Origin of the sequence: Streptomyces uncialis (assembly GCF_036250755.1) — a bacterium.
Classification (GTDB): Bacteria; Actinomycetota; Actinomycetes; order Streptomycetales; family Streptomycetaceae; genus Streptomyces; species Streptomyces uncialis.
Window position 1 is genome coordinate 748,820 of record NZ_CP109583.1, and the last position, 56,135, is coordinate 804,954.

The window sequence follows — 56,135 nt, forward strand, 5'->3', positions numbered from 1 at the left end:
ACGCGGCCCCGGTCGGCGAGGACCTCCGGGCTGCGGGCGAGGGTGTCCCCACCGACCGTGTCCAGTACGACGTCCACCCCGCCCAGCGCGCGGACCTGCGGCACGTAGTCGCCGGCCGAGAAGTCGATCGCGGTGTCGGCTCCCAGTCCGGTGACGAACTCGTGATCCCGCGCCCGCGCGGTGGTCACCACCTCGGCTCCCAGCGCACTGGCGACCTGGACCGCGACCGAGCCGACCCCGCCCGCTCCGCCGTGCACCAGGACCCGTTCCCCGACCCGCACCCCGGCGCGTTCGACCAGCGCCTCCCACGCCGTCACACCCACGAGCGCGAGACCGGCGGCCTCGACGTGCGACAACCGTGCGGGCTTACGGGCGACCAAGGCCTGGTCGACCACGTGGAACTCGGCGTAGGTTCCCTGCCCGGCGAACACCGGCGCCAGGTACCAGACCTCGTCGCCCGGCTGGAAGTCGCCTGCCCCGGGGCCTGTCTCGACCACCACGCCGGACACGTCGTTGCCGATCACCGCGGGCAGCGCCACCTGATCGCGGTAGTCGCCGCGCCGGGTCTGCAGGTCGAGAGGGTTCACGGACGTGGCCATCACGCGGACCAGCACCTGACCGGGGCCGGGAGCGGGTATCGGCAGCTCCCGGATGGCGAACGCGGTGTCCGCGTCACCGAAGCGGACGAGTTCCATCACACGCATCGACGTAGACATGCGATTACCTTAGATCGACATATCGCAAATCGTCAATATGTAGGTGCGTTACGATCGCCGCATGTTCTCGGAGGCGGAGTTGCTGGCTGTGTTCCGGGCCCTGTCCAACCCGGCCCGCCGCCAGATGCTGGTGTGGCTCAAGGAGCCGATGAGCTTCCCCGGCCAGGAGCCCGAGGACGTCGAGATCGGTGTCTGCGTGACCGACATCCAGCAGCGCGCGGGCCTGGGGCAGTCGACCACCTCGCAGTATCTCGCGATGCTGCGGCAAGCAGGACTGGTGGTCGCCACCCGGCGGGGCAAGTGGACCTACTACCGCCGCGACGAGGCGAACATCGCCCGCCTCCTGGAAACCCTGCGCGACGTGTTCTAGATCAGATTCCGTTCGGTCCGGTCCCGCTGCGGGCGAAGGCTCCGGCCATCCCCTGACCCCGGCCAGCCGAAGACCCTGCCGGGTCCAGCCATGTCACGACGGCGTGAAGCGGCCCGCCACCCCGTCCAGACCCGGATCCCGCCCCATCGCCCGACCCCTTGCCCGCCCCATCGCCCGACCCCTTGCCCGCGACACGAAGCTAGCCTCGTGCCATGAGCTGGGACGAAGAACGCCTGCTGACCCTGGAGATCGACGCGAACTACGGCCTCGCACCGGACGCGGACGCCCCCCGTCGGACAGCCCTGAGAGATCCGTCCCTGCTCGCGGTGTGGGCATGGTCCCCCCGCGCACGTCTCCTGGCACTCGCGCCCGGACTCACGCTCCCCAGCTCCATCGACGGCATGGAGGAGAAGTACGGCCCCGGCCGGCTGCCCGAGGCGCTTCGCTGTCTGGTCACGTCCCTCGACGACCGGACGGTGGACGTCGAGGGTGGCCCGTGTTTCGTCTTCCCGGACCGCCTCGCCGTCCCGGACCCGACCCCGCTGCCCCTCATCGCCTCCACCACCGACGGCCGCCGCACCGCCGGACACCTCATCAGGCCTGACAACTGGCAGCCCGACGAGTGGAACGAACTGGTCGACGGACGCATGGGTGAGTGGGCCATGGCCGTCCACGACCGGGAGCCGGTGTCGATCTGCTTCACCCCCGCGTCGAACGCCACCGCAGCGGAGGCAGGCGTCTGGACCCGCCCCGACTTCCGCGGCAAGCGCCTCGCACCGGCTGTCGTGGCCGCCTGGTCCCAGCGTGAGCATCGCACCAGGACCGTGCTCTTCTACAGCACCACCGCGGACAATCACGCCTCCCGATCCGTCGCCCGCACCCTCGGCCTCACCCCACTGGGCTGGATCTGGACCGCACGCTGAGGGAGGAGCTCGTCGAGGTCAGCACGTACTTCACCGGCGACGGGCCCATGATCGGCAGCCTCATCACCGAGAACCTCGACATCCTCCCCGGCTGCCCCGCCGACGCCACGGGACGCGGTCGTGGCGCGTCCGCCTCCACCCACACGGCCGGGACACCACCGCAGCCGACCCCGCCAATGTGCCCGAGGAACACCACCTCCAGCTCTGGCCCGCCGAACGGGCGGACGAGACCCGGCACCGTCTCACCGACCGGACCGGCACCCGATCCCGCGCCCCCAGGGACAACCCACCGACCTGAAGACCCGTCTCCATTCCGGAGAGGCAGGAAGGCGTATCGATGAACAGCTCATCTGCCACGCGGGTGCGTGTGGACTACCACCAGTTCCTCGTCCAGGACGAGGACGGACCCGTTGTCGACACCGACGAGGTGGATGCCTCCATCACCGGGCTCGTCGCCGTCTGCGACGGGCAGGTCGAGATCCTCACGGGTATCCACAGCGGCTCCGTCCACGTCACCGTCAGCAGCCACCACCACCCGCCCACCCACGATCCCGGGCCCTGGGAGGAGATCAGCGAACTCTCCTTCCCCTCACCCTCGGGCACCCTCGCCGTCGCCGCGCTCATGCACGACCTGGACGAAGAACTCCCCCCGCTCACCACCACCGGCCCCGGCACCTACCGGCTACGCGTCCACGCACGCGGACGGGACACCGCCGTCGACCTCACCCCCGACGACATCACCGAGCACTACCTCATCCAGTGCTGGCCCGCCGAACCCACGCCACCCACCATCGTCAGGACCGGCGACACCTACGGCGCGCACCAGCGCACCAGGCCGCTCCCTGACACGACCACGACCCTCGGCACACCCCGCGGCCAGAACGCCCAGGAGCGCGAAAACCTCCGCCGCTCCTGACAGAACAACGTCGACCCCACTACTCGCTGTTGCGCCTCGGGAACCCCTCCGGGGCCGCGGCATCACGGAGTGGGCCCTGCTACGCGCCCGCCCAGGTAGCTCGGCCAGTACTCGGTCCGGGCGTTGATCGGTGCCCGGCCGTCCCCGCCCGCGAGGGAGTGCGTGAAACTGGACGACATATCGCCACCGACCGGGCGATATCAGGTTCGACGGCAGTAGCGTGCGGAGCGTGAAGAGGATCAGTGTGCTCAGCCTTGTCGTCCTCTCGGTCGCGGCCCTCGGACCGGCCGCAGGAGCCCCCGTTCCCGCGTCACGGTCCGGTGGTGACGGCCTGGACCGGTTCCGGAACCAGTCCGTCGACTGGGGAGTGTGCGCTGACGCCTCGCTCGCCGCGAGCGGTACCGAATGCGCGCACCTCACCGTCCCGCTCGACCACGGCCGCCCGCAGGGGCGCACCATCAGGATCGCCGTCTCGCGGGTCGCGTCGGCGGACCCGGCTCGGCGGCGCGGCATCCTCCAGACGAATCCGGGCGGTCCAGGTGCCCGGGGGCTCGGTATGCCCGCGGATCTGCGGAGGGTGATGAGCCCTGGGGTCGCTGCGGCGTACGACATCATCGGCATGGACACCCGCGGGCTCGGCGGGAGCACCCCGGTCGGCTGCGGACTCGGCCGCAGCAGCTGGCTGCTGTACGCGCCCGGGGCCGACCGGGCGGGGTTCGGGGCGGCTGTGCGGCTGTCCCGCGAGGACGCCCGCAGGTGCTGGAGGAACGCGCCGGGGCTCGTGCCCCATCTGTCGACGCGCAACATCGCCCGGGACATGGACCTCGTCCGTGCCGTACTGGGTGAGCGGCGCACATCATGGTTCGGGCAGTCCTACGGAACGGTCCTGGGCGCGACCTACGCCCAGATGTTCCCCCACCGGGTGGACCGGCTGGTCCTGGACAGCGCGCCAGACCCCGCCGAGTACCCGCTCCGGATGGTGCGCCGTCAGGGCCCCGCCAACGAGAAGGCGCTCGACGACCTCGCGCGCTGGGCCGCGTCCCGGGACGGTGTGTACGGTCTGGGCACCACACCCGCGGCGGTGCGCGCCGGGATCGAGAGGGTGATCGCGCGGGCGGCTCAGGAGCCGATCCGGATCGGCGGGCACCGGATCAGCGACCATGAACTGCCGCTGCTGCTCTATCTCTCCCTCGTCGACGACCAGGCGAACCCGGAGGTCGCGGGCATGCTGCGGGTCCTGCGGGACGCGGCCGACGGGCAGGCGGTCATCGTGCCGCCGGTGCTGCGGGCGACCCTCGACCTGATGTTCGCGGGCGCGGGGAGCCGTCAGGCGGCGGACTACGCGGCCCAGCTCGCGATGATCTGCGCCGACGCGGCCGTGCCCCGCGACCTGGGGCACTACCGTCGGGCCGTGGAACGCAGCCGCCGTTCACAGCCCGTCTTCGGACCCCTGACCCACGCGCCGTTCCCCTGCGCGTTCTGGGAACAGGAGCCGCTCCAGCCCCTGATCCCCATCGGCAACAGGGTCCCGGCACTCCAGATCCAGGCCATCAGGGACCCGCGCACCACCTACGCGTCAGGGCTGAGGATGCACCGCGCGATGCGCGCCTCCCGACTCGTGACCCTGCCCGCCAGAGCACACACCGTCTACCTCAACCACCCCGACGACTGCGTCAGGCACACCGTCGACACCTACCTGCTGCACGGCACCCTCCCCGCCGACGACACCCGCTGCCCCGGATGACACGACGGCCGGAGTGCACGTCCGACGGATTCAAGGACGGGTTCCAAGGCACAGGGCAGGGGCAGATGCCCCGGCACAGCAGCGCGAGCCGGGCCGGACCGCCCTCGCGGGCTCGGACGGACGCGCTGCGCGAGATCCTCGGCTCCTCCCCTCCCGAACGCCCGACCGAAGGGCATCTTGTACGATCAGCGGACCAAGTGCCGCTACCTGCCCTATCCCGACACTTCACCCCAGTTCGGGTCATATGTGAGCAGCGGAACGCATCACGTGACGCGGTCCGGATGCGTATTCGCCCACATCTCCCGGAGAACCCATGCACCGCCCTCTGTCCCTGGTCGCTGCCGCGCTGCTGTGCGCGGGCTGTTCCGCGGTCGACACCCCGACCGCCAAGAACGCTGACGAGCCTGGCGTGACGGCGGTTTCCCCTGCTCCTCACTCCGCCGTGCGGGCGGCTGTCACCACCACCGGCAGGAGCTCCGCCCGGATCGACCAGAAGATCGTGATGGCGAACGGTGAGAAGGAGTACACGCTGACCGTGACCGGCGGCTTCGACTTCGCGGCGGACCAAGGCCGCATCGCGGCCGCGATGCCGGGGGGCCCTTTCGGTCGCAGTGAGGTGACCTTCGCGGGCGGCAACGCCTACATCTCCGGTGCCAAGGGTCTCGACGACGGTGTCTGGGGGGCCATGCCCCGGGCGAAGGCAGAGGCCCATTATCTGCTGCGGGCCCCGCTGAACGACCCCGAACACATCCTCAAGCAGGTGTCCGCACTGCGGAACGTCTCCCATGAGGGCGAGGCCACCGTCCACGGGGTGCGAGCCGCGCACTACCGGGGCACGCTCGACCATGAGGCCTTCACCCTGCGGATGGCGCGGGACGTGCGGAAGGCGGCCGACCAGATCCGCGAGAAGTTGGGCGACGACCTGCCGGTATTCGCGGACGTCTGGGTCGATGACCGTGGGCGACTCGTCCGGACCCGCATGGCCGTGGGCACGGGCCCGGTCGACATGACGGTGACCATGACCCTCACCGACTTCGGAAAGCCGGTCCGCGTGACAGTCCCGAAGGCCGGGAACACCCTCCCGGTCGCCGCCGGCACCGGCATACTCCTCGGCTGACGTCGAGCGTGGACCGGGACGACCGCCTCCGACCGGTACGGGAATGACGCGTGCTCGACGATCGGGCAGCGCGAGATCACCGCAGGGCCCGGTACGCCGTCACGGCGTACCGGGCCCCGGCTTTGACGGACGGACTCGCGATCAGTAGTGCGCCTGGTCCGTACGCTGCTCCATCTGGTGGATGGCACTGCGGCAGGCGTTGACGAAGTGGCCGAACTTGGCGGTGGTGCTGCCGGGGCGGCCCGGGCGGGTGAAGGTGCCGAACATGCTCTTCCGCAGTCCGAGGGTGAGTTCGAGCTGGGCGCCCTGGCGCAACAGGCCGCGGTTGCAGGGGTTGTCGGGATCGGTTCCCGCCAGGGCGGGGACGAGGTCGCCGTCGTACGCGGTGATGTTGGCGAGCCCCAACTCCTGGATGAGGAGTGCCTTGAAGGTCGCGTTGAGGCCGCCGACCAGGACCGAGTCCACCGCAGGGTTCGGAATCCCCGGGCCCTGCGGGACGGTCTGCTTCAACTGGTCCACGTTGCAGCCGTGCACGCTGATCACGTTGGCGCTGCCGCCCGCCATGGAGAGGGCCACCAGGTCGTCGCAGCGGGTGGAGGTGATGTGCAGGTCGCTGTTGCTGGGGTCGCCGGGGCCGGTGGGTGTGCCGAGCAGTCCCTCGAACATCCAGTAGTCGTGCACGGCCCGGCCGTCGGGGGGTACGGGGACGACGGGGGCGAGCGTCGCCGGATCGTACCCGGCGATCCCGAGGGCGATCTCGGAGGTCCCCGGCTCGATGCCACCCCCGTGCAGCGCCAGCACGGTGGTGCGGGTGAAGGGGTGGGACGCGGCGAGATCGGCGTCGGTCCGCGCCTGACGCTTGTAGCGGCGCGCGTAGTGGGTGCCCTCGGTGAACTGCGGATCCCGGTAGAGGTCCGTGTTCGTGACGAACGGGGTCCGGCGGGTGGCCGGGATGACGGGCACCGTCGGACACGCGGCCGTCGTGGCGGCCGTGGTGCGGGGCGCGGCCACGGCCTGCCCTCCCACCAGCCCGGTCCCGAGAGCGGCTCCGGTGAACGCGGTCAGTATGGATCTACGCCTGGTTTCACTCATGATGACATGATCATGTGAAGAGCGTGTGGTGATCAACCCCCGGATGACGGGCGCCTCCGCAAGTGCCGACCCCGCTACATGGGGATGCTTCACGCGCCCCCGGCCCCGTTTGTCCGGGTCCCCTCGGCTTCCCAGCGCGCCTGGTCGGGGACGCTGTCGGCCACGTCGTGGACGAGTGTGGCATCGGTCGTGACGGGGGCGGCACAGCCGATCGAGGACTGCCTGCGGGCTGGGTTCCCCTGCCGACTGCCGAGCGGGATTCTGGCTCCATGAAGACTACGGGGCGGGTCGCCAGGGAATGGGCGTGCGCGGCCATCGGCGTGTGGGTGGCCTCCGAGGTTGTCGGCCCCTTACAGCTCGGCGCCACCGGGACCGAGCGGGCGGCGGCCGTGGTGGTCGTCGCCGTCGTGTTCACCGCCGTCGTCCTGCTCGTGCCCATGCCACTGGGGCGGATGCTCCGACGGGCCGCGGTGCTGAATCAGCGGCGTATGACGGAGGGGCCCGACCGGGACACCTCCGACTCGAAGCTCTTCGAGCTGATGCGCCGTCACTTCATCTACGTCGGACTGGGCATGGCGCTGTCGACCGCCGTGCTGACCGTCGCGGGGCCCGCCGCCCTATGGGCCGGCGTGGAGCTGGGCGCCGAACTCGGCCTGGACGCCGAGCTCGGCGGCGGGCTCAAGGACCTTGTCACCGTCGGACTCGTCGTCGCCGCCGTGGAGACAGTGCTGCTGCTCGTGCTCGCCCTGCCGGTGAAGCGCCGCCGTCCCGAGGCCCTGCGTTCGCTGGCCGGCTACCTCTTGTGTCTGGCGGGTCTGGCGCTCGCGGCGCTGTGGTTGGACGGGGTGGAGGCGGCGGGTACCTCGTGGCTGACGCTCGCCGTTGTCGCCGCCCTGTTCCATCTGCGGTTCGCGCTGAACCTGGCAGTGCCCGTGCCCGGGATGGCCTCGCTGGTCCTCGTGTCGGCCAACGCTCTGGTGCTCTGGCTCATCGTGTGGCTCACAGGTCTGCTGCACATCGACGGTTTCTGGCCCCTCGTCGGGACGGTCGCCCTGATGTGGGTGGCGGAATGGCCGAGCCGCCTCGCCGACGCCGCCGCGGAGAACCGGACCAGCCCACCCCCGCCCCCCGACCCCCTCTGGCCCGACCACCATATGCCGCAGTCGCCGCTGTACTGACCGGGTCGCCGCGGTCCCTCGCCCCAGGAGCGAGCCGGACGCCCCGGAAGCTTGCGGACGGCCAGCTCCTCCGGCGTGACGGCTCGGACGGCGTCCATCGTGCCGGAACTCCGGGCGACCTCCGCGACAGCCTCCGACCCGGTCCGCACCACGCCCAGCGCCGAGAACACCGGCTCAGCAGCTGCCCGGTGGCAGCGACGTCGGCCGGGGCGGCGCAGCGCACGAGCGGGGCGGCTGCGGTGGCGGCCTGGGCAAGCGGGTCACGTACGTCGGCCACGCTCTGCGCGGGCGCGGACTGCGCCGTCAGGAGCACGTCACATTCCGGCGCTGTGGAATCGACTGGCGCGCACGCTCTCGCACCTGGTGTCGTGGAGGCACAAGGAGTTGCCGGGTCGGAGGTCAGATCGTGGACGGTGGATGTGTCTTCTGCGCGATCGCTCGGGGCGAGGTGGCAGCGAGCCTCGTGTTCGAGGACGAGTGGGTCATCGCGTTCATGGACCTCCAGCCCGTGACCCCGGGGCACCTGCTTGTCGTTCCGAGGTCACATGCGGAAGGACTGGAGGACCTTCCGGAGGACATCGGTGTGCGGATCTGGGCGGTGGCTCACCGGCTCGGCCGTGCGTTGCGGCTGTCCGGCCTGCGGTGCGAGGGGGTCAATCTCTTCCTGGCCGACGGCGAGGCCGCCTTCCAGGAGGTCTTCCACGTCCATCTGCACGTCTTCCCCCGCTTCAAGGGGGACCCTTTCCGTATCGAGGCGAACTGGCAGGTGCACGAGCGTCACCAGCTGGACGAATCGGCGAAGAGGGTCCGCAAAGGAATCGCCGCCCTGGATATCCGCCCCCGCTGACGTGCTCAAGCTGCCCTCATGAGCTGAGGCAGCGCCAAGGCCGTCGTTCCGCCCGCTGGTGCAGCTGCCGGAGTATCGCCGAGCTGACGGCGGCTCTCGGTTCCTGGCCGAGAGCCAGGTCCGGGGCGGTGGTCAGGCGCAGGGTCTGGTGTACGGATGGTCGGGGCGGGTGCGACCCTGATCCGATGAACGAGACAGCCGCCGCCCTGGCAGCCGCCCGGTGGCCGCTCGCCGCGTCCGGTGAAACCGCCTGGCTACGGGAACTGACCTCCGAGGACGGGCTCACCGGGTTCATGCCGCCGGCGCTCCCCGACGCGGCTTGGGTGCTCCACTCCATGTACGAGCACCAGCTCGGGCCGACCGGCATGTCGTACCTCGACCACCGACGCGCCGCGCTGACGGACGGCGGGCCCGGGATCGTCCCCGGCTTCGAAGCTGCGGACGTGCTCACCGGTACCGCGGGCGAGCACCCCGGTCCTCGCTGGCGCCGGTTGCGTTGGGCCGAGCTGGCGCTGCGGAACGGTGACCCCGTAGTACCCGAGGGGCAGCTGCCTTGCTTCAGCGCGTTCCCTTCGATCGCGCCGGGATGCTGGCCGGTCGGCATCCAGGCGCCGTCCGAGGGCACCCTGGACCGAACCGACTGGAACCGACTGGTCGACATCCTCACCGACCACAGCCCGCAGGGCGCGGACACCCGCTGCCTGGCCTACTACAACCCGCTGCTGCAAGGAGCCGCAGACCTCGACAACCTCCACGTCCGGGCCGGCACGCTCGGTGACGCCAAAGCGTTGTACGACCACCCTGAGGAAGACAACTGGAGCCCGTCCAACCTCTGGGCCCAGGACCGGACCTGGCTGCTCTGCACGGACCACGATCTATGGGCCACCAAAGTGGCGGGACCCGCCCCGCTCATCAACGCCTTCCTCGACGACGTGGAGATCGAGGCCCTGCAACTGCCCTGGGCACGGTGACATCAGCCCCGCACACCGTGGTTGAAGGTATGTCGTCGCCGGGTGCGAGCGGGTGTTCTCAGCCATTGCGGGCAAGGAACCGGGCACTCCTCCCAGCACCTGGCGTGTCGCCGCGCGGAGAGTTCGATGATCGGCAACCGCGGCCCCGTCCGGGCCCGCGGCAATGTCCTCCTGGGAGACCGCTCCGTGTCCGAAGTCATCACGCCCGCTGACGATCCCGATCTCGCCCATCTGATCGACCTCATCGACATCCTCCCGCCACCGCGGGTGGCGAAGTTCTGGGGTGAGGGCGACAACAGCATCGCATCCAAGTTGGGATACCGGCTGAACGAGATCCTCAGCGGCCGGGGACGGGCAGACGACGTGGACTATCTGGCGGTGTATGTCCTGAAGTACCTCGGGCACGGCAACGGGCACATCTCCCAGGAACAGATCACCGAGCACCTGATCGGCGTCGGTGACCTGCCCGCAGCCGGGCACGCGTGGGTGGAGGACGCCACCCGCACCGCATGGACCCTCGTCACCCGCTACAGCCTCCCGCGCTGGCGCGGCATCCGCTCGACCCCCGGCAGGGCATGGATCGGAGACTAAGGTCTCCCGCATACCGCCAGGGTCGGCCGACTGCCTCATACGGTGGGCCACGCAAGGGAAGGACGACATGCACCGCAACAGCCTCATGCTGCGCATGCTGCGAAGGGCATGCGGCATCATCGTGGCGCTCGGCGCGGTATGCGCGGCGCTCCTGCTGCTGGCCGCCGACCCCGACGCGGTGCTGATCACCTACAGACGCGGTGAACTCACCCCGCTGATCACCTTCTTCGCGGCGGCATGCGCCGGCTGGCTCTGCCTGCGCCTGACCGGACCGCAGGAACGCCCACCGGTCCTACCGGTCATCGCCGTTGTGTCGGCAATGGCCCTCCTGATCGTGCTGTGGCGGACGACCGACGGCACGGCCGACGAGCAGCGCATCGTCACACCGTCCCCCAGCAGCGGACACTCCCAGCCCGACGGACGGGCCCCGGACACCGCGGTGCCCACAGCAGCGCCCACCGTCGGGCCGTGATCGTGCACGGACCCCGGAGCCCCGGACCGCGCCACCCGTGAACACGCCGCCGGTACGAGCCTGCGTGCGGCACATCGTATGGCGCCGCATCGGCGGTCACGGCATCCCATCCGCACGACCCTCGACGCGTTCAGTGCCCGCGACGACTGCTCCGTCATGGTGTCGCCGTCAGCCTTGAGCTTCGGTGCGGGCCTGGTGTCGGACGGTCAGAGGGGTGAGGTCAGCAGGGGAGGGTGGACCTACCGGCGGCGCCGGTGGCACCGGTGGTGCCGTTCGCCGTGGCCGTGGCGGCCGTGCCGTTACCGCCGGGCTTACCGGGACAGACCGGGCTGGCCGCGCCGCCGGCACCGCCTGTGCCGCCGGTGAAGACACCGCCTGCGGTGGAGGCGCCGCCGTTGCCCCCCGCCCCGCCGGGGATACCGCTTCCGGCGTTGCCGACGCCGCCCACGCCGCCCTTGCCACCGGTGCCGCCGAGCGTGGCGGCGCCCCCTGCGCCCCCCTTCCCACCGTTGCCGTTGGCGCCGCCCGCGCCGCCGGCACCGCCCTGGCCGCCGATGCTCCCGCTGCCGTTGGCGTTGCCGCCATTGCCCCCGTTGCCTCCATTGCCGTTGGCGCCGGCAGCACCTCCGAGACCTCCGAGACCACCGATGCCGCCGCCGCTCCCGACCCCGCCTGTGCCGTTGCTGCCAGGAAATCCGAGGACGCCGAAGCCGCTACGGGCTTCGGAAGCGGCCGGGTCCGCGTGACCGGCGGTGGAGGCGACGGCAGGGGCCGCGGTGAGGCCGACGACAGCGATGGAGGCGACGAGGAGGGTCCGTGAAGCGGTGAGGGTGCGCGTGAAGCGCATGAGGTGCCTCTCGATGGATGCAGCCGGAGATACTCCCCAGCTGACTCGGTGTCAACGTAGCTCGCCCAGGAACGTGGCGCCGTCCACGCGGCCACTCGATGGCCTTAAATGGACTCTTTCACTATATTTTGGCTTTAAGTTCAAATTCTTCCGCTTCTTCAAGGGTCATGCCGAGGTGTACAGGGCCGGCTCTGCGGGGCGGGTCCAGGTAGAAGCAGCAGCTTGAGCAGCTGGCCGCGGGCGTGACTTGCCGATGGCCACGACGGCACGTCCGCCGACTGTTCGTGCGCATCGCTACCCGCCTTGCCGCCACCCGCACCCGCACCCGCACCCGCACCCGCACCGGAGTGGAGACTGCCCTTGAGCGTCACGGACACGGACCGAGTCCGGCTCATCCGGCTTGCGGGGCAGGGTGGTTGGTGCGGTTCCGCTCCTGACCGGCCTGGGAGTCCTGGCCCAGACACCAGCCGCAAGGTAGCGGGTGATCACACGCTCGCCGCCGTGGCCACCTTCTCGTCGTGCTCGCGCAGCGTCCGCATGACGGTGGCGGGTGAGGGGTGCTGACCCTTCGAGGTGGACCGCCGGGCGGCCGGGCGTTTCACGAGCGACCACCTAGGAAACGGCCTCGGCGACTGGTCAGGTGACCGCGGCTCGTGCCCGGTGCCTGCGTACGGCGTCGCGATTGGCGCAGCGGTGTGAGCAGTAGCGCTGTCGTCCGGTCCGCGAGGTGTCGGCGAAGGCCCTGCCGCACTCGATCACCTCGCAGCGTCGCAGCCGGTGCATGCCCCGGCCCGCCAGATGCAGTGCGGTACCGACCGCGAACAGTGTGAACAGCACGGAGTCGAGAGGCTGTTCCGCGTCCCGGTAGTGCAGATGCCAGCCGGTACCGGGGTGGGAGGTCAGTCGCGGGTAGGCGGCTGCCTCGGCCAGCATCCGGTTCAGCAGATCGGCGCGCTCCTGTTCCCCGGCCGCGTCGACGATCCGCTCCCAGGCGTTCAGTGCGGCCTGGGAGCGGCTGAGATCGTCCGCTGTCACCCGGCGTTCCAGCGTGAGCCCGGCGGCGCGGCAACGGTCTGCCAGCTCAACTGCGCTCTCAGGCCGGCGGTTGGCCAGGTCTGCGGCCAGGTTCACCGCGTCCTCGCCGTAAGGGTTGAGCAGCATAAGACCATTACAGCAGTGTGGTCGGTATGACACAACAAACCGGTGGACGCGCCGGATCCCGGGCCCGTGACCCGTGGCGCTATCGCTGGATCGTGCTGGGCATCGCCACCTTCACCCAGGCCGCGTCCGGCTTCTTCGTAGGCGGCATCGGAGCGCTCGGCGTCCACCTTCAGAGCGCCTTGGACCTGAGCACGGCGCAGCTGGGTCTGCTGGTCTCGGCGGCCCAGCTCGTGCCGTTGGCCGGGCTGCTGGTGGCCGGCGAGCTGCTGGACCGCTACAGCGAGCGCTGGGTGGTCGGGATCGGGGCCGGCGTGGTCGGGCTGGCTCTGGGCGCGGGGAGCCTGGCGCCGGGATACACAACCCTGCTGGTCGCCCTGTTGGTGGTCGGCATGGGATACAGCACCGTCCAGCCGGGTGGGAGCAAGTCGGTGGCGTCCTGGTTCGACGCGTCACAGCGCGGCTTCGCCATGGGTATCCGACAGGCCGGGCTCCCGCTGGGGGCGGCGCTCGCCTCGGCCGTACTCCCGCTCGTCGCTGAGGAGTTCGGCTGGCGGGCGACGCTGCTGACCGGCGGCTTCGTCGCGCTGCTCGGAGCCGGCCTCTTCATGGGCTGCTACCGTCGGCCACCCACACCGCCCGCCCCGCAGGGCAAGGAACCGTCGGACCCGCTCGCGGCACAGCTCCGCGCCCGGCTACGAATGCTCCGGGAACCGTCCACAGTGAAGATCATGCTGTCGGGAACCAGCCTGATCTCGGTGCAGTACGGCGTGGGCATCCTGACGGTGCTCCACCTCCACCGGGCGTCATCGGTCGGCGCCGGGAAGGCGGCCCTGGTCTTGGTGGCCTCCCAGGGTGCGGGCGTTGCGGGCCGGATATGCCTGGCGGCATGGAGCGACCGGAGCAGGTCCGGGCGCTATGCCATCGTGCTGGTCTGCATGGTCGCTGTGATCGCCGGGCTGGTTGTGCTGATGGCACCGGCCGGGAGGGCACCGGTCGTCGCTTCCGGCGTCTTCGTCTGGCTCGGCTTCTTCGGCTTCGGCTGGTACGGCCCGTGGGTCGCCTACGTCACCGAAGCGGCTCCACCGGGCAGGACCGGCTCTGCCCTGGGTCTGGCCATGTCCGTCAACCAGATCGCCATCGTCACGGTGCCGCCCGTGCTGGGCCTGCTGGTCGACCGCACCAGCAGCTTCACCCCGGCCTGGGCACTGCTGATTCTGCTGACCGTCGTCGCCCTGGCGGTCACAGCCGCCACGGAACGCCGCCCCCGCTAACGGACCGGATCACACGCTGTCAAAACTTCTGACAGCTCCGCCTGTTCTCTGTTCCGTTCCTGCTCGCACCCCAAGCTGGTCCGCCTCCAGGTGCGCGTGGTGCTCGACGACACCGGCGCGAGCCGGGTTGCCCCGCTTTTGTTCGCCACCAGGTCCCAGTCGCCATCCACCAGCGTCCAGTTCGCCAGCAACTCTTGGCGTGGTTCGGAGCCGCACGACGGAGCCGGGGTGCCCGCTCGGCGGCTGATGTGCTGACGCCCACCATCCGGGATCTGGAGCCCGGGGACGCCGTGCTGATGACGACGTACCGTTCCGACGGCCACGTGGTCGCGACCGACGAACCGTTCCTGGAAGCCAGGACCGAGGCCGGCGACCAGGACGAACTCCTGGAGGAGCTCTGGGGTGCGCTGCCCCCGGAGCTCCGCGTGGCGGTGGCGGTCTTCGATCCGGGAGGACTGGCTGACGCCGCCGTCCGCCATGAGGCGTCTGCTTGAGGGTGATCCCTCCCCCGCCCTCCCGCATCCGGCGGACCGGCTCGCAGGCTGTCGGCTGGGGCGGGGCTTGTTGAAGCTCCGCCCCATCCAGGGTCATCTGCCGTCAGAGGTCTGGCCGCCGCGCACGACGTGCGTCCCGGTGCGGCAGAGCGCCATCCCTCACCACCCGACCTGAGGGAGCGCCGAAGGGCCTTCGCAGCAGCCGTCCCGGAGCATCTGGTCCGAGACGGTGGCCCAGCCTCCGTGCGGCGCCGAGTGCGCGGCGGAGTGGGAGAACGCCCCTTCCAGCACGGCCCGTTCGTACAGCCGACCGCCACGGACGGCGCCGCTGATCCGGATCAGCGCGTCGAAGTCCTCGAACGGGTTGCCGTCGACGATGGTCAGGTCGGCCAGTTTGCCCGGTTCCACCGTACCGAGGTGGTCGGCGACCCCGAAGACGCGCGCGGGGGCCCGGGTCGCGGTGGTCAGGACCTCGGCGGGGGACATGCCGTATCGGTGCAGCGCCCGCATGGCCATGTGCAGATGAAGTCCGACAGGGGTCAGGGGGGCGTCGGTTCCCAGCAGCAGCCGGCCGCCTCCGTGCACGACCCGGCGGTAGACGCCGACCTCCCGTCGCAGGGACGTCAGTTCGTCCGGGGTCGGTTGCCTGGCCGCCATGCCTTCGACGGCCGTGACGTCCCACGACGGCATCATCGCCTTGACCCGGGCATCGTCGGCCACCTCGGGATGCAGCCCGATCAGCAGCGTCGCGGCGAATGGCGTGGCGATCATTTGGAAGTCGCCCCTGGTGTAGAGCTCCAGGGTGTCCTGGTGGGTATGTCCCTCGGGGGTCGCGCCGTGCCCGTACTCGGCGCGTTCGGTGGCCTTCAGGTGCGTGGTCAGGTCCTGTCCGGCCAAGAGGCCCTGGGAGCACAGGTGTCCACCGCTGAGCACCCCGAGGCGTTCGTGGGCATGACGTGCGGCCTCCTCCATCCGCGCGTAGGGGGCCCGCACATAGGTCTTGACGAAGTCCCAGTCCAGGGCGGCGGCCCGGGACAGTGAGCGGGCGAATCCCTCACGCGTGCGGTGGGCACGCCCCATGCTGTAGGCGACGCGGGAGCCGTCGAGCAACTCCCCGGTCGCCAGCAGCCGGGGCGCCGCCAGCCGGCCCGCCGCGATGTCGTCCCGCAACCGTGTCTGCTCGTACGCGAACCCGCCCAGGGACACCGTGGTGGTGATGCCGTACGCGAGCTGGAGTGCTCCCTGCCGGGCACCGTACGTGTACTGCCACGGGTGCGTGTGCGCGTCCCACAGGCCGGGCAGCACCGTACGGTCCGACGCGTCGATGTGACGGACGGCGGGTCGGCCGGGCCGGTGCGGTTCGACGGCCGTCACGCGGCCCCCGCTGATGAGGATGTCGACGTCCGCGCGCGGTGCGGAACCGGTGCCGTCCCAGAGCAGGCCGGTGTGCACCACGGTGTCGACGGGCGTCGGACGCCGGTACGTCAGGGTGACCGGCACGGTTCGCGGAGCGCCCGAGGGCGAGCCGGAGGCGTCGATGGTGAGCAGCCGCAGTCGGCCGTTGGACTGGTAGAGCAGGGTTCGCGAGTCCCCTGACCACGACGGGTGGTCGGCCGGTTCATCGGACAGGGCGCGGGCGGGGCCGTTGGGCGCGCCGTCCGCGCCGACGGGCAGCAGCCACAGCGCGGATTCGCTGACGCAGGCCAGCCAGTGTCCGTCGGGCGACCACACCGGTCCCGAGGCGTACCGGTCGGACAGCGAGACATGCGGGGCCAGTCCGTGCAGTCGCGAGGCGCCGCTGTCCGTGTCCACGACGCGGATGAGGTTGTGGCCCTCGCGGAAGCGGTTGTTGAGCCGGTTGCGGTCGCACAGGGCGAGGTACCGTCCGCCGGGTGACCAGCTGGGACGGCTGGGCAGCCCGCCGCCTCCGAGAGATGCCGCCAGGACCCTCTCCTCTCCGGTGGCGAGGTCCTTCACCAAGAGGTTCCCCGCCAGGTCCAGACAGGCCAGGCGGGCACCGTCGGGCGAGAGCGTCCCGTGGACCCGGCCGCCGGGAGCGAGAACCGTCTCGCGGCCGTCGGCCTGTTCACGGCGGCGTACGGCGTTGAGCCCGTCCCGGTCGTCCGTGAAGATCAGCGCGCGGCCGTCCGGGGACCACACCGGCCCTTGCACATAGGTGGTGGGGGAACTCCGCGACACCTTGCGCGGAGTGCCGCCGCGCGCACCCACCACCCACAGCGAGTTGAGCGCGGCGAAGGCGATGCTCCCGCCGTCCGGTGAGAGATGAGGAAGATGGACACCGCGGACCGGGCGGGACCGCTCGGCCTCCAGCATGTACTTCTTGACCGTGTACGCGGGCCTTCGCACTTCGAGGGTGGCGTCGAGCGGGATCTCCTCCCCGGCATGGTCCCGGTGCGGCCGGATCATCCGGAACCGGCCCCCGACGGTGAGCAGCAGCCGCTCGTCGTCGATCCACCGCGGCGGCGCGGCCGCGATCTCGTCGTCGAGCTCCACCGCACGGCCGTCCGCGAACAACGCGATCGCTTCTGTCCTGGAGGGCCTGGGGGTGCTACGGAGCCAGGCGATGCGGCCCGCGGGGGAGACAGCGGGTGCGAGCAGGTTGCCGGTGGTGGCCGTGTGCTCGACGGTCACCGGTCCGCCGGTGGCCGGGACGGACGCGATCGTGCGGGCGGTGAGGCCGGAAGCGGCGACTTCGGCGCGTACGAACAGTACGCGGGTGCCGTCGTGGGACCACACCGGGTCGAAGTCCTCCCACGCTCCGTCCGGGCGGGGGCCCGGCTGGTCCCGCGCCCCTGTGAGCCGGCGCGGTTCGCCGCCCGCCGCGGACACGGCCCAGATACGGTACGGGCTGCCCGCGACCGGATCGCCACCGCGCTCGGAGCAGAAGGCGATGGTGCGGCCGTCCGGGGACCAGGCGGGTGCCCGGTCGTCGAAGGGTCCGTCGGTGAGGCGGCGCAGGCCGGAGCCGTCCGCGTCCATCACCCAGATACCGAAAAACCCCCCGCGGTAGGCGCTCATGGCGACCTTGCGGCCGTCCGGCGAGAGGGCCGGGCGGCTGGGTTCGAGGTCCGGTGGGGTGAGCGGGGTGGCGGCCGTTCCGTCCCGGGGGACGGACCAGAGGATGTTCTGCACCTCCGCGACGACGCGCTCCCCGCCGTGCGCGGCGGTGGCCATGCCGTTGGTGACGGAGGTGAACCGCAGCCGCACCGGTACTGCGTCACCCGCGACGACCGGTGTGGCGGCGGATTCGAGCGCTCGCGCGGGCGCTGTGGTGACCAGTGAGCCTGCCGCGGCTGTGCCGGAGGCCGCCTTCAAGAAACGTCTGCGGGTCACATGCCACACGGTTCCTCAGCTCTCCACGGAGTGAACGGCCCTGACCGGGCCGTGGGTAGCCCCTTGGAGGTGGCTACCACTCGTCCTCGGAGGAAAACGAGCGGGAGGGGGGTTCGGTGCCATCTTGGCCGAAGACGACTCCTCGCCACTGAGGGCGAGGGTGGGGGCCGAGGTGCCGACCGGCGGCAGGGGTGTGCGGGCGGATACCGGGTAGCCGCGCACCAGACACCGGTGTTCCCGCCTCCAGGAAGGATCGATCCCATGACGGGCCACGCACGACCCGGTTCCGGCCCGGCCGCGGGTACCGATCCGTTCCGAGGGCGGCCGGAACGGGCGGGCCGTCGCAGATCCCGAGCGGACCGTCGAGAGCGTCAGGGCCGAGGCGGCCCAGATCAAGGAGAAGGCATACCGATGACCGAGCGAACCCCCTCTCCTGACGACGAGTCGCCGCTCGTCGTCGAGGAGATGCGTGAACAGATCGAGCAGACACGTGAGGAGTTGGGACTGACGGTCGAAGCTCTGGCGGCGAAGGCCGATGTGAGGAGCCGGCTGCGGGAACAGGCCGCCGGGAAGGCCGCCCAGGTGCGCGGCGCCGCGGAGCAGGCCAAGCAGCTGCTGAAGGAGAAGACGCCCGATCCCGTGGTCGACCGGGCCGCCCGGACCGCGGCGCAGGTGCGGAACGCCGCCTCACGTGCGGGAGAGCGCGCCGCGAGCGGGGCACCCGGCACTCTGCCGGAGCGGACGGGCCGGGTCGCGGCCAAGGCATGGAACCACCGCGCTCCTCTGTTCGGCGTCGGGGCCGCGCTCGTTGTCCTCCTTGTCGTCCGACGCGGCCGGAGGCGTCGATGAAGGCGTCCAAGATCGCCTACCGGCCGGTCGGCCTGGTCCTGGGCGCCGCCGGCGGCATGCTCGCCGCGGCGGCCTTCAGGAGGACGTGGAAGATGATCGAGCACGACAAGGACGCTCCCGACGCCACCGACGAGGACCGCGCATGGCCGGAGATCCTCGTCGCCGCAGCGCTGCAAGGGGCGATCTTCGCCGTGGTGAAGGCCACCGTCGAACGGGCGGGCGCCACCGCCACCCGACGACTGACGGGCACCTGGCCGGCCTGACCCCGTCGCGCCTTCGGAGCGGAGGCCGAGGCCGGGACGGGCCGGGTGTGCCCGTCCCGGCCCGGCGTCCGTCGGGGCCGCGGAACGCGGCATCCGGGCGGACCGTATCGGTCTTCCGCCGTTTACCACGTGCGGTACGGCAGTGGGGACGGGAGAGTGGGAGTGGGCGCGTTCCGGCGGCCGGGCCGTCACCGGACAGGCCCACCGGGATCACACCCTCCCCTGGCGGCCCGGCCCGGCCCGCACGGACCACCGGCGGTCAGCGGCGGTCAGCGGCGGTCAGCGGCGGTCAGCGGCGGTCAGCGGCGACGGACCATGGCACGTCTTCCGGCGCACCGCCCGCGGACGACCTCACCCGGGCCTGGCCCGTGACACGCACAGGAGCCCCATGACCACAGACCCGAACGGCCACGAGGAGCATTCCCGGTCGTCACATCGTCGGCCCGACGGCACAAGCGACGCGACCGTACTGGCGCTGGGAGTCCTGTCGGAGGCGCTGGAGACGGTGGAACGGGCCCGCGGCAGCCTCTACGCCTTCCATCAGCTCACCGGCGGCGCCGACCTCAAGCTGGACCGGGCACTGGAACTGCTGCGCGCCGCGGGCCACCACGCACAGGCCGACCTGCTGGAGCGCGAGATCGTGGGCCGCAACGTCATTCCCGGACACTGGACCTTCCAGATCGTCGAGGCGTACAACAGCCACTACTACCGGCCCTTCACCGACATCGAGGCCCGTCTCCGGCGCGAACTGATCGACGGACACGAGCACGTTCACGAGGCGGAGATGAAGGAAGCCCGCCGCACCCACGGACACCCCGGACACACGCCGGAGCCGTGAGTCGGACCTACGTGGGCCGTGTGGTTCTCCCACGGCCCACGGTTCTCACCGGGACCGTCCGGCCCCCTCCTCCCCGGGGACCGGCACGGGAGAGAACTCCGGCAGCCACCACGTCCGGCATCACGGCCGTCGACGTTCTTACCGGGCCGTCAGGCATGGGGCGTATCCGGGTGGGGTAACGAGAGCAATGGCGGTCGGACCGCATGCATCCTGGGGTGGCCCGAACTGTCGCGGGTCGGCCCGGGAGATGGTGAGCTGGACCGCGGGACTCCGGTCGGGGAAAGAGGTACGGGCATGCGGGAGATCGTCGGCGGACTGGGCTGGAAGCGCCGAGGGCATGTGTGGCTGGTGCAGATCCCGGCGGACGGCGGGAAGCAGGATCTGCCCGGCCCGAGGACGGTGCTGCGGGAGCTGGGGGCGGATCGCGGCGCGGCCGTCGTCGTCGACACGTCCGCCGTCAGGGACGCGAACGGACGCCTGCTGGACTGGCTCGCCGGTCTCGCCCGGGACACACGGCTGTGCGTGGTCGCCCCGTCCCTGACGGTACGGCAGCGTCTCGCCGGCACCGCGGGCCCCTCGTCCATGCGGGTGACGGGGTCACTCGGTGAGGCCCTGGACGTCCTCGGACCGGAATCCACCCTGGGGATCGAGGCCCGCCTGCCGGGGTGAACGCGTCTCCGGCGCGAGCGAGTACTACGGCGGTGTGCCGACGATCGGCTGTCCGCCCAACGGCCGAACCTGCCCCTGGACGACGGCCCTCGCCGCGCCACCCCTCCGCACGGCCCTCCCCCGCAGCCCGGCCCGGGACCCCGTCTCGCACCGGGCCCGGGACCGCCTCGCATCCGTACCGGCCCCGCCGACCGGCGCGGCGCACCGTCCTCCAGCCCGAGCAGGGTCTGCTTCACCTCACCTGAGATTTTCGGGGCTGCGCGGCACGCGGTAGTCCGGGCGGCCTCTGTCCAGCATGTGCGTTTGCCGGGGGGAAGCCGGGGCAGCAGCGCGGTACGTGCTTCGGAACGGCAGGCACACCAGCAGGGCCGGACGGGACACTGTTCCCCGGCAAGTGGCGAGGTCCTCCGAAGGACCGTCGCTCGTGAGGCCCTGCCCTCCCGAGCAACGTGATCCAGCCGTATGGAGTTGGTCCCCGTGCGAGTTCCCTCCGCCGCCCGGTCCGCCCGGCCTTCCCCGCCCACTCGTCGCGACAACGACCCTCCCGTCACCCCCGGCTCCGTCCTCCACCGGCCCCCGGCCTTCCGTGGCCCCGCCCTCGTCTGCGCCGCACCGCCCCGGCATGCCGGGGGTGCGGCATGATCCGGCCCTCAGCGTTCGCACACCGCACCACCTTCGCCCCGGACCCGGCCACAGGTTCCGAATGGGCCACCATCCGCCTGCAAGGCGAGCTGGACCTCGAATCAGGCGTGGAGTTCAGCTCGACCGTCGGGCTGTGCCTGGCCTGCGGTCCCGCGGGCATCCGCGTCGACCTGACCAGCCTCCAGCTCATGGACTGCACCGGACTCCGCCATCTGGAGGAAGCGGCCGCCAGGGCGCGGGAGGCCGGTGTCGCCTTCAGCCTCATCGGCGCGCCCCCGCCCCTCGTACGACGAGTGCTCCTCCTCACCGGCTCCCCCACGCTGCCCCTGCCGCCCCGCACTTCACGCACCCGGGAGCACCCTGCCCCGGACCGGGCCGTACCGAGCCGCGCACACCACGGCTACTGGACGCGGGTCCTGCGGCTGTGCATGCTCACCGCCGCCGGAGGCACCATCATCGGCTCGCTCCTCCTGACAGTCCAAGGGGCGTGACCGACGGAGGTCCGCGAAGGCCGGCCGTCACGGAGCTCCGGGCCGTTCCGGCCGCGCCGGACGCTCCGCACCAGCAGCCGGACGACCGCGACGCCGACGACGACGAGTCCGATCCCGGCGATGCCCTGCCCTTCCCCCGCGAGGCACGCTCCCACGGCCGCCGCTGTCCGCCCGGTCTACCGGGCGGTTCGGCGGGCGCAGGCGATGACCATGTCCCCCAGGCTTTGCGTGCGGTTCAGGAGTTCGCGCTGTGCCCTCGCGCCGGTACCGTTCGCGAGGAGTGCGAAGAGCGCTTCGCGCGCGGGCAGGGCGTCACCGCTGTCCTCCAGGGCTTCGCGGACATGGTCGTACAGGGCACGCACCACCTCGTCCGCCGGGGCGGGGCGCATGGTGAGCGGGTGGAGAAGCTGGCCGTCCAGTCCGGAACGGGCCGCGCGCCAGGAGGCCAGGCGGAGAAGTTCCGTCCGGTGCGGTACGGGGGGCTCGTCCGCCTTCCACTGCCGGGCGGCGGTCTCCACCAGGGCGCGGGCCAGGGTGGCGACGAGGACGGTGGTGGAGGCGTCGAGGCAGACATCGGCGATCCGGAACTCGACGGTGGGGTACGACCGGGAGAGGCGGGCGTCGAAGTAGATCATCCCTTCGTCCCGCAGCACGCCGGTACCGATCATCGCTTCGACATAGGCGTGGTACCGGTCGGCCGTGCCGAAGAGATCGGTCGGCCCGGCCGAGGGCCAGCGGTCCCATACCCGGCTGCGGTAGCTGTGGTAACGGCTGTCCCGGCCCTGCCAGAAGGGCGAGTTCGCGCTCATCGCGAGAAGAACGGGCAGCCAGGGCCGGACGCGGTCGAGGACCGCCACACCCTCCTCGTCCGACTCCACCGACACATGCACATGGCAACCGCAGGTGAGCTGCTCGTACGTGGTCAGCCCGAAGTGCTCCTCCAGCCAGCGGTACCGCTCACCGGAACCCACGGATGGGCTGACCGGCAGCGGCGAGGTCCCCAGCGCGACGACGGTCGCCCCGTGCCGTCCGGCGTGGCGGGCCGCGTCGGCCCGGCAGTCGGCGATCTCCCGTGCCAGCTCACCCATGTCGGTCTGCGGCCGGGTGGCGAACTCCAGCTGCTCCCGGTGCAGCTCCGCCTCGAACACCTCCTCCTTGCGCTCCGAGGCCTCACGCGTAGCGGCCGCCAGCACCGCCGTGGCCAGCGCCCGCGGCTCCCCACTGGCCTCGTCCACCAGGAGAAGCTCCTCCTCCACACCCACACTCCGCACCATCGCTGCCTTCCCCTCGCCCAGCTGCGCGTACCGGCGAACGGACCGGCGACAGGAGGGGCGCACCGTACGAATCCGGTGCCGGTCCCCTCAGCGCCTGGCCATCGGCCCGGACACACCCCGCATGCCCCGTCCGGGACTCTTCACGCCCGGACCCGCGCAGGGCAGCGGTGAGGAGTGGTCGAACGCCTTCCGTCAGGTTCGCCCCCGGCCCGTCAGGTCCGGGGCGGGCCGCCGCGTCCGTCCCTCGGGCCGAACGCTTCCAGGGCGTCCACGTCGCTCGCGCGGGCCCGGATGAAGTAGTCGGCCCACTCGGCGGCGTCCGGGTACGCGGAGTCGCGGACGATCTCGCGGACGGCCGCGTCAAGGTCGAAGTCCGTGGTGCGCAGCTCCGCGCCAGGGCCCAGCAGCGCCCAGTGCGCCCCGGTCCGGCCGTAGGGCATGCCGACACTGCCGGGATTGATGACGAGACGTCCGTGCACGAGCCGGACGAAGGGCATGTGGGTGTGCCCGAGGACGACCGTACGGATGTCGTCGTCCAGTTCGCCGAACACGTCCCGCCAGCGGTCGAGCCGGGAGTCGACGAGGACGACCTCCTCGTCGTCGCGGGGAGTGGCATGGCAGAAGAGGACGTTGCCCAAGCCGCGCAGTGACAGGGTGCGTGACTTCGGCAGGCCGGCGAGCAGGTCGAGGTGGTCCGGGCGCAGTTGCTCGGCCGCCCAGGCGGTGAGGGGGTCGGTGTCCGGGCCGCTCAAGCCACTCCGGTGTTCGAGGAGTTCACGGTCGGCGTTCCCCCCGATCCACAGGAAACGGTCTCCGAGCGAGGTCAGCCGGTCCAGGACCTGGGTCGGCTGAGGACCGGTCGCTATGTCACCGGTGAGGACGACGAGGGACGCGGCTCGGACGTCCGGCTCGGCGAGTACCGCTTCCAGGGCGGGCAGTACTCCATGGATGTCGGACAGTACGGCGACACGGCTCGGCATGAGGCCGAGTATGCGACGACACCCCGGACGGACGGGAGCGGGTTCGCTCCCGGCATAGGCCCGGAGGGGGCGTCGTGCGCGAGGGCTGTCGTCCGGGCCGGGGCCGTCGTCCGTTCGGGCCGCGGGGACGTCCTACGTCCGGGGCGGGGCCCGCCGTGTGTCCGAGCGGGGCGGGGCCCTCGTATGTCCGGGGCGGGGTGGTCCGCCTGGCGGCTCAGCGGTCAGAGGACCGTGAGCGACCACTTCGCGAGGCAGGCCACCTCGATGATTCCCGGACCCGGCAGGGCCAGGGTGCCGCGGAAGGGGCCTGAGCTCAGGTGGAGTTGGGTGCCGCTTCCACCGGAGATCGAACTGTGCCTCACCTTCGCGTGGAACTTTTCCACCTCAAGCCTCACCTGTGCGGGCGGGCCGGTGTAGCGCAGGGCGTCGGGGAAGCGGCCCGAGGCGGTGGCGGAGAGTTCGGCCAGTGAGTCGCCGGTGCCGAAGCCGAGCTTCCAGCGGGGAGAGAGCCCGCCGGGCTTCCCGGTCGCGACGTGTGTGTACTCCTTCGGCACCAGGGCTCTGGCATGCCCCTTGCCCCAGCAGTAGTTGATCAGTTCGCGGCCCTGCTCCAGCCGGTCCGGGGTGTCGGTCATCCCGTACACCTGAAGGGCCGACAGCAACCCGCCCCTGAACTCCAGCACCGTGGCCACTCCCGCCGGGGCGTGGGTGACCCGGACCGATCCCTTGCCCCAGCCCGAGTGGATCAGCTCTATCCCGTCCATGCCCAGGATTGTGCCAGCGCGCCGGGACGGACCGACGCCCGGCCCGCGCCACTCCTCCCGCTCCCACCTCGCCCTCCGCGTCTCCCGGCATCCGGCGGCGGGTATCCGGCATCCGGCATCCGAGCGGGCTACGCCGTTCCGAACGGGCTCGCCGGTGGGGGTTCGATGGGGGTGACCACGTGCTTGGCCACCGAGACACCGCTGCTGCCCCGGTGGGTGATCCCCGCCTCGGCCTCCGTGCGCAACCCGACGACCCACAGCGCCGGGAACGTGACGAAGACCGACGCCAGGGAGGTGAGTCCCGGTGCCGAGGACATCGACGCCGTGACCCCGAAGTAGATGATTCCGGCCAGACCGGCGAGCAGGAGGAACGCGCAGAACCAGGTCCAGCCCCGGAAGCGGGCTTGCCGACGACGGGTGTCGGCGACGCTGTACACGACGATGGCGAGGGACTGTTCGCAGGTGCCGCATCTGACCTTGCGTCGCAGTGGCTCGTCACCGTCCGCAGGACGCTCGATCGTCCATAGGGTGGTCTCGTAGTCCCAGCTCACCGCGTTGGGGCCGCTCGGACGGCCCACGGTGTTCATCCGGTGACCCACCTGTGTCTCCTGGACGCGAGCGACGTTGACCGGCATGCCCATCCCTTCCATGGCCGCGCTGCCGAACTCGACATGGGCGATTGTGAGGACAACACGCCTTGCCTGTCACGTGGTTGAACAGGACGAAAATCGGAGAGGATCGACGGTCGAGTGCGCCGGGGAGCGGTGACCCGGTCGGAGGCTGGTCCTCCTCACCCTGTTCCAGGCTGACCAAACCGCCCGTGCGGGTGGTGTCGTCGGGTGGGTGGGGCGGCAGCATCACCCGGACCGGCGGTTTGCCGGAGTGGCGCGACCCGGCGCCGATGGAGTGCTGTGAAGACTGTCGGTCGTCCACCTTCCTCCAGCGCGATGAGGGGTGCCCATGTGCCGGGCAGGCCAGGAATCCGTTGTGATCAGTGCGCCCGAACGTCCAGCCGTCCCCGGGTCGTCGGTGCGCCCGGGTGCGGGGCCGACGGCCAGACGTGGCCGGGCCCGCCGTACACGGCCGCTGCGGCCGCCCCGCCCACCCCGCTGCGCACCGCCGCCGACCCGCCGTGGCCTGTGCCTGTTCACGCGCCGCTCCCACGCCCGGGGGGACACCCGGCGGCCGGGGCGGAGGGGTCAGCGGCGCGATGTGCCGGAGGCGTCGACCTGGTTCTGGCCCTGACCGATCGCGAGCAGCGCGCGGTCCAGGACCTCTTGGACCTGGCCGAGGGCCGAGATGGTGCTCACCAGACCTGCGGCCCGGTAGTGGCCGACGACCGGCGCGGTCTCGCTGCGGTGGATCTCCAGCCGTCTGCGAACCGTCGCCTCGCGGTCGTCGTCGCGCTGGTACAGCTCACCGCCGCAGACGTCGCAGGCTTCCGCGACTTCAGGCGGGCTGTGGTCCACATGGAAGATGTGTTCGCGGTTCCGGCGGCACAGCCGTCGTCCGGCGATCCGCCCGACCACCTCGGCCTCGGGTATCTCCAGGTCGAGCACGGCGTCCAGTCCCGACCCCGAGTCGGCCAGGATGCCGTCCAGCGCCTCCGCCTGGGGGATGTTGCGGGGGAAGCCGTCCAGCAGGAATCCGCGTTCGGTGTCCGGGCGGCCAAGGCGCTCCGCGAGCACACCGATCGTGATCCCGTCCGGTACCAGACGGCCGGAGCTGATGTGTGTACGGGCGTTCCGTCCGAGCTCGGTGCCCTGGTCGATGTGCTCGCGGAACAGGTCACCGGCGGAGATGTGCTGGATCGACAGACGCGAGGCAAGACGTACGGCTTGCGTGCCCTTGCCGGCTCCGGGCGGCCCGATCAGGAGGATGCGCATCGATGAGGTGTCCCTTCGTCATACGTGGCCAGGGTCGGTCTCAGGATTCGAGGCAGCTGGGCGTCGTGACTGCGTGGAGGCCCTTTGCGCGTTCCCACCGAGGATAGGGACCGTCGACTCTCTTCGCCCGGGTGCCCACGTATGACCTTGGCCTCCCCCGGGATGCCGAGCGGGTGCGGGTGGCAGCGCCGTCGGCCCGAGCGCCCTCACGACGGACGGCACGGAACGCGCCTTCGTCCCCGTACCGCCGTCGCCCTGGCTGCGGGCCGGGTGCCGCACGCGTAACCGGCACCCCGTACGGTGCCGACCGCCTGGCGGACGCCGGGGCGGTGTCAGTGGGTCGTGCCACGATGGCCCGACATCACCACGACCGGGAGCGACGCATGGGTACCTGGGACATCGGCCCCTTCGACAACGACACCGCGGCCGACTTCGGCGGCAGGCTGGACGAGGCGGCGGCGGACGTACGCGGCTCCCTCGTCCGGGAGGCGCTGGACTCCGGTGGCGGCGAGGAGAAGGTCGCGGCCGCCGCGCTCGTCGCCGCCCACTGTCCCGGTGGTGAGCCCGTCGACACCGCCTACGGGCCGAAGCAGCCCCTGCCGGACCTCAGCGGCCTGCGGGACCTCGCCCGTACCGCTCTCGACGGACTGGTGGACAAGCCTTCCGAACTCTCCGAGCTGTGGGCCGAGTCGGGCGACGACAGCTGGCGGGCCGGTGTCGTCCGGTTGCGGGATCTCCTCGCTTCCACGCCTGCGGGAGGAGCCGCCCGCCCGGTGTGAGGGCAACCGGCCGTGGCGCCCGCTGTTCAGGCCGGTTTCGCGACGCTCGCCATGATGATGTCGGCGACACGGTGGGGAGCGATGCCCACGGTGTCGATGACCTCGGCCTCACGACGGAGCCAGGGCAAGGACGCCTGGTAGGCGGCGAGATGGTCGAGGCGCCACTGGCGGGCGCCGACGCTCTCTTCCTTGGTGTCGGTCTCGATGCGTTCCACCAGCGTGTCCTGGTCGGCGTGCAGGAGGAAATGCCGCACCGGGACACCGGCACGGGTGAGGCCCGTGCGCATCTCCGTCCAGTACCGCTCGACCAGGACGGTCTGGGTGACCACCAGGACACCGCCCACATGGTCGAGCACCTGCCGCGCGGTCTCCACCACGAGTCCGCGCCAGGGCGGGAAGTCCTGGAAGTCCCGGTCGGGCACGCCGAGGACGTGCCACAGCATCTCGCCGACCTTCTCCGCGTCGAAGAGCCGGGAGTCCGGGATGCGTGAGGTCAGCTCCTTCGCGGTTGTGGTCTTGCCCGCGCCGAATGTGCCGTTCAGCCACACAATCATGCTTGCGACCCTAACGGAGCCACGTCGGCGGACGGGGAACGCTCACCCGGCCCTCACTTCTCCCCCGTACGCGCCGCCCCACGTCGCGAGGGGACGCGCGGCGCCGCCGTTCGTCACCGGACGGGGAGCGTGCGTACCAGGGGGTGGTGGGAGCAGCGGAAGCCGCCGGCGAAGGGGGTGACGGCGTCGTAGGGGAGGGTGTGGACGGTGACATCGTGGGCGGTGAGGGAATCCGCGAGCCGGTGCAGGCGTTCGTCCACGAGGACCTCGCCGGGGGCGAGGACGAGGCTGTTGCCCGCGAGGAGGTTGACCGCGTCCCACAGGTCGACCTCGATGAGTTCCCAGTCGGCGAGGAGCGCGGGCAGTCCGTCGGTGAACTGTTCCCGGCAGACGACGGCCAGGCCCTCGCGGACGGCGGTGAGACCGTCGTCCAGGTGGATGACGCGGTCGGACAGCGGCACCGGGTGCACACGGTGGTCGTCGCCGAGGAGTTCTTCGAGCCAGCGGACGCCCGCCATGTCGGTCGCGGCGCCGCTGCCGTGGCCGACCAGGATGTCCTTGCCGAAAAGCAGCACATCGCCGCCTTCGAGGAACGGTCCGGTGGCCGTCCGGAGGTCGGGGACCGGGACGGGGGCGGGCGGCGGCACGACCGAGCGTCGGGCGCCCCGGGCGGCGGCCTCGTCGATGACCGGGCGCAGTCCGAAGCGTTCCTTGTAGCGGGCGGGCAGCCGCAGCGCGGTCTCGATGACGTGGTCACCGATGACGAGAAGGGGGTCCCGGACGAACGTCTGCATGCTGAACTGTCCGCCGTCCTCGTAGGACCGCAGTTCCATGGGGGTGAGCGCACGGGGGCGGTGGACGGTGGCGCCCCGGCCGGTGAGGAAGCGGGCCAGTCCCTCGACCTGTGCGACGCAGGCTCCGTAGCCCTCCGGGTCCGCGTCGGACCATGACCGGCCCGCCCAGCGCGGCAGTTGGGCCCGGGTGCGTTCGGGGAGGAATCCGAGGGAGTCGGGTACTCCGTGGGCGAGTCCGGCGGGGAAGGTGAAGTCGATGACGCGTCCGACGACGGTCTCTTCGAGCACCCCCCATTCATGGGTGACGTGGATCCGTCGGGGCGCGGTCATGCGCGGGCTCCTGCCTGGAAGGGGGCGTTCGTCCGGGCAGTGGAGCACACGGGCGCGCGCGGCGCGGGTACGCGCCGGGAGGAGTCCTCCGGACGGGTCGGTGTCCGGGTGAGCGGGGCGCCCGCCGGGTGTCAGACGGAGTCGGGGCGGCAGAGGTCGAAGCTGTAGGAGGCGGTGCACTCGGTGACGGTCGGGATCACACCGCTGCCGCGCACCAGTTGGAACACGCTCACGACGACCAGGGCGATGAGCAGTGCCTTGTACGTGGTGGTGAGCCGGGACTCGTGGCGCAGGCCGGAGAAGGTGCGCACGGTGAAGCTGATGGCGACCACCGCGGCGACGAGGGCGGTGATGTTGAGATAGCTGTACGAGGTGAGTTCGCCGTTGAGCACCGACCTCGACTCGATGTTCAGGGGGAGCACGAACGGGAGCAGCGCGACGAGGGCGATGGCTATGCCGAGGCGCTTGGTGAGCTGTCTGTCCTGGGTGGTGGTCATCGCGTGATCGTAGCGCGGTGGCCTGCGGGGACGGGGTGCTTCCGGGCGGGGCGGAAGGTGTCGGGAGAGGCCGGGCGGTGGCGGCAAAGGACCGGAGGACAGCGGCCCGGTGGGGTGGCGGCGGGGTTGCCTCCCGGAGGCGTCGCGGCTCCTGGGGCGCCTCGGCCTCAAGTCCGTCCGGTGGGGGCGGTCTCCGGGCCGCCCGGGGGGCTCGGACCGTCCGGGGCGCCCGGGGTGGCGGGAGCGGAGCCCGGGGCGGGGGCGGACGGAGGGGTCGGGTTCAGGTACAGGGTGAGTACGTAGGAGACCACGACCGCGACGATCACCAGTGGCATGACGGTGAGTCCGTCCTTGCCGAGCAGCAGGGTGGCCAGCAGGACGGAGGTCATGGGCAGCCGGAGCATGGCCACGCACATGGCGCCGAGTCCCATCGCGAATCCGGACGTGAGGTCCAGTCCCGGCAGATGGGACAGGCCGATGCCGCCGACCGCGCCGACGAACATCGAGGGGAAGACGGGGCCGCCGCGGAAGCCGCCCAGGGAGAGCCCGTACGCGAGTGACTTGCAGGCGAGCAGCACCAGCAGGGTCCCGGCCGAGTACCCGGCGCTGGAGGCGAGCAGCGGGCCGAGGGCTTCCTGGCCGGAGTAGAGCACGTCACGGGCGTCGCGGCCGGTCCACTCGGCGTACACCAGCGCGCTGACGCCGACGAGCGCGCCGACGAGGACGGTGCCGGTGACGCGGCGGCGCTCGACGCGGTGCTGGACGCGCAGGGCGAGGCGGTGGATGGCGGTGCCGATGAGGGCGGCGGCGGCTCCGGCCACCAGTGCCCAGCCGAATCCGGCGAGGTCGGGCTGACCGGCGGGCGGTACATGGCCGAGGGTGAGGGAGTAGGTGCCGAGGCCGGTCCAGGAGCCGAGGCCGGTGAACAGGAGGGCGCCGACCCCGGCGGCGAGCAGTCCGGGCACCAGGACGACGCCGAGCAGGGGTCCGCCGAGCCCGGCGGCCTCCATCAGGAGGAACGCGCCGAGGAGCGGTGAGCCGAGGAGGGTGCTGATGGCGGCGAAGCTGCCGGCCACGCCGACCACGGTGAGGGTGTCGGGAGGCAGATCCTTGCGCAGCAGCCGGACGGCGGCGACGGCGAGTCCGCCGCCGAGGGCGATGAGCGGGGCCTCGGGGCCCAGGACGATTCCGAGGCCGAGGGCGGCGAGGGCGGCGAGGGCGATGCCGGGGAGGTCGACGGCGCGGGGCGCGCCGGTGGTCATCATGCCCTCGGCGGGTTTGTGGCCGCCGTCGCCCGGCAGATGGCGGATGGTGAGGCCGGTGAGGAGTCCGGCGACGGCGAGCAGCGGGACGGGCCACCAGTTCGGTGTCGTGTCGAAGCCGAGGGCGCGGGGCAGGTCGTGCCAGGTGAGTTCCTGGAGTGCGGAGACCAGGGCGAGGAAGCCGAACGCGGCGGCGGAGACGGGCAGGCCGAGGGCGGCGGCCAGCAGGAGCAGTCGGGGGTAGCCGCGGGTGCGGACGATCGCGTAGGGGTCTCGGTGCGCCGGGGGCGTCGCGGTGGGCTCGGCCGGCATCGGCGGTCTCCTCAAGCGTGGATCGTCCGGAGGGCGGGCACGCGTGGTGACCCCCGGCCGTGATAGCACGGCCGGGCGACGGTCGGGTGGTGCGGCGGCGTCGGCCGGGCGGGGCCGGGGCGGTTGTCACCCGGACGGCCCTGTCGGTGCGCCTGTCCCCCGGTGGGGGTCATGTCCCGGGCGCGGGGCCCGTCGCTGCGTCGAGCAGGATGCGGGCGGCGTCCCGGGCCTGGTGTGCCGCCTCGGGGGAGCCGTTGATCCCGGCGACGGCCATCGCGCCGTTGGCGAGGAGGGCGAGGTGGTCGGCGGTCGCGTCGGGGGCGCCGAGCTGGGCGGTCAGGTCCGCGAAGTGGTCGCGCAGGGCGGCCTTGTGGGTGCGGGCGATGTCCGTGACGCCGTCGGAGGTCCCGCCGAGTTCGCCGAAGGCGTTGATGAAGACGCAGCCCCGGAAGCCGGGCTGGGCGAACCAGTCGGCGAGGTAGTCGAAGACGTCGAGGACGCGGTCGTACGGGGTGTCGGCGCCGGTGGCCTGGGCATGGGCGGCGATCCCCTCCCGGACGGCCTGGTCGCGGCGCCGGAGCACCTCCTCGACCAGGGTCTCCTTGCTGGGGAAGAGCTGGTAGAGGCGTTTGAGGGAGACACCGGACGCGGTGCGGACGGCGTCCATGCCGACGGCCTGCACCCCGCGTTCGCCGAAGAGGGCGCGGGCGCTCTCCAGGACCTGCCGCCGTGCGGTCTCCGCGTCCATCGCCGTCATCACTCCTTGCGGGAGAACCATCGTTCTCGTATCGTACAGGGCAACGGGAGAACGACCGTTCTCTCCGTGGTGCACCGCTGTGAACAGGGAGTTCCCATGTCCGTCCACGACACACGGTTCGCGACCGAGACCATCGACGGCATCGATGTCTTCTACCGGGAGGCGGGGAGCCGGGACCGGCCCACGCTCGTCCTGCTGCACGGCTTCCCGACCAGCTCCCATATGTACCGGAACCTGATCGCCGACCTCGCCGACGAGTACCACCTCGTCGCGCCCGACCACATCGGCTTCGGCGCGTCGGCCGCCCCGGACCCCGGCTCCTTCCCGTACGGCTTCGAGAAGCTGACGGAGGTGACACTGGCGCTGCTCGACCGGATCGGGGTGGACCGGTTCGCGCTCTACGTACAGGACTACGGCGCGCCCATCGGGCTCGGCATCGCCGCCCGCCACCCGGAACGGATCACGGCGATCGTCACCCAGAGCGGCAACGCCTACCAGGAGGGCTTCACCCCGTTCTGGGACGTGCTGTTCGCCCATGCCCGGGACCGGGCGGCGAACGAGACGGCGGTACGGGAACTGCTCACCGCCGAGGCGACCCGCTGGCAGTACACCCACGGGGTGCCCGCCGACCGGCTCGACCGGATCGCACCGGAGACCTGGACCCTCGACCAGGCGCTGCTCGACCGCCCCGGCAACCAGGAGATCCAGCTCCAGCTCTTCTGGGACTACCAGTTCAATCTGGACCGCTACCCCGCGTTCCAGGAGTACTTCCGCACCCATCGTCCGCCGCTCCTCGCCGTCTGGGGGCGCGGGGACGAGATCTTCGGGCCCGCCGGGGCCGAGGCGTTCGCCCGGGACCTGCCGGACGCGGAGATCCATCTGCTCGACGCCGGGCACTTCGCGCTGGAGACCCACGGGGCGGAGATCGCCACCCTCGTCCGGGACTTCCTGCGCCGGTCCGTGTGACCTCCGGATCATCCGGCGGGGCCCGTCCATCCGCCGCGTGATCCGCCGGGACAGCGGGCGATCCGGGCCTCGTGGTCGATACGGGCCTCATGGTCGATACGGACCGCGCGGCTGATGCGGGGTGTGTGTGGGGACGGGGCGTGCGTGGGGGCGGGCCGTGCGTGGGGGCGGCCCGGATCAGGCGCGGGACCCGCCGGGGCAGAACACCGTCTCCAGCACGGCGACGACCGGTTCCTCCCGTTCGAGCCAGTCGCCGTTGACGTTGAAGGTGAGCTGACGGCCGCCGTCGGCGGTGCTGACCGTCCAGGTGAGCGAGCCGTGCAGACCGCCGGAGTGCTCCCAGGTGCGGACCCCGCAGGACAGCAGCCGGGACTGGAGGCCGAGTCCGTACGTCTGACGGCCCCGCGGGTCGATCCGGACACCGTCGAGGAGTTCGGCGCGCTGGGCGGGCGGAAGCAGCCGGCCGGACAGCAGGGCCCGGTAGAAACGGTTCAGATCGTGGGTGGTGGAGACCAGGTCCCCCGCCGCCCCCGCCCATGACGGGTCCTGACGGGTGCTGTCGAAGATCCGGCCCGCCGCGTCCTTGCTGTAGCCGCGCCCGTGCGGCCCCGGCAGATCCGGCGAGTGCCCGGGCGCGCTGGTGCCCCGCAGACCCAGCGGTCCGGTGACGCGCTCCCGCAACTGGGCCGCGTACGACGCGCCGCCCGCCTTCTCGATGACCATGCGCGCCAGGACGTAGTTGGTGTTGGAGTACTTCCAGCCCCGGCCGGGCGGGAAGACGGGCCGGTGCCTCATGGCGAAGGCGACCAGGTCGCGGGGGGTGTACGCGTGATAGCGGTACCGGGGGAAGCCGGGGCCGAGGCGCCGCTGGAACTCGGCGTCGTCGGTGTAGTTGTGGACGCCGCTGGTGTGGTTGAGCAGCTGACGCAGCGTCACCCCCCGGCCGTCGTGGCCGTTGCCCCGGACGAGGCCGGGCAGCCAGTGGTCCACGGTGTCGTCGAGGGACAGCGCCCCGCGCGCCTCCAGCTGGAGCAGCAGGGTCGCGGTGAAGGTCTTGGTCACACTGCCCATCCGGAACCGGTCCGTGTCGCGGCGGGGCCGCTCGGTGCGCAGGTCCGCGACCCCGGACCGGCCCGTCCAGCTCCGGCCGCCCGGACCGTCCACCCGGGCCAGGACACCGGGCAGACCTGACTCGGTGAAGACGTCGAGGGCCCGCTGAGTGGCCTCGTGCCCCCGCTCCCCGGCCGCAGGAGCGGTACCGGGAGCGGCACCGGCCGGTACGGCACCGGTACCGAGGACGGCCGCCAGCAGGACCGCGCACACGGCGGCCGTCCTCCCGCGTCGCCGCCGCCCGTCCGTCGTTCCCGTGCTGCTGCCGCGCATCGCCCGCCTCCGGATCGCCGCCGGGGCGGGGCCCGCCCGCCCGGATGGTGGGGAGGACCCGCCGTCCCGCGGGGAAGTTGACGGCGGGACCGGAGATCAGGGATGTGTCAGGGTCGGGTGGCGGGCGGGTGGTACGGGACGTAAGGGGCGGACGTACGGATCCCGGGTACAGGGACGGCCTCGCGGAGATACGGGGGCATCCGCGCGGGCACAGGGGGCGGGGGCGCGGGCCCATGCCGGACGGGTGGGGCACCAGGCGGAGAACCGGATCGGGGGTACGCGGCGATAGAGGGAGCATGAGGCCGATACGCCCCGCGGGGGCAGGAGGGGACGACGACGCGGCATTGCTGCGGGCCGTCGCCCGGGGGGACACCGACGCCCTCAGCGTGTTGTACGACCGGCACGCGGGCTGGCTGCACACCCGGTTGAGCCGCCGCTGCGCGGACCCGGAGACCGTGCGCGAAGTACTCCAGGACACCTTCGTCACCGTATGGCGGTCCGCCCGTGCCCATCGCGGGTCCGAGGTGGGCGGCTGGCTGTGGGTGATCGCGGCACGGCGGCTGGTGGACACCCGGCGGGCGCAGGAACGCCACGAACGGACCGCCGTCGCGGAGCCCTGGGACGGCGCGGGCGCGCCCTCGGCGGAGGAACGGGTCTTGGCGGGACTGGAGTACGGGGACGTGGGGGCCGCGCTGGAAGGTCTCTCGCCGGAGCTGCGGGACGTGCTGCGGGCCACCGTGATCGACGGACTGACCACCCGTGAGGCGGCCCACGCGCTCGGCATCCCCGAAGGAACCGTCAAGACCCGGGCGGCACGCGCCCGTCGCGAACTGCGGGTCGCGCTGGAGCGGCTCGCGCCCCGGACCCGTCCGCTGGGAGGCACGGCATGAGCACACGACCGGTGAACGGCCCCGGGGACCGTCCCCAGGGCGGGCGGCCCGGCGACACCCCCGGCCGGGGCGCGGACGACGGCTCGGACGATCCGCGCGGGCGGGGCGGGTGGCACGGACCGGGTGACTGGCATGTCAGCGACCGGCTCGCCGCCCGCTACACCGGCGGCTCGATCACGGAGTCCGGCGCGTGGTCGGTGGAGAAGCACGTGGAGTCGTGCGGACCGTGCGCGGCCAGGGTCTCGGCCGCCGCCCGGGCCGGAGCGGCGGGACCCGTCCTCGGCCAGGTCCGCGCCGCGCTTCTCGCGGAGGTACTGGCGGACGCCCCCGAGGACTCCCGCGCCCCGGGCCGGGCGAACGACCGGCGCGGGCGACGGGCCACGGAGCGGCTGACCGGCCGGGTGACGGACCTGGTGCGGAACCGGCTGACCGGCCGGACGCGGAGCCGGGAGGCAGGCACGGGGCCGAACCGAGGGGTGGACCCAGCGCGGAGCCGGGAGGCGGGCGCAGCCCGGAACCGGGAAGCGGGCCCGGGGCGGAGCCAGGAGGCGGGCGCAACCCGGAATCGACATGCGAGCCCGGGCGCAGGGCCGGACCGAGGAGTGGGCCCGGCGCCGAACCCGGAGGCGGGCCCGGTGCGGAACCGGCGGCTTCGGGGCCGGGCGGCGGACCCGGGGGCGGTACGTGCGAGGCACGGGGTCGCGTTGCCGCTGCCGGTCGCCCGGTTGCTGTGGGCGGCGGGTCCCGCGCTGCGCGGGTCCTGGGCCGTCGGCGTCCTGCTCGTGGCGTTCGGCGCGCTGCTGCTGGCGCACGGCACGGGGCTCGCCGGGGATGCCCGGCCGCTGCTGCTGGCGGTGGCCCCCGCGCTGCCGCCCCTCGGGGTCGCCCTCTCGTACGGGGCGGGCAGCGACCCGCTGCACGAGATCACCGCCGCGACCCCGGCCGGGGGTCTGCGGCTGCTGCTGACCCGTACGGCGGCGGTGCTCCTGCTGAGCCTTCCGCTGCTGACGGCCGCCGGGGCGCTGCTGCCCGCCGCGTCCGGGGTCCCCGGGGCGGCGGCGTGGCTGCTGCCGGGGCTCGCGCTGACGACGGGCTCGCTCGCGCTGGGCTCGTTCATCGGCTGCCGCCGCGCCGCGTCCCTGCTCGCGGGCGGCTGGCTCGCGGTGGCGTTCCTGCCCCCGCTGCTGTCCGCGCCGGGGCGTACCGGGGGTCTGCCGCTGCCCCTGCACGCCACCGGGCCCGCCGCGCAGGCCGGCTGGACGCTGGCCGCCCTTCTCTGCGCGGCGCTGGTCGTCATGCGCCGCGCGTCCTTCGATCGTATGGAGAAACTGTGAGCACGACAGAGGGACCGTGGTACGGCGTCCCCGGGACGCGCGCGGTCGACATCACCGCGCTGACGGTCCGGCACCGGCGGACACTCGCCCTGGACGGGGTCGACCTGGCGTTCGGGACGGGGGTGCACGGTCTGCTCGGCCCGAACGGCGCGGGAAAGACCTCGCTGATCCGGGTTCTCGCGACGGTCGCCGCGCCCTCGTCGGGCCGGGTCGTGCTGCTGGGTGACGACGTGTCGTCCCCGGCGGGGCGCTCGGCGGTGCGCCGGAGGCTCGGATATCTCCCGCAGGAGTTCGGGTACTACCCCGGCTTCACCGTACGGGAGTTCGTCGGGTACGTGGCCTGGCTGAAGGAGATGCCCCGGGACACCGTGCCGGAGGCCGTGGAGCGGGCGGTGCGCCGGGTCGGGCTGGGCGACCGTATCGACGACCGGGTGCGGACCCTGTCCGGGGGGATGGTCCGCCGGGTCGGGATCGCGCAGGCCGTCGTCAACGACCCGGAACTGCTGCTGCTCGACGAGCCGACGGCGGGGCTGGACCCGGAGCAGCGCGTCGAGTTCCGCGCGCTGCTCCGGGAGCTGGGCGGCACCACCACCGTGATCGTGTCGACGCATCTGGTGGAGGACGTGGCCGCCGCGTGTTCCCAGGTGGCGCTGATCGACTCCGGCCGGGTCGCGTACCGGGGTACCACCGAGGGCCTCGCGGCGCTGGGCGGGACGGCCGGGCCGGAACCGGGCGGCGGCCCGGACGGGGACGGCAGCCCGCTGGAACGCGGGTACACGGCCGCGCTGCGCCGCCATCGCGCCGAGCACGGCCTGGGCCACGGCCCGGGCTCCGCCTCGGGGTCCGGCTCGGTGCGGGGCGCGGGCCGGCAGGCGCGGGCGTCGGTCGGCGGCCGGTCGGGGTGGCGCCGATGAGCGCCGTCGGGACCCGCCCCGGACCCACGGTGTCCGGGGCCGCGCGGACGCGCGGCACGGTACGTGCCCACCCGGTGCGGGCCGAGCTGCTGCGGGGGCTCGCTCCGTGGGCCGGTGTGCTCGTCGGGTGCGCCCTCGGGCTCGCCATGGCGCTCAGGGCGTCGTGGTGGCAGGGCAGTTGGTCGGAGACCCAGTCAGCGCTCCGGTACGCCGGCGTGCTGTTCGGAGCGCCGCTGGCGGGGGCCGCGGGCTGCTGGCAGGGGGCGCGGGAGCACCGCAGGCGTACGGTCGAACTGCTGGCCAGCACCCCGCGCGGCCCGTTGGCGCGGCTGCTGGCGGCGGCGCTGCCCGGGGCGCTGTGGTCGGCCGCGGTGTATCTGCTGGTCGCCGCAGCCGCGTTGCTGGCGTGTCTGCCGTACGCGGGGCCGGGGCGGCCGGAGTTCACGGCGACGCTGACGGACGCGGTGTTCCTCGTCGCGGTAACCGTGATCGGCCATGTGTGCGGGTCGCTGGTCCCGCGCAGGCTCACCCCGCCCGGGTACGCGGTCGTGCTGCTGCTCGTGTTCTCGTTCACCGCGACGGCGTCCTCGGGCGTCCGGCATCTGACGCCGATGGACGCGGAGAACGTCATGTCGGGGTCGGTCGCCGTGTGGTGGCAACCCCTGGCGTCGGCCGTCTGGTTCACCGGACTGGCGGGAGCGGTGGTGCTCGCCCACGCGGCGCGCCGCCGGTACACGACCCTGGTACCGCTGGCCGCGGCGGCGGTCGCGGCCGTCCTGATCGTCCAGACCGGTGACCGGATGTGGCGTGATGACCCGTTGTCCCGTCGCGAGGTGTGCGACACCAAGGCCGTACCGGAGGTCTGTGTGGCCGCTTCCGAATCGCCGCTGCTGCCGCGGGTGACGGCCGCGCTGTCGCCGCTCACCGACAAGCTGGCGGACGTCGAGGGAGCGCCCCGGCTCACCGGTCTGCGGCGCGACACCCGGCCCGGCGAGGCCCCGCTGCCGGAGCTGCGTCCGGGACTGTCCGTCGTACGCGGTGAACTGATCGACGCGACGGGTTACCTGACCGCGACGGCCTCGAATCTCGTGGCTCCCCCGGCCGCGTGCGGACCTCCCGCGCCGGGCGGGGTGTCGGAGGTCCCGGGCGCGGTGGAGCTGTGGCTGCTGCCGTCGTCCGTGCGGGCCGAGTGGCTGGCACGTCAGCGGGGTTGGGCCGCCGGTGACACCGGCGAACTCGCCCGGCTGGAGCGGCGGGCCGAGGCGGCCGAGCGGCTGGCCGGGCTGCCCGACGAACGGCGCCGGGCCTGGCTGACCGGATTCTTCGCGGCCCTCAAGGACTGCGCGCCCGGGAAGACGCCGCCGCTGTGACGCTGACGAGCGGTTCCCTGGGCCCCGGCCCGTCCGTGGCCGCGCCGCGCGGCCGTCGGCTGTATCTGCGGTCACGGCGGCTGACCGGCTCGGTCGTCGCGCTGGCGGTGACCGCCGCGCTCACCGCGTGGGCCGACCGGGGTGCCGGTGCGGGCGACCCGTCCGTCCGGGCGTCGCTGCTGACGGCCGCCCCGCTGGCGGCGGCGGCCGTCATCGGGACGGGTCTGTACACGCACAGCGACGAGCTGGACCGGACCGCCGCGCACCGCTGGTGGCCGCGGCGGTTCGCGCACCTCGTGGTCCTGTCACTGACGGCCTCGGTCCTGCTGGGGTGCGCGGTGCTCGGGGCCGGCGAGGAGCACGGTGTCCAGGCGATGGTCCGCAACACGCTCGGCGCGACCGGCACGGCCGCCCTGGCCGCGGTGGTCATCGGCGCCCGGCTGAGCTGGCTGCCGCCGATGGTCCAGCTGATGGGCGCGTACATGGCGGCCCTGACCGGTGCCGTCGGCGGCGGGTGGGTGACGCCGCTCGTCTGGCCCGCTCAGCCGGGTGACCGGGCCGGTGCGTGGCTGGCCGCCCTCGCGCTGTTCCTGGCGGGGGCGGGTCTCCACGCGTGGCGCGGGGCGGGCCGACGGGACGCGTGAGACGGACGCGGCTCAGGAGGCCGGGTCGCGGCGCATGCACCAGACCCGGGGGCCGCCGTCCGGGAGCGTGGTCCCGGCCGTCACCCTGAAGCCCAGGCGCTCGTAGAAGCGGACGTTGCGTTCGGTCGCGGTCTCCAGGAACGCGGGGTGACCGGCGCGGTCGGCGGCCTCGATCCCGGGGCGCAGCACCGCGGCGCCGAGGCCCTTGCTCTGGATGCCGGGGTCCACGGCGACGGTGGCGAGGAACCACACCGGTTCCGTCGGCCGGTGGGGGGCCAGTGCCTCCTCGGCGGCCATGAACGCCGGTGCCCGGTCACCCGCGAGTTCCGTCACGAGGGGTCCGACCTCCGCGAGGCCGGGCGCGGGGTCCTGTTCGGGGGTGGTCCAGGCGGCGACGCCGAGGCCGTCGTCGGCGACCCAGACCCGCCCGTGGGCCAGGCCCACCCGGGTCAGGAACAGTTCCTGGAAGCGGCGGACCCGCTCGGTGTGGTCGTCGGCGGCGACGACATGGCGGGTGAACGGGTAGTCCGCGAAGGCACGGGCGAGGGTGCGCACGGCGGCCGGTACGTCCGCTTCGGTCGCGGGGCGGACACGGTCGTCGGTGGTCATGGGGTGCCTTTCGGGAGAAGGGTGACTGTGCTGTCCCGGGGAAGGACGGTCATCGGCCGTCCCGGGTTGCCCGCGGCCGGTCGCCGTGCTCCGGGGTCCCGGGGGCGGTGCCGTCCGCGCGGATCGTCGTTCCGAGCGCCCGGCCCGCGTGGGTCTCGGTGTCGAACCGGTCGCCGTCGAGCGCGGCGCGCACGGCCCGGGTGATCCGGTCCACGTCGCCGCGTTCGGCGGGCGGCAGCGGCGCGTCGACCTCCTCGCGGGCCGCGGCGGCAGCGCCGAGGAGCCGGGCGGCGGCGCGGGGGCGGCCGTCGAGGGCGGCCGTTCCGGCGAGTCCTTCCAGCGCGAGGGCGACGGCCCGGGGGTCGGCCACGACCCGGGCGACCGCGAGTCCTTCCTCGTGCAGGGCGCGCGCGGTACGGGCTTCGCCGCGCAGTTCCGCGACGAAGCCGAGTTCCGCGAGGAGCAGGGCGACGGCGACGTCCACGCCCCGGGCCCGGTTCCAGACCAGACAGCGGCGCAGCAGGTCCTCGGCGGTGGCGAGGTCGCCGCGCCGCCGGGCGCCGAGTCCCAGTCCCAGTTCGGCGAGCTGGCGGCCGAACTGGTCGCCGTGCCGGACGGCGAGCCTTCGGGCGCGTTCGTGCAGGGCGTCCGCCTCGGCCGGGTCCCCGGCGAGGAGGGTGACCCGGCCGAGTCCGGAGAGCAGGTAGCAGAGCTCGGGCCACAGCCGCAGTTCCTCCGCGACGCGCAGGCATCGGCGGTGCAGCCGTGCGGAGGTCCCGTAGTCGCCGGCGATCTCGGCGAGGGAACCGAGGGTGGGGACGACCTGGAGGCGTCCCCAGTCGTCCCCGAGCGCGTCGAAGAGTGCAAGGGAGCGTTCTCCGTCGGCGCGTGCCCCGGTGAGGTCGCCGCGTGCCATCCGCTGCCAGGAGCGGACGCTGAGGACCGCCGCGGTGCCCCACGGGTCGTCGAGGGCGGCGACGGCGTCGGCGGCGCCGATGGCGAGGCGTTCACTGCCCGCGAGGTTGTCCCAGCCGAGGAGGGAGGCGAGGTACCAGCGGGCGCGGGCCCGGCGGACCGGGTCGGTGGTGACGCGGGCGTGGGCCGCGAGCGCGGGCGGGTCGGCGGCGGGGTCGTGCGGGGAGGCGTCCGCCGGGGGCACGGGGCTGGTCGGGCCGGGTGTCTCCCCGAGGACGAGTCCGGCGCCGAGCCGCCAGACCCCTGCCTCGGCGGCGAGGGCCGCGTCCCCGGGTGCGGCGGGCAGTGCGAGGACCGCGTCCAGCCAGTGGCGGGCCTCGGTGAGACGGCCCCGCAGATGCCAGTACCAGGCGAGGGCCCCGACCAGGCGCAGCGCGGAGGTGGTGTCGCCGTCCTGGACGGCGCCGCCGAGCGCGGTGCGCAGTCCGGGGGACTCCTCGTCGAGGCGGTCGAGCCACCGGCGTTGCCCGGGGCCGCGCAGCTCGGACGCGGCGCGTTCGGCGAGGGCGACCAGATGGGCGCGGTGGGCGCGCCGGACGTCCGCCGTCTCGCCCGTCGCGTCGAGCTGTTCGCGGCCGTACACGGCGACGGACTCCAGCAGCCGGTACCGCAGCCCGTGGTGTCCCGGGGCGGCGACGACCAGGGAGCGTTCGACCAGGCGGGCGAGGAGGTCCGCGATCCGGTCCCGGGGCACGGGCGGGCCCGCGCACACCGCTTCGGCGCCTTCCAGGGCGCAGCCGTCGCGGTGGAACGCGAGACGGCGCAGCAGGGCGCGTTCCTCGTGGTCCAGGAGGTCCCAGCTCCAGTCGATCATGGCGCGCAGGGTGCGGTGCCGGGCGGGGACTCCCCGGTTCGCGGTCGCCAGCAGCCGGAACCGGTCGTCGAGCCGCCCGGCGAGGCCGTCGAGACCGAGGGAGCCGACGCGGGTGGCGGCGAGTTCGAGGGCGAGGGGGATGCCGTCGAGACGGCGGCAGATCGCGGTGACGGTGGCGGTGGCCGGGCCGTCGGTGCGCACGGCTGGCGCGGTGCGGGCGGCGTGGGCCCGGAAGAGGGCGACGGCCTGCGGCTCGGCCAGCGGTGCGACGGCGAGCACCGACTCGCCGGGGACGCGCAGGGGTTCCTGGCTGGTGGCGAGCACCCGCAGCATGGGCGCGGACCGCAGTAGACGGGACGTCAGTTCCGCCACGGGGTCGGCGAGGTGTTCGCAGTTGTCCAGGACGAGGAGGAGGGGCCGGTCCGCGACGGCGGCGGCGAGCCGGTCGACGCGGTCGGGGACGCGGCCCGGAGCTCCGGCGGCCGGGGCTCCGGGCCGGGGTGGGCGGCGCGGCGCCGGTGGCTCGTCGCGGACCCCGAGCTCCGTCGCGACGGCTTCGACGACGGACGAGGCGGGGGCGTCACGGGCGACGGCGGCCAGTTCGACCAGTGCCACCTGCTCGCCGGTCGCCGCGATCCGGTGGGCGGCCTCCAGGGCGAGCCGGGTCTTGCCGACACCACCGGGGCCGGTGAGGGTGAGCAGTCGGCCGGTCCGCAGCCGGGTGACGGTGTCCTCGACGGCGTCCTCCCGTCCGACGAGCGCGGTCAGCGGTACCGGCAGCCGGGAGTCGCCCGGGGTCAGGGCCGGGTCCTGGCGCAGGATCGACCGGTGGAGGGACGCGAGGCCGGGGCCGGGGTCGACGCCGAGTTCACCGGCGAGGCGTGCGCGCAGCTCGTGGTAGGCGGCGAGGGCCTCGCCCTGGCGTCCGGCGCGGTACAGCGCGCGCATCTGCGCCGCGCGGAAGCGCTCCCGCAGAGGGTGGCGCTCCACCAGTTCGGCCAGCTCACCGAGGAGTTCGGGGAATCCGCCGAGCTGGAGCCGGGCCTCGGCGTGGTCCTCGGTCGCGACCAGGCGTTCCTCCTCCAGCCGTTCGACCACCGCCCGGGTGAGGAACGTGTCACGGAAGTCGGCGTAGGCGGGCCCCCGCCACAGCGCGAGCGCCTCGGTCAGCAGCCCGGTGCGCCGTCGCGGGTCATGGCTCGCGCGGGCCTCGGCGGTGAGCCGCGCGAAGCGTTCCGCGTCGACCGTGCCGGGGCCGGTGACGAGCCGATGGCCCGCGGGGGTCGCCGCGATCAGTTCCCGTCCGCCCGGTTCGGCGTCCCCGAGGGCACGGCGCAGCTGGGACACCTTGGTACGCAGTACCCGGGCGGGTTCGGCGGGCGGATCGCCTTCCCACAGGCCGTCGATCAGCTGTCCGGGCGGGACGGGACGGCCGGCGTGGGCGAGCAGCGCGGCGAGCAGCGCGCGGACCTTGCGTTCGGGTACGCGTACCGGCGTCCCGCTGTTGGTCCACACCTGAAGGGGACCGAGCACCCCGAATCGCATCGGCCCAGCCTATGCCCGGTGATCGTCCCCGCGGACCGGCGGCCGCGCCGAGGGACGGAAGCCGGGGGTGCGGGGCCCTCGGGGGCACGGGGATCTCGTGGGGTGGATGACCTCCAGGGTGCGGGTACGGGGCATCGGCGGGTGCGGGGATCCTCGGCTCCGGGGTGCGGGGAATCGGCGATGTCACCAGCGACCCGCGCGGGGACAAGCACGCCCGGCGGCGAAGCCTCTCCGAGGCACGGTGAACCCGGGGCGCCGGGGGCCCAGCGAGGCGACCGAAACATTTCCAGGACCGGCGCCACGCATCCTCGACCCGTCGCACCGACACCGCGCGGTACCGCCGAGGAGGCCCCCCATGCCGTCGTACGCACCACCCCGTCCCACGCATCGGGCGGGCCCGAGGCAATGGGCCGGGCTCGCCGTGCTCTCGCTCCCGCTGCTGGTGCTCGCGCTGGACGTCAGCGTGCTGTTCCTGGCGGCGCCGCAACTGGTCGCGGATCTGCGGCCGAGCGGCGCCCAGACCCTGTGGATCATGGACATCTACGGCTTCGTGATCGCGGGGTTCCTGGTCACCATGGGCACGCTCGGTGACCGGCTGGGGCGACGGCGGCTGCTGCTGACCGGCGGGGCGGTGTTCGCCGTGGCGTCGGTCCTCACCGCGTACGCGACCAGCGCGGAGATGCTGATCGCGGCCCGCGCGCTGCTCGGGGTGGCGGGGGCCACGCTGATGCCGTCGACGCTGTCGCTGATCAGCACCATGTTCCTGGACGCGCGGCAGCGCGCGCAGGCCATCGCGATCTGGATGACGACGATGACGGTGGGGGTCGCGATCGGGCCGCTCGTCGGCGGTGCGATGCTGGAGCACTTCTGGTGGGGCTCGGTGTTCCTGCTCGCCGTCCCGGTGATGGCCGTGCTGCTGGCCCTGGGGCCGGTGCTGCTGCCCGAGTACCGCGATCCGCGGCCGGGCCCGCTGGACATGCCGAGCATCGCGCTGTCCCTCGCGACACTGCTTCCGGTGGTCCATGGGCTGAAGCACCTGGCCTCCGAGGGGCCCGGCCCGGTGACGGCGGTGGCCGTGGCGGCCGGGGTGCTGTGCGGGGCGCTGTTCGTACGGCGGCAGCGGCGGCTCGCTCATCCGCTGCTGGACCTGTCGCTGTTCTCGAACCGTACGTTCTCGGTCGCGCTCGGCCTGCTGCTGTTCGGGCTGGTCGCGATCAACGGCGTGCAGTATCTCGCACCGCAGTACTTCCAGTTGGTCGCGGGCATGTCCCCGCTGCGGGCGGGCCTGTGGATGCTGCCGGTGGTCCTGGCGGCGACGGCGGGCATGATGCTCGCGCCCCCGCTGGCGCGGCGGTTCGGCCCGGCGCGGGTGATGGCGGGCGGCGCGCTGCTGTCGGTGGCGGGCTTCGCGCTGGTCAGCCAGGTGGACACGGCCGGGGGGCTGTCGACCCTGGTGACCGGGTCGGCCATCGCCATCGCCGGGATCAGCCCGCTACCGGTCCTGACGACCGAACTGGTGGTGGCCGCCGCACCGCTGGAGAAGACGGGCTCGGCGGCGGCGATGTCCGAGACGAGCGGGGAGCTGGGTGTCGGTCTGGGGGTGGCGCTGAACGGGAGCCTCGTCGCCGCGGTGTTCGCCGCCCGGACGGCTTCCGAGCCTGCGGCGGGCGACGATCTGGCGAGCACCCTGACGGTCGCCGGGACGCTGCCCTCCCCCGCCGGTGACGAACTGACGGCCACCGCCCGGGACGCGTTCACGGCGGGCCTCAACATGGTCGGGGTCGCCGGGGGCGCGCTGATGCTGCTGCTCGCGGTCGGCGCCGGATGGGCGCTGCGCGGGACGCGGAGCGCGACGGACGACGCGACGAACAGGGCGGCGGACGAAGCCGGGGACGACGCGGCGGACGACGACGCGAGCCACCGTGCGGCGGCCAGGGTCGACAAGGCCGGGTGACGCGGGGGGCGTGTCCGCGGTGACGACACCTGTCACGGCCGCCGCCGCCCGCACCCCCAGCGGTGACCAACGCGGGTGTTCGGGAGGCGGGTTGGAGCCTGGAGCGCGGCGTCCCAGACGGGTGGCGGTGACCCGGCCGAACGGTTCCGGTGCGGCCCAGGGCGGGAACGGGACGGCCGTCGGGCGGATGGTACGGTCGCGGGATGAGCGGTACCTAGAGGTTCTCAGGGTCGACCGGGCGTCCGGCCGCCGTCACGGCGGATACGGGGACGAGCCCGGCGGCGACGTCTGTCCGTGTGCCGTTTCCGCACGGAGCCCCCGTGCGGCGCGCGTCTTCCTGAGAATCCGGAGTACCGCTTCCCATGTCCTTCCTTGCCCGTGACGGGCGGCCGAGCGCTGCCGTCGGCCGTCCCCGGTCCCGTCGGCTGACCCTGCTGGTCCTCGCCCTGTTGCAGTTCCTCATCGCCGTCGACGTCACCGTCGTGAACATCGCGTTGCCCTCGATCGGCACCGACTTCGGTGCGGACGCCCGTCAGCTCACCTGGGTCGTGACGGGATACACCGTCGTCGGCGGCGGGCTGCTGATGGTCGGCGGCCGGATCGCCGACCTCCACGGCCGCCGCCGCACCCTGTTGGTGGGCGCGGCGGTGTTCGGTCTGGCGTCGCTGGCCGCCGGACTCGCGACCTCGCTGGAGATGCTGGTCCTGGCCCGCTTCGCCCAGGGTGCCGGTGAGGCGCTCGCCGCTCCGGCGGCGATGTCGACGCTGGCACTGCTCTACCCGGACCCGGCGGCCCGCTCCAGGGCGCTCGGGGTCTGGGCCGCGGTCGCGAGCAGCGGTCTGGTGCTGGGCTTCCTGCTGTCGGGGCTGATCACCCAACTCCTCCACTGGCGCTGGATCTTCCTGGTCAATCTGCCGCTGATCGCCGTGGTGCTGGTGGGCGTACGGGTGCTGGTGGCGCCCGACGAGCGGCGGGCCGCGCGGCAGCCGCTCGACCTTCCCGGGGCGCTGCTGCTGACGGCCGCGCCGCTGCTGCTGATCCACGGTGTCATCGAGTGGGGCGAGCAGCGTCCCGATGTCCTGTCGGCCGCCGGGACCACGCTGGCCGGTGTGCTGTGCGCCCTGGCGTTCCCGGTGGTGGAGCGGCGCTCACCGCATCCGCTGGTTCCGCTGTCGTTCTTCCGCGACCGGGTACGGGTCGTCGCCAACCTGGCGACGGCGCTGCTCAGTGCGGCGCTGTCGACGTCGTTCTTCCTGCTGACGCTGTTCGTGCAGCGGGATCTCGGGCTCTCGCCGATCGCCGCGGGGCTGTGCTTCCTGCCGCTGGCGGTGACCCTGATCCTGGCGACCGTCGTCGTGCCCGGTGTCCTGCGGCGGGTGGGAGACGCGCGGGGCGCGGTGCTCGGGATCGTGGCCACCGGTCTCGGCTGCGGCTGGCTCGCCGTGTCCCCGTCGGATTCGGCCGCCGTCGCGGTGCTGCCCGGGATGGTGTGCGTCGCGTCCGGTATGGGGGTCGCGCTGGTGGCGTTGCAGAACGCGGCCCTGCACTCGGTCACCGAGGACGACGCGGGTATCGCGTCCGGGGTGCAGCGGTGCGCCGATCAGCTGGGCGGGGCGGGCGGTGTGGCGCTGTACGTGGGGATCGGGTTCTCGTCGCTGCCCGGCGGTGACACCGATCCGTATGCCGTCGCGTACGGGATGGCGATCGTCGGGCTGACCGTCGCGGCGATCGGTGTGCCGCTGCTGAGCCGGGGCGGGCGCACGGCGTAGCGGGACCGTGAACGCGGCCGAGCCGTGCCCGGGAACAGTCCCGGTGCACGGCTCGGTGCGGGTCGCGGCGGGCCGGGTCCCCGGCCCGCCGGACCGTCAGACGATCGGGGAGACGGCCACGCAGCCGGCGGCGGAGGCGGCGCCCTTGCCGGCCTCCTCGGCGATGGGCTTGCCCTTGTAGATGATCTTGCAGGCGACCTCGGAGTCACCGGTCGGGTCGACGGCGAGCGGCAGGACCGAGGGCGGCATGATGCCGCGCAGGGTCACGGTCTTCTTCCACGGGAGGGTCGGGTTCTCGACCGTGGCGAGCTTCGGGTTGGTGGCGGTGCCGCCGCCCTCCGCGTACTGGATGCTGGCGATGCTCTTGCCGGTGACCTCGTACGTGACCTCGTACTTCTCGTTCATCGACTTGTCCACCGCCTTGTCGACCTCTTCGGTCGCCTTCTCCTTGGCCGCGTCGGTGACCTCGGAACAGGCACTGAGGCCGAAGACGAGGCCCGCGACGGTCAGCGCGGCCAGGGCGGAATTGCGGATGGAACGGTGCATGAGGGACCCCCGGGTCATGATGGTGAGACCCGCACACAACCGTAAAGCGGCGGTAAAAGTCAAACCGGTCGGACCCTCCGAAGAGCAGGTCAGCGCAGCCGCCGCGACCCTCCCCCAGGTGGCGCGGGGGACGCCGGGGGCGACCTGCGGGACGGTGTCCCGTTCGCGCGCCGCGAGCACTCGCCCACCACGGCACGCGTGTCGGCCGTTCCGGGTGCCCCGTTCGCGCCGGATGGAGTGCCGCCGGCGCCACGGGCCACGTCCGGTGCGGAACGGATCGTCCACCGCACCGGTACTCGCTCCGGGGCTCACACCACCCACCCGTGACCCCGAAATGTCACCGAAAGTGTCTGAACGATCACAGGTTTGGGTAGCTTCGGGGCTGTGCGGCGCGGTCGCGGCGTACGGCAATCCCCCACCAGGAGCCATCCGTTGAGCAACACCACCGTCCGCCAGGACGACGCCCCGCCCCTCGGCCATCTCATGGAGCTCGCCTCCGGGTTCATGGCCTCGAAGGTCCTCCTCGTCGCCGCCCGCCTCGGGCTGTTCACCGCTCTCGCCGAACAGCCCCTGACCGCGCCGGACCTGCGGACCCGGCTCGGTCTGCACCCCCGCTCCGCCCGCGACTTCTTCGACACCCTGGTCGCGCTCGGCGCCCTCGACCGCGACGGCGACAAGTACGCCAACACCCCGGCGGCCGACTACTACCTGGTGCGCGGCAGGCCCGCCTACGCGGGCGGCTTCCTGGAGATGAACGACAGCAGGATGTACGCCCTGTGGGCCGACCTCGAAACGGCGCTGCGCACCGGGCTCCCGCAGAACGGCATCACCGACGGCGACGACGGGATGTACACCGCCCTGTACCAGGACCCCGACCGGCTCGCCGTCTTCCAGGAGGCCATGACCGGGCTGTCCATGGGGTCCGCGCACGCCCTGGCCGAGGTCTTCGACTGGGCGCCGCACCGCAGCGTGGTGGACATCGGCTGCGCGGAGGGCGCCGTCCTCACCCATCTGCTGGACCGCCACCCGCATCTGCGGGGCATCGGCTTCGATCTGCCCGCCGTGGCACCCGGTTTCCACCGGCGCCAGGAGGAATCCGGCCTCGGCGACCGGCTGGCCTTCCAGCCCGGCGACTTCTTCGCCGACCCGCTCCCCCGGGCGGACGTGCTCGTCCTCGGACACATCCTCAGCGGCTTCGCGCTCCCCCAGGCCCGCACCCTGCTCGACAAGGCGTACGAGGCGCTGGCGCCGGGCGGCACCCTGATCGTCTACGAGTCCCTGCTGGACGACGACCGGCGCGAGAACGTCCATGGGCTGCTGATGAGTCTGACCATGCTGCTGGAGACACCCGGCGGCTTCGAGTACACCGGCGAGGACTGCCGCGGATGGCTGGCGGAGGCGGGGTTCAGCGAGAGCCGGGTCCATCATCTGTCCGGCCCGGAATCCATGGTCGTCGCGGTGAAGTAGGCGCCGCCGTCCGGGGTCCGCCGCCCGCCCGTTCCGCCGCCGTCCCGCGCGGGGCGGCGGCGGTACGGGCCCGTCCGCCCCGCCCGTCGGTCCTGGCGTCCGTCGCGGACCGGGGTGTCCGGCCGACGCACCTCCGGTCGGCCCACGGTCGTCAGCCGGCGCCGTACACCACCTTCACCTCCTCGAAGCCGAGCGACCGCAGCAGCCCGCGCAGCATCGTGGTGGTGTTGGCCTCGGCGCGGTCGACAAGGCTGGTCTCCTGGGCCGCGTCGGCGATGTGCCGGGCCGCCAGCCGCTGCACCGCGCGCTCGTCGCCGGGGTTGTCGGAGAAGAAGTCCCCGAGGCGGTCGAGGAGTCCGCGCTGTTTGGACACCGCGTAGGAGCGGTCGGGGTCCAGCGCGGGCTCGGCGAGCCGGGCGTGCGGCAGCCGCAGGGTCGCGGAGCCGCGGTCCTTGTCGACGGTGACGGCACCCTCGTCGATCCGTCCGAGGTCGACGTACGCGTCGACCGAGCCCGCGCCGACGTACAGGACGCGTGTACCGCGCAGCGCGTCCGGCAGATAGCGCGCGTCCTTCTCCAGGTCCACCACCACCTGGAAGTTGCCGGACGCGGCCTGGTAACGGCTCATGTCCTGGATGGACTTGAGAAGCACCGGGCCCGTACGGTCCTTGGTCTCCTCGCCGAACATCCCGTCGAACCCGGAGGACAGCCGGGCCCCCGTGACGAACACCCCGGCCGCCAGCGCCGCCACGGCGAGCGCCAGTGCCCACCGGGGAGCCTTCCTCACCACACCACCCAGGAGCATGACTCCTCCTTCCGTCGGTAGACGATTGCCCCGGACTGCGTGGATCAGGCCATGCCGCGGCGAGCGGCCCGGGCGAAGAGTCCATGCACTCGCGCCAAGAGTCCAAACGGGCCCCTTGCGCATCAGGGGACCCACCGACCATCGTCCTTCGTGAGGTTCATGACAAAGCCACGCACCATCAGCTCCCCTGGAGGCTCGATGAACGACGAGGCAGTACAGGACCGGTCCCCCGAGGACGGCGACGACGGGCCGATGAGCCGCCGTTCCGTGCTGCGGACCACGGCGGGCGCCGCGGGCGCGGGGCTCGCGCTCGGCGCGCTGGGCGCGGGTCCCGCCGCCGCGGCCGGACCCGCCGCCGCGGTCGCCGCGGCGGCCGGACGGGAGCCGGACGCGACGCCCGCGCGCAAGGGCCGCACTATGGCGGGGGTTCCCTTCGAGCGCCGCACCACCGTCCGGGTGGGGATCATCGGGCTCGGCAACCGCGGCGGCTCGATGGCCGATCTCTTCCTGGCGCTGCCGGGGGTCCGGGTGGTCGCCCTGTGCGACCCGGTGCGGGACAAGGCGGAACGCGTCGCCGCGAAGGTCGTCGCGGCGGGACAGCCCGCCCCCGCGGTGTACGCCAAGGACGAGGACGACTACGAGAACCTGTGCGCACGCGGCGACCTGGACTTCGTCTATGTGGCGACGCCGTGGGAGACGCACTTCGCGATGGCGAGAGCCGCGATGCTCAGCGGCAAGCACGTAGGGGTGGAGTGTCCGGTCGCGATGCGGCTGGACGAGCTGTGGGCGCTGGTCGATCTGTCGGAGCGGACCCGGCGGCACTGCATGCAGCTGGAGAACTGCGCCTACGGCCGCAACGAGATGCGGGTGCTGCGGATGGCGCACGCGGGCAAGTTCGGTGAACTGCTGCACGGCGCGGGCGCCTACAACCACGATCTGCGCGGTCTGATGTTCGACGACGACTACTACGAGGGCCCCTGGCGGCGGCTGTGGCACACCCGGCTGCGCGGTGATCTGTACCCGAACCACGGTTTCGCCCCGGTCGCCAACTACATGGACGTCAACCGCGGTGACCGGGTGGTGAGCATCTCCAGCTTCGGCACCCCGGCGCTGGGGCTCGCCGAGTACCGCGAGGCCCATGTACCGGCGGGCCATCCGAGCTGGAAGGAGTCGTACATCGGCAGCGACCGTACGGTCAGCATGCTCCGGACGGCGAAGGGCCGGATCATCCGGCTGGAGCACGATGTGTCGACCCCGCACCCGTACAGCAGGATCAACAGCCTCGGCGGGACCAAGGGGGTCTTCGAGGACTACCCCGCGCGTATCTACATCGAGCCCGACCACCTGGACGACCGCTGGGCGGACTTCTCCCGCTACGCCGAATGGGACCACTGGCTGTGGAAGGAGCACGCGAACCCGCCGGGCGGCCACGGCGGGATGGACTACATCATGCTGTTCCGGCTCACGCAGTGCATGCGGCTGGGCCTGGTACCGGACTTCGACGTGTACGACGCGGCGACCTGGACGGCGCCCGTCCCGCTGAGCCACGCGTCGGTCAAGGCACAGGGCGCGCCCCAGGCGATCCCCGACTTCACCCGGGGCGAGTGGCGCAAGGCCCGCGCCGGGACGGACTCCGAACGGCCCGCGAACGACGGATGACCGGTGGTGCCCGCCCCGCCCGCCGGACGGCGGTCCGCGGGCGGGGCCGGGCACCCGCTGGTCAGATGCCCTGCGACGCCATCTCGATGATGGAGCGGTAGTAGGCGGCGGTCGACACCACGCAGGCGCGGTAGGTGCGGTTCTGCTTGACGACCAGGTAGTAGTCACGCAGGTTCTTCCAGTACTGCACGAGGTAGCCGAGGCCCGGGACGAACCCCGGCGGCCTGGGAACGAGGGCGAACGCCGCCGAACATTCCAGGATGCGTTCCGTGGCCTGCGACAGGACGCCCGCGACCTCGGCGTTCATGTTCCAGCCGGCGGCGAGCTCCGGGGTCCAGATGGCGCCCGCGATCTCCCGCAGCCGCTCCTGCTCCTCCGGGGTGGGATCGCTCTGGAACCGCGCCTGGGCCGTGCCCGTGGCGCGGTCGGCGCCGCGGTGGTCGGCGGCCTGGGCCGCCGACCCGAGCGCGCCGACGGCGAGTGTCGCTCCGGCGGCGAGCAGCGCCGTCGCCGTGGTCCAGCGGGTCCCGCGTGTGCTCATGGTGTTCCCCCTCGGTTCCCGTGCGGGCCGCCCGGATGGCGGTCCGGTCGTGGTGCGTGGGCGGATCGACGCTGACACGCCCGCCAGGAGCCGTCAACGAGGCCTCGTCGGACGGTGGTTGTCGGACAGCACGCCGCACGGCCGCGGGGCGCGTCCGTGGTCCGTGGGCCCGGCGCGGCCGGCCTCCGTGCCGGGTCCGGCTGCCCGGACAGAGCGCGCGGGGACGGGTGCGGGCGTACCGCGCGGGGGCCGGTAGCGTGTGCGGCTCGATCTTGGACGGGCGCCTGGGAGGCGCCCGGGAGAGGGGGTTCGGGATGGACACGGGGGTCGAGGACGAGGTCCATGACGAGGTGTTCCCGAAGGTGGCCGCCCCTGCGGACGGCAGCCGGTGGACCGCGCCGACGGACATCGAGCAGCGGCTGCACTCACTGTGCGCGAAGGACAACGACCACGCCTATCTGCGGACCGTCGCGCTGGAGGGCGTGTACTACCCGGTGCGGCTGGACGTGGCACGGGCCCGGCGGGAGGACGGCGACGACGCGTCGGCCGACCTGCCGATGCTGACCGTCGACGCGCCGGACGGGCGGACCGTGGCACAGGTCTACACGACGGGACTGCTGCCGCGTCCGCATCCGTATCTGGTCTACGAGTACGCCTCGTTGGGACGGCTGGCGTTCGATCTGCCCGCGCACGTCGATGTGCTGGCCGTGAACGCCGCCACGCCCTGCGAGCGCTACTTCGCGACCGACGCCGAGGAGCGGAAGGCCTGGCTGGAGTCGCACAACGAGCTGTTCGACCCGGACGCCCTCGCGGACCGGGTGGTGACCCTGCGCTCCGGCGGTCCGGGGCAGGGCGACCTGCTGCACGGTCTCGCGTGCGGCGCGCATCTGTGCTTCGCGAACGGCGAACCCTGGAACGCCCACCACTGGCACGGCGGCAAGGGGCACACGGGCGAGGTCGACCGGATGGCCGAGGGCTGGGACGTGGGTGACCGGGACGACTGGCTGGACATCCAGGAACGTCTGCTGCTCCGGGAGGTGAGCCCCTGGGGCTGGGACTTCGTGCTGGACGCGCGGACCTCGCTGTTGGAAGGCGCGGCGGACGGCGGAGCCGATCCGCGGCTGTGGCGGGATCACGCCGAGGAGGTGCTGCGGGCGCGGCTGGCGGAGGCCGGACGGGCGACCGCCGAGCAGACCGGCGAACTCGTGCACAAGGTACGGGCGCTGGTGGGTTCGGTACTGCGGTACGAGTCCCGGTTCCGGGCCGACGGACTGCTGCCGCCGGGCGGCCGGATACGGTCGGTCGCGGCCTGGGACCTGGGCCGGGCCTCGCAGATGGCCCGCTGGGGGCGGGGCGCGCGGTACGCGACGCAGGCGGAGACGTACGCGGCGCTGGAGCGGGTGTCCCGGGTGGCCAGGGTGATGTACGGCTCCTGGGAGGAGTTCTCGGCCGGGTACGTGCTGGGGCGGTGTCTGCACTTCGACGAGGAGAGCTTCGGGTCCTGGTACACCGAGGTCCTCGACGCGCACCGGGCGCTGACCACCGACCCTGACGGACCGTGGCGGACGGTGCCCTTCACGGCGGACTGACCAGGGGCGCCCGGCACCGGAGGGCCGCACAGGTCCGGCACTTCGGGACCGGGTACGTCCAGCGGTTCCGGCGCCGGGCGTACCCGATCCCGAATCCGCACCGTCGGCACAGAGTCCCCGTTACCCCGGGGCGGAACGGGGAGTCACCCACGCTCCCGGAACACGGAATTCACCGGACCGACGGAGCGGAACGCATTCACCGGCGCCCACGCGGCACTCCAACTGCCCTCCCCCGCAAGGCGTTCGGGACCGCCATGAGCCGCTCGCTGCGCCCGGGAATTCCGCCATACGGGTGAGAGCGCTCTCACTCCCGCAGCGATTCCCCAGGAGGCCGCATAGGCGAACCCACGAAGCCGCCTCTTCACATGGACGGAGCTTCTGTTCTCCATTTGTTCACCTTGTGCGCCCTCGGAGTTCCGGCATTTCGAGCACCCCGGAGGAGGGCTATGGCGCGCGTCACAGGGAACCCGGGGGTAGGACCGGACACCACCCGGCGTGAACGCAAGGGTGCCGACTCCCCCTGACTCAGGGGGGATTACCCCACCCGGGAGCGACTGGTGTACCCCAGTGATCACGCGCGACGGGGGTCCTACGTTGGGGTGACCGGCGTTCGCCGGGACTCCACCGCTCTGGAAGGGAACCCCCATGCCCCGCTCCTCGCGCGCCATCCGTACCGCCGCGCTCGGCGCCACCGCCGCCGCGGTCTGTCTGTCGGTCCTGCCTGCCGCCCCCGCCGGGGCCGCCGGTCCGGCGGCCGACCCGGGGCGGGCCGGTCCGGCCGCCCGCTTCCACCATCAGCAACTCGACTGGCGCAGTTGCGTCCAGGGCCCCGGTGACCAGGTCGGGAAGGACCTGGAGAAGGCGGGCGCGCGCTGCGCCGGGGTGACGGTCCCGCTGGACCACCGGAACCCCGAAGGACGGACGATCACCATCGCCGTCTCCCGGATCGAGGCGACGGACCGGGCCCGCAGGATCGGGCCGCTGCTGCTCAACGGCGGTGGCCCCGGCGGCCCCAGTCTGGGTGACGCGCCGGCGGCCCGGGACGCGATGAAGGACGTGGCGGGCCGCTACGACATCATCGGCGTCGATCCCCGGTTCGTCGGCCGCAGCGCCCCCGTGGACTGCGGCTGGCCCACCGGGACCGCGTTCCGGTCGGCGGGGAAGGACCGGGCCGGGTTCGACCGGACGACCGCGCTCTTCCGGGACCTGGCCGAGCGCTGCCGGACCGCCGTGGGCGATGTGCTGCCGTTCGCGAGCACCCGTGCCACGGCACGGGACATGGACATCATCCGTGCCGCGCTCGGTGAGCGGAAGATCTCCTACCTCGGTTACTCGTACGGGAGTTATCTCGGTCAGGTGTATGTGTCGATGTTCCCGGGCCGCGCCGACCGGGTGGTCCTCGACGGGGTCATCGACCCCGTCGCGTACGGCCCGCGGCTGCTGGCGGGCGCGACCGCGGAGAACCGCGCGGCTCTGGAGAACTGGGCGGCATGGGTCGCGGACCGCCACCGCGCCTATGGGCTGGGGACCTCACGGAAGGCCGTGGTGCGGACCGTGGAGGGGGTGCAGCGCTCCGCTGAGCGCGCGCCGTTCCGGCTCGGGGAGTTCACGCTCGACGAGCACACCGTCCCCGCGCTGGTCTTCGGCTCGTTGTCGGACGACAACGCCGCGGCGTTCGACCGGTTCGCGCGCATGGTGCGGGAGATGCGGCAGGCCGCGTCCGGTACGCAGGTCTCCCCGTCACCGGATGTCGCCGAGACCCTGAAGTTCGTGTTCACCGGCGCGGTCTCGGCCGGTGGCAGTGCGCAGAACGCCATCCTGTGCGCCGACAAGGCCGCCCCGCGTGATCCGGAGGTGTACTGGCGGGACATCGAGCGGGCCCGTGCGAAGGACGCGCTGCTGGGTCCGTTCACCCAGAACGCCAATCCGTGTGCCTTCTGGGACCGGCCGGCCGAGCGGCCGACGAAGGTGACCGGTGACTTCCCGGCGCTGCTGGTCAACTCCGTCGGGGACCCGCGGACCACGTACCGCGGGGCGCGGGTGGTGCGTGCCGACTGGAGCTCGTCGCGCCTGATCACCCTTCAGGGCTCGGACCAGCACGCGGTGTACGGCTTCTTCGGCAACCGGTGCGTGGACGACCGGGTGAACGCCTATCTGGCGACGGGTGAGCTGCCCGCGAAGGACTCGACCTGCCGTCCGGAGCCGGGGCAGGGTACCCGCTAGCACGGCTCCTGTCCGGCTCTCCGTCATTCTCCGCCGATGTGTGCGGTACCCCGGTCCGGCCCGGGGTACCGCACACATCGGCATATGCCTTTGGGGAATTACAGAGGGTGCACGCCGACCGGCCGACCACAAC

General features: G+C 72.7%; 51 protein-coding genes (1 of these 51 cut by a window edge). 30 read left to right on the plus strand and 21 right to left on the minus strand.

Translation table 11 applies throughout. The annotated features are described in order from the left end of the window. Positions 1–716 carry the 5' portion of a zinc-binding dehydrogenase gene (locus OG711_RS02725; protein ID WP_329558262.1) on the minus strand. It extends 268 nt beyond the left edge of the window, so the window shows 716 of its 984 coding nt (coding positions 1–716); its start codon is at positions 714–716; its stop codon lies off the left edge, out of view. A gap of 61 nt (positions 717–777) precedes the next feature. Between OG711_RS02725 and OG711_RS02730 the strand changes: the two genes are divergently transcribed. The 5 genes from OG711_RS02730 (at position 778) to OG711_RS02750 (ending at position 5,786) form a co-directional block, all read left to right on the plus strand. Next, positions 778–1,086: an ArsR/SmtB family transcription factor gene (locus OG711_RS02730; protein ID WP_266504889.1), complete on the plus strand. Its 309-nt coding sequence runs from the start codon at positions 778–780 to the stop codon at positions 1,084–1,086. Positions 1,087–1,298: 212 nt separating this feature from the next. Further along, positions 1,299–2,009, plus strand: a complete 711-nt coding sequence (locus OG711_RS02735; RefSeq protein WP_329558263.1) for a GNAT family N-acetyltransferase — start codon at positions 1,299–1,301, stop codon at positions 2,007–2,009. A 337-nt stretch (positions 2,010–2,346) separates the two neighbouring features. Continuing rightward, a complete protein-coding gene (locus OG711_RS02740) occupies positions 2,347–2,925 on the plus strand; it encodes a hypothetical protein (protein ID WP_329558264.1) in 579 nt (192 codons plus the stop codon). 229 nt (positions 2,926–3,154) lie between these two features. Then, positions 3,155–4,669, plus strand: a complete 1,515-nt coding sequence (locus OG711_RS02745) for an alpha/beta hydrolase (protein WP_329558265.1) — start codon at positions 3,155–3,157, stop codon at positions 4,667–4,669. Positions 4,670–4,982: 313 nt separating this feature from the next. Further along, positions 4,983–5,786 (plus strand): LppX_LprAFG lipoprotein, encoded by an 804-nt coding sequence (locus OG711_RS02750; protein ID WP_329558266.1) that lies wholly within the window; start codon positions 4,983–4,985, stop codon positions 5,784–5,786. Positions 5,787–5,927: 141 nt separating this feature from the next. Here the strand turns inward: OG711_RS02750 and OG711_RS02755 are convergent, their stop codons facing one another. After that, positions 5,928–6,878 (minus strand): poly-gamma-glutamate hydrolase family protein, encoded by a 951-nt coding sequence (locus OG711_RS02755; protein ID WP_073786089.1) that lies wholly within the window; start codon positions 6,876–6,878, stop codon positions 5,928–5,930. A gap of 269 nt (positions 6,879–7,147) precedes the next feature. Between OG711_RS02755 and OG711_RS02760 the strand changes: the two genes are divergently transcribed. The 5 genes from OG711_RS02760 (at position 7,148) to OG711_RS02780 (ending at position 10,937) form a co-directional block, all read left to right on the plus strand. After that, positions 7,148–8,056, plus strand: a complete 909-nt coding sequence (locus OG711_RS02760; RefSeq protein WP_329558267.1) for a hypothetical protein — start codon at positions 7,148–7,150, stop codon at positions 8,054–8,056. Positions 8,057–8,462: 406 nt separating this feature from the next. After that, a complete protein-coding gene (locus OG711_RS02765) occupies positions 8,463–8,903 on the plus strand; it encodes an HIT family protein (RefSeq protein WP_329558268.1) in 441 nt (146 codons plus the stop codon). Positions 8,904–9,088: 185 nt separating this feature from the next. Continuing rightward, complete coding sequence (locus OG711_RS02770; RefSeq protein ID WP_329558269.1) at positions 9,089–9,874, plus strand: hypothetical protein; 786 nt, start codon at positions 9,089–9,091, stop codon at positions 9,872–9,874. Positions 9,875–10,000: 126 nt separating this feature from the next. Then, positions 10,001–10,465 carry a hypothetical protein gene (locus OG711_RS02775; RefSeq protein ID WP_329558270.1) on the plus strand — a complete coding sequence of 155 codons (465 nt, stop codon included), beginning with the start codon at positions 10,001–10,003 and terminating at the stop codon, positions 10,463–10,465. A 67-nt stretch (positions 10,466–10,532) separates the two neighbouring features. After that, positions 10,533–10,937 (plus strand): hypothetical protein, encoded by a 405-nt coding sequence (locus tag OG711_RS02780; protein WP_266504920.1) that lies wholly within the window; start codon positions 10,533–10,535, stop codon positions 10,935–10,937. A gap of 220 nt (positions 10,938–11,157) precedes the next feature. On the opposite strand, the gene OG711_RS02785 is transcribed toward OG711_RS02780, so the two are convergent. Together OG711_RS02785 and OG711_RS02790 are read right to left on the minus strand one after the other, a co-directional pair. After that, positions 11,158–11,784 (minus strand): hypothetical protein, encoded by a 627-nt coding sequence (locus OG711_RS02785; RefSeq protein ID WP_178390977.1) that lies wholly within the window; start codon positions 11,782–11,784, stop codon positions 11,158–11,160. 636 nt (positions 11,785–12,420) lie between these two features. Further along, positions 12,421–12,945, minus strand: a complete 525-nt coding sequence (locus tag OG711_RS02790) for a CGNR zinc finger domain-containing protein (RefSeq protein ID WP_329558271.1) — start codon at positions 12,943–12,945, stop codon at positions 12,421–12,423. Between the two features lie 26 nt (positions 12,946–12,971). On the opposite strand from OG711_RS02790, the gene OG711_RS02795 reads away from it, so the two are divergent. Together OG711_RS02795 and OG711_RS02800 are read left to right on the plus strand one after the other, a co-directional pair. Beyond that, complete coding sequence (locus OG711_RS02795) at positions 12,972–14,216, plus strand: MFS transporter (protein ID WP_329558272.1); 1,245 nt, start codon at positions 12,972–12,974, stop codon at positions 14,214–14,216. A 248-nt stretch (positions 14,217–14,464) separates the two neighbouring features. After that, a complete protein-coding gene (locus OG711_RS02800; protein ID WP_329558273.1) occupies positions 14,465–14,710 on the plus strand; it encodes a hypothetical protein in 246 nt (81 codons plus the stop codon). A 159-nt stretch (positions 14,711–14,869) separates the two neighbouring features. On the opposite strand, the gene OG711_RS02805 is transcribed toward OG711_RS02800, so the two are convergent. Then, a complete protein-coding gene (locus OG711_RS02805) occupies positions 14,870–17,938 on the minus strand; it encodes an amidohydrolase family protein (RefSeq protein WP_405674744.1) in 3,069 nt (1,022 codons plus the stop codon). 537 nt (positions 17,939–18,475) lie between these two features. Between OG711_RS02805 and OG711_RS02810 the strand changes: the two genes are divergently transcribed. The 5 genes from OG711_RS02810 to OG711_RS02830 all read left to right on the plus strand — a co-directional run bounded on the left by OG711_RS02810 (position 18,476) and on the right by OG711_RS02830 (position 21,816). Next, positions 18,476–18,913, plus strand: a complete 438-nt coding sequence (locus OG711_RS02810; protein ID WP_266504934.1) for a DUF3618 domain-containing protein — start codon at positions 18,476–18,478, stop codon at positions 18,911–18,913. Next, positions 18,910–19,176, plus strand: coding sequence for a DUF4235 domain-containing protein (locus OG711_RS02815; protein ID WP_073786111.1), 267 nt, complete (start codon positions 18,910–18,912; stop codon positions 19,174–19,176). Before OG711_RS02810 ends, OG711_RS02815 begins: the two co-directional genes overlap by 4 nt. 388 nt (positions 19,177–19,564) lie before the next feature. Next, the gene (locus tag OG711_RS02820) at positions 19,565–20,014 is read left to right on the plus strand and encodes a hypothetical protein (protein ID WP_329558274.1); all 450 of its coding nucleotides are present in this window, start codon (positions 19,565–19,567) and stop codon (positions 20,012–20,014) included. A gap of 294 nt (positions 20,015–20,308) precedes the next feature. Further along, the gene (locus OG711_RS02825) at positions 20,309–20,683 is read left to right on the plus strand and encodes a hypothetical protein (RefSeq protein WP_329558275.1); all 375 of its coding nucleotides are present in this window, start codon (positions 20,309–20,311) and stop codon (positions 20,681–20,683) included. Positions 20,684–21,321: 638 nt separating this feature from the next. Next, the gene (locus OG711_RS02830; RefSeq protein WP_266504942.1) at positions 21,322–21,816 is read left to right on the plus strand and encodes an STAS domain-containing protein; all 495 of its coding nucleotides are present in this window, start codon (positions 21,322–21,324) and stop codon (positions 21,814–21,816) included. A 176-nt stretch (positions 21,817–21,992) separates the two neighbouring features. Here OG711_RS02830 and OG711_RS02835 read toward each other — a convergent pair whose 3' ends face one another. The 5 genes from OG711_RS02835 to OG711_RS02855 form a co-directional block, all read right to left on the minus strand. Further along, on the minus strand, positions 21,993–23,090 hold the full coding sequence (locus tag OG711_RS02835; RefSeq protein ID WP_178390978.1) for a glutamate--cysteine ligase 2: 1,098 nt from the start codon (positions 23,088–23,090) through the stop codon (positions 21,993–21,995). A 212-nt stretch (positions 23,091–23,302) separates the two neighbouring features. Beyond that, positions 23,303–24,070: a metallophosphoesterase family protein gene (locus OG711_RS02840; protein ID WP_329558276.1), complete on the minus strand. Its 768-nt coding sequence runs from the start codon at positions 24,068–24,070 to the stop codon at positions 23,303–23,305. A 221-nt stretch (positions 24,071–24,291) separates the two neighbouring features. Next, positions 24,292–24,834, minus strand: coding sequence for a hypothetical protein (locus tag OG711_RS02845; protein ID WP_329558277.1), 543 nt, complete (start codon positions 24,832–24,834; stop codon positions 24,292–24,294). A gap of 128 nt (positions 24,835–24,962) precedes the next feature. Next, positions 24,963–25,469, minus strand: coding sequence for a hypothetical protein (locus OG711_RS02850; protein ID WP_143201206.1), 507 nt, complete (start codon positions 25,467–25,469; stop codon positions 24,963–24,965). A gap of 564 nt (positions 25,470–26,033) precedes the next feature. Beyond that, positions 26,034–26,720, minus strand: coding sequence for an adenylate kinase (locus OG711_RS02855; RefSeq protein ID WP_329558278.1), 687 nt, complete (start codon positions 26,718–26,720; stop codon positions 26,034–26,036). Positions 26,721–27,103: 383 nt separating this feature from the next. On the opposite strand from OG711_RS02855, the gene OG711_RS02860 reads away from it, so the two are divergent. Beyond that, positions 27,104–27,499 carry a DUF4259 domain-containing protein gene (locus OG711_RS02860; protein WP_266504955.1) on the plus strand — a complete coding sequence of 132 codons (396 nt, stop codon included), beginning with the start codon at positions 27,104–27,106 and terminating at the stop codon, positions 27,497–27,499. Positions 27,500–27,525: 26 nt separating this feature from the next. Here OG711_RS02860 and OG711_RS02865 read toward each other — a convergent pair whose 3' ends face one another. From OG711_RS02865 to OG711_RS02885, 5 genes are all read right to left on the minus strand, one after another. Continuing rightward, positions 27,526–28,053 (minus strand): AAA family ATPase, encoded by a 528-nt coding sequence (locus OG711_RS02865; RefSeq protein WP_329558279.1) that lies wholly within the window; start codon positions 28,051–28,053, stop codon positions 27,526–27,528. Positions 28,054–28,166: 113 nt separating this feature from the next. Then, positions 28,167–29,177, minus strand: coding sequence for an amidinotransferase (locus tag OG711_RS02870; protein WP_329558280.1), 1,011 nt, complete (start codon positions 29,175–29,177; stop codon positions 28,167–28,169). 131 nt (positions 29,178–29,308) lie between these two features. Beyond that, positions 29,309–29,674, minus strand: a complete 366-nt coding sequence (locus OG711_RS02875; RefSeq protein WP_073786135.1) for a hypothetical protein — start codon at positions 29,672–29,674, stop codon at positions 29,309–29,311. 167 nt (positions 29,675–29,841) lie between these two features. Further along, positions 29,842–31,248, minus strand: a complete 1,407-nt coding sequence (locus OG711_RS02880; protein WP_329558281.1) for a chloride channel protein — start codon at positions 31,246–31,248, stop codon at positions 29,842–29,844. A gap of 169 nt (positions 31,249–31,417) precedes the next feature. Next, entirely contained in the window at positions 31,418–31,996 is a 579-nt protein-coding gene (locus OG711_RS02885) for a TetR/AcrR family transcriptional regulator (RefSeq protein WP_329563577.1), read from the minus strand. Positions 31,997–32,101: 105 nt separating this feature from the next. Between OG711_RS02885 and OG711_RS02890 the strand changes: the two genes are divergently transcribed. Beyond that, complete coding sequence (locus tag OG711_RS02890; RefSeq protein WP_329558282.1) at positions 32,102–32,971, plus strand: alpha/beta fold hydrolase; 870 nt, start codon at positions 32,102–32,104, stop codon at positions 32,969–32,971. Between the two features lie 177 nt (positions 32,972–33,148). Here the strand turns inward: OG711_RS02890 and OG711_RS02895 are convergent, their stop codons facing one another. Continuing rightward, positions 33,149–34,354 (minus strand): serine hydrolase domain-containing protein, encoded by a 1,206-nt coding sequence (locus OG711_RS02895; protein WP_329558283.1) that lies wholly within the window; start codon positions 34,352–34,354, stop codon positions 33,149–33,151. Positions 34,355–34,650: 296 nt separating this feature from the next. Here OG711_RS02895 and OG711_RS02900 point away from each other — a divergent pair, with 296 nt between their 5' ends. The 5 genes from OG711_RS02900 to OG711_RS02920 are packed head-to-tail and all read left to right on the plus strand — an operon-like array spanning position 34,651 to position 39,506. Beyond that, on the plus strand, positions 34,651–35,244 hold the full coding sequence (locus OG711_RS02900; protein WP_329558284.1) for an RNA polymerase sigma factor: 594 nt from the start codon (positions 34,651–34,653) through the stop codon (positions 35,242–35,244). Further along, entirely contained in the window at positions 35,241–36,578 is a 1,338-nt protein-coding gene (locus tag OG711_RS02905; RefSeq protein WP_329558285.1) for a zf-HC2 domain-containing protein, read from the plus strand. Before OG711_RS02900 ends, OG711_RS02905 begins: the two co-directional genes overlap by 4 nt. Before the next feature lie 50 nt (positions 36,579–36,628). After that, positions 36,629–37,492, plus strand: coding sequence for an ABC transporter ATP-binding protein (locus tag OG711_RS02910; protein ID WP_329563580.1), 864 nt, complete (start codon positions 36,629–36,631; stop codon positions 37,490–37,492). Beyond that, complete coding sequence (locus OG711_RS02915) at positions 37,489–38,862, plus strand: hypothetical protein (RefSeq protein ID WP_329558286.1); 1,374 nt, start codon at positions 37,489–37,491, stop codon at positions 38,860–38,862. The genes OG711_RS02910 and OG711_RS02915 overlap by 4 nt, the downstream gene beginning before the upstream one ends. Beyond that, entirely contained in the window at positions 38,859–39,506 is a 648-nt protein-coding gene (locus tag OG711_RS02920; protein ID WP_329558287.1) for a hypothetical protein, read from the plus strand. The genes OG711_RS02915 and OG711_RS02920 overlap by 4 nt, the downstream gene beginning before the upstream one ends. Positions 39,507–39,518: 12 nt before the next feature. On the opposite strand, the gene OG711_RS02925 is transcribed toward OG711_RS02920, so the two are convergent. Then, positions 39,519–40,115, minus strand: a complete 597-nt coding sequence (locus OG711_RS02925) for a GNAT family N-acetyltransferase (protein WP_329558288.1) — start codon at positions 40,113–40,115, stop codon at positions 39,519–39,521. Positions 40,116–40,164: 49 nt separating this feature from the next. Then, positions 40,165–43,449 carry a BTAD domain-containing putative transcriptional regulator gene (locus OG711_RS02930; RefSeq protein ID WP_329558289.1) on the minus strand — a complete coding sequence of 1,095 codons (3,285 nt, stop codon included), beginning with the start codon at positions 43,447–43,449 and terminating at the stop codon, positions 40,165–40,167. A 355-nt stretch (positions 43,450–43,804) separates the two neighbouring features. On the opposite strand from OG711_RS02930, the gene OG711_RS02935 reads away from it, so the two are divergent. Both OG711_RS02935 and OG711_RS02940 read left to right on the plus strand, forming a co-directional pair. Further along, positions 43,805–45,403: an MFS transporter gene (locus tag OG711_RS02935; protein WP_329558290.1), complete on the plus strand. Its 1,599-nt coding sequence runs from the start codon at positions 43,805–43,807 to the stop codon at positions 45,401–45,403. Positions 45,404–45,765: 362 nt separating this feature from the next. After that, positions 45,766–47,172 (plus strand): MFS transporter, encoded by a 1,407-nt coding sequence (locus OG711_RS02940; RefSeq protein ID WP_329558291.1) that lies wholly within the window; start codon positions 45,766–45,768, stop codon positions 47,170–47,172. Positions 47,173–47,268: 96 nt separating this feature from the next. Here the strand turns inward: OG711_RS02940 and OG711_RS02945 are convergent, their stop codons facing one another. Beyond that, positions 47,269–47,718 carry an MmpS family transport accessory protein gene (locus OG711_RS02945; protein WP_073786151.1) on the minus strand — a complete coding sequence of 150 codons (450 nt, stop codon included), beginning with the start codon at positions 47,716–47,718 and terminating at the stop codon, positions 47,269–47,271. Between the two features lie 432 nt (positions 47,719–48,150). Here OG711_RS02945 and OG711_RS02950 point away from each other — a divergent pair, with 432 nt between their 5' ends. Next, a complete protein-coding gene (locus tag OG711_RS02950; protein WP_245876702.1) occupies positions 48,151–49,185 on the plus strand; it encodes an acetylserotonin O-methyltransferase in 1,035 nt (344 codons plus the stop codon). A 151-nt stretch (positions 49,186–49,336) separates the two neighbouring features. On the opposite strand, the gene OG711_RS02955 is transcribed toward OG711_RS02950, so the two are convergent. Further along, positions 49,337–49,990, minus strand: a complete 654-nt coding sequence (locus OG711_RS02955; RefSeq protein ID WP_073786153.1) for a DUF4230 domain-containing protein — start codon at positions 49,988–49,990, stop codon at positions 49,337–49,339. 198 nt (positions 49,991–50,188) lie between these two features. On the opposite strand from OG711_RS02955, the gene OG711_RS02960 reads away from it, so the two are divergent. Further along, positions 50,189–51,649: a Gfo/Idh/MocA family protein gene (locus tag OG711_RS02960; protein ID WP_329558292.1), complete on the plus strand. Its 1,461-nt coding sequence runs from the start codon at positions 50,189–50,191 to the stop codon at positions 51,647–51,649. A gap of 61 nt (positions 51,650–51,710) precedes the next feature. Here the strand turns inward: OG711_RS02960 and OG711_RS02965 are convergent, their stop codons facing one another. Beyond that, on the minus strand, positions 51,711–52,190 hold the full coding sequence (locus OG711_RS02965) for a hypothetical protein (RefSeq protein ID WP_073786157.1): 480 nt from the start codon (positions 52,188–52,190) through the stop codon (positions 51,711–51,713). A 314-nt stretch (positions 52,191–52,504) separates the two neighbouring features. Here OG711_RS02965 and OG711_RS02970 point away from each other — a divergent pair, with 314 nt between their 5' ends. Together OG711_RS02970 and OG711_RS02975 are read left to right on the plus strand one after the other, a co-directional pair. Then, a complete protein-coding gene (locus tag OG711_RS02970) occupies positions 52,505–53,779 on the plus strand; it encodes a DUF1266 domain-containing protein (RefSeq protein WP_329558293.1) in 1,275 nt (424 codons plus the stop codon). A gap of 645 nt (positions 53,780–54,424) precedes the next feature. Further along, positions 54,425–56,002 carry an alpha/beta fold hydrolase gene (locus OG711_RS02975; RefSeq protein WP_266504998.1) on the plus strand — a complete coding sequence of 526 codons (1,578 nt, stop codon included), beginning with the start codon at positions 54,425–54,427 and terminating at the stop codon, positions 56,000–56,002. Positions 56,003–56,135 lie beyond the last annotated feature (133 nt).

Bases quoted from the DNA above. Each gene is read 5' to 3' on its own strand.
- OG711_RS02885 (WP_329563577.1), bottom strand. From the start codon at position 31,996: ATGGACGCGGAGACCGCACGGCGGCAGGTCCTGGAGAGCGCCCGCGCC.
- OG711_RS02855 (WP_329558278.1), bottom strand. From the start codon at position 26,720: ATGCGCATCCTCCTGATCGGGCCGCCCGGAGCCGGCAAGGGCACGCAA.
- OG711_RS02750 (WP_329558266.1), top strand. From the start codon at position 4,983: ATGCACCGCCCTCTGTCCCTGGTCGCTGCCGCGCTGCTGTGCGCGGGC.
- OG711_RS02935 (WP_329558290.1), top strand. From the start codon at position 43,805: ATGCCGTCGTACGCACCACCCCGTCCCACGCATCGGGCGGGCCCGAGG.
- OG711_RS02735 (WP_329558263.1), top strand. From the start codon at position 1,299: ATGAGCTGGGACGAAGAACGCCTGCTGACCCTGGAGATCGACGCGAAC.
- OG711_RS02780 (WP_266504920.1), top strand. From the start codon at position 10,533: ATGCACCGCAACAGCCTCATGCTGCGCATGCTGCGAAGGGCATGCGGC.
- OG711_RS02875 (WP_073786135.1), bottom strand. From the start codon at position 29,674: ATGACCACCACCCAGGACAGACAGCTCACCAAGCGCCTCGGCATAGCC.
- OG711_RS02945 (WP_073786151.1), bottom strand. From the start codon at position 47,718: ATGCACCGTTCCATCCGCAATTCCGCCCTGGCCGCGCTGACCGTCGCG.
- OG711_RS02820 (WP_329558274.1), top strand. From the start codon at position 19,565: ATGACCACAGACCCGAACGGCCACGAGGAGCATTCCCGGTCGTCACAT.
- OG711_RS02870 (WP_329558280.1), bottom strand. From the start codon at position 29,177: ATGACCGCGCCCCGACGGATCCACGTCACCCATGAATGGGGGGTGCTC.
- OG711_RS02785 (WP_178390977.1), bottom strand. From the start codon at position 11,784: ATGCGCTTCACGCGCACCCTCACCGCTTCACGGACCCTCCTCGTCGCC.
- OG711_RS02955 (WP_073786153.1), bottom strand. From the start codon at position 49,990: ATGCTCCTGGGTGGTGTGGTGAGGAAGGCTCCCCGGTGGGCACTGGCG.
- OG711_RS02905 (WP_329558285.1), top strand. From the start codon at position 35,241: ATGAGCACACGACCGGTGAACGGCCCCGGGGACCGTCCCCAGGGCGGG.
- OG711_RS02940 (WP_329558291.1), top strand. From the start codon at position 45,766: ATGTCCTTCCTTGCCCGTGACGGGCGGCCGAGCGCTGCCGTCGGCCGT.
- OG711_RS02960 (WP_329558292.1), top strand. From the start codon at position 50,189: ATGAACGACGAGGCAGTACAGGACCGGTCCCCCGAGGACGGCGACGAC.
- OG711_RS02770 (WP_329558269.1), top strand. From the start codon at position 9,089: ATGAACGAGACAGCCGCCGCCCTGGCAGCCGCCCGGTGGCCGCTCGCC.
- OG711_RS02895 (WP_329558283.1), bottom strand. From the start codon at position 34,354: ATGCGCGGCAGCAGCACGGGAACGACGGACGGGCGGCGGCGACGCGGG.
- OG711_RS02900 (WP_329558284.1), top strand. From the start codon at position 34,651: ATGAGGCCGATACGCCCCGCGGGGGCAGGAGGGGACGACGACGCGGCA.
- OG711_RS02790 (WP_329558271.1), bottom strand. From the start codon at position 12,945: ATGCTGCTCAACCCTTACGGCGAGGACGCGGTGAACCTGGCCGCAGAC.
- OG711_RS02845 (WP_329558277.1), bottom strand. From the start codon at position 24,834: ATGGACGGGATAGAGCTGATCCACTCGGGCTGGGGCAAGGGATCGGTC.
- OG711_RS02755 (WP_073786089.1), bottom strand. From the start codon at position 6,878: ATGAGTGAAACCAGGCGTAGATCCATACTGACCGCGTTCACCGGAGCC.
- OG711_RS02825 (WP_329558275.1), top strand. From the start codon at position 20,309: ATGCGGGAGATCGTCGGCGGACTGGGCTGGAAGCGCCGAGGGCATGTG.
- OG711_RS02970 (WP_329558293.1), top strand. From the start codon at position 52,505: ATGGACACGGGGGTCGAGGACGAGGTCCATGACGAGGTGTTCCCGAAG.
- OG711_RS02835 (WP_178390978.1), bottom strand. From the start codon at position 23,090: ATGGTGCGGAGTGTGGGTGTGGAGGAGGAGCTTCTCCTGGTGGACGAG.
- OG711_RS02730 (WP_266504889.1), top strand. From the start codon at position 778: ATGTTCTCGGAGGCGGAGTTGCTGGCTGTGTTCCGGGCCCTGTCCAAC.
- OG711_RS02915 (WP_329558286.1), top strand. From the start codon at position 37,489: ATGAGCGCCGTCGGGACCCGCCCCGGACCCACGGTGTCCGGGGCCGCG.
- OG711_RS02740 (WP_329558264.1), top strand. From the start codon at position 2,347: ATGAACAGCTCATCTGCCACGCGGGTGCGTGTGGACTACCACCAGTTC.
- OG711_RS02930 (WP_329558289.1), bottom strand. From the start codon at position 43,449: ATGCGATTCGGGGTGCTCGGTCCCCTTCAGGTGTGGACCAACAGCGGG.
- OG711_RS02775 (WP_329558270.1), top strand. From the start codon at position 10,001: ATGATCGGCAACCGCGGCCCCGTCCGGGCCCGCGGCAATGTCCTCCTG.
- OG711_RS02795 (WP_329558272.1), top strand. From the start codon at position 12,972: ATGACACAACAAACCGGTGGACGCGCCGGATCCCGGGCCCGTGACCCG.
- OG711_RS02965 (WP_073786157.1), bottom strand. From the start codon at position 52,190: ATGAGCACACGCGGGACCCGCTGGACCACGGCGACGGCGCTGCTCGCC.
- OG711_RS02880 (WP_329558281.1), bottom strand. From the start codon at position 31,248: ATGCCGGCCGAGCCCACCGCGACGCCCCCGGCGCACCGAGACCCCTAC.
- OG711_RS02975 (WP_266504998.1), top strand. From the start codon at position 54,425: ATGCCCCGCTCCTCGCGCGCCATCCGTACCGCCGCGCTCGGCGCCACC.
- OG711_RS02860 (WP_266504955.1), top strand. From the start codon at position 27,104: ATGGGTACCTGGGACATCGGCCCCTTCGACAACGACACCGCGGCCGAC.
- OG711_RS02815 (WP_073786111.1), top strand. From the start codon at position 18,910: ATGAAGGCGTCCAAGATCGCCTACCGGCCGGTCGGCCTGGTCCTGGGC.
- OG711_RS02830 (WP_266504942.1), top strand. From the start codon at position 21,322: ATGATCCGGCCCTCAGCGTTCGCACACCGCACCACCTTCGCCCCGGAC.
- OG711_RS02925 (WP_329558288.1), bottom strand. From the start codon at position 40,115: ATGACCACCGACGACCGTGTCCGCCCCGCGACCGAAGCGGACGTACCG.
- OG711_RS02760 (WP_329558267.1), top strand. From the start codon at position 7,148: ATGAAGACTACGGGGCGGGTCGCCAGGGAATGGGCGTGCGCGGCCATC.
- OG711_RS02840 (WP_329558276.1), bottom strand. From the start codon at position 24,070: ATGCCGAGCCGTGTCGCCGTACTGTCCGACATCCATGGAGTACTGCCC.
- OG711_RS02890 (WP_329558282.1), top strand. From the start codon at position 32,102: ATGTCCGTCCACGACACACGGTTCGCGACCGAGACCATCGACGGCATC.
- OG711_RS02810 (WP_266504934.1), top strand. From the start codon at position 18,476: ATGACCGAGCGAACCCCCTCTCCTGACGACGAGTCGCCGCTCGTCGTC.
- OG711_RS02850 (WP_143201206.1), bottom strand. From the start codon at position 25,469: ATGCCGGTCAACGTCGCTCGCGTCCAGGAGACACAGGTGGGTCACCGG.
- OG711_RS02865 (WP_329558279.1), bottom strand. From the start codon at position 28,053: ATGATTGTGTGGCTGAACGGCACATTCGGCGCGGGCAAGACCACAACC.